Origin of the sequence: Arcicella rosea (assembly GCF_014204325.1) — a bacterium.
Taxonomy (GTDB): domain Bacteria; phylum Bacteroidota; class Bacteroidia; order Cytophagales; family Spirosomataceae; genus Arcicella; species Arcicella rosea_A.
The window spans coordinates 115,344-173,014 of record NZ_JACHKT010000008.1; the positions used below are offsets into that span (position 1 = coordinate 115,344).

Here is a 57,671-nt window from a genome sequence, read left to right on the forward strand (position 1 = left end):
GATTCTTGCCGTTAATTGCCCGACAGTGTCACGGTCGGAACGCAAACTCCAAACAATTTCTTCTAATTTATTTTGTAACGAAGAAGTATCTTCCAAAATCGTATTCAAGTATTTCAGAGCAGTTGGTGAGTCTTTTACTTGATGTTGAACCAAGGTAGAAAGAATAGAAATACTGCTTAAAGTTGCACCAACATCATCATGCAAATCTGCTGAAATTTCGGTTCTTAGTTGTTCAATTTTCAAGATTTGATTAATTCTGTAGCGATAAAAAACATAAGCAATTAACGACAAACACATCAAAATCAATAACTTAAACCAAATTGTCTCTATAAAGCTTGGCTCAATGGTGAAGGTAATCAGGTACGGCTTTTTACTCCAAACACCGTGATTTGTTCCAATTGAAACTTCTAATTGATAAGTATTGGGTTGTAAATCAACAAAAACGAGTCGATTATTCGTGCCATTGTTCACCCAATTTTGATTAATACCAAGCAAGCGATAACGAAATTGATTTTTTGCTGCTGGAGCAAAATTTAACGGTGAAAAACTCAGACTTAAATTGTTTTGGTAACGCAACAATTTAACTAAAGCTGATTGATTTGAAATCTTTGTCCCACCCAGTGTTTCAAAAGTACTCAGGAATACGGCTGGCTCTTCGCTTTTGGCAAGTTCATTAATTTTTAAAATATTCATGCCGTTCTTCTGCCCTATCCATATTTTACTTTCTTCATCTAACAAAAAACCATTGCTAGTATTATTACTGATTAAACCATCTTCTTCGATAAATTTCGCATATTGTTTAAAATCTGGACTAAAACGAAGTAAACCATCAAAAGTGCCGACCCAAATACTTCCTTGGCGGTCAACATCTATTTTGGCAAAATAATCATCAGGAAAATTATCTTTTGCTTTGTTGACTTCTAATTCCGACAAAATTTTTCCTTCTTTATCCAACACATTAAAACCACCGTAGCCTGAAGCAAATATTTGATGATTCCGATTAGCCAATGCCAAAAAGTAATCTCCAATAAACTGATTATGTCTTTTAATATTCTGCTTTAAATCAGCCACTTGTATAAATTCTTGTTTCTTTTCATCAAAATAACAGATGCCGAAACCAGGAGAATACCAAGAAGCTAACCAGACTTTTCCATCATCGGATAGCAACATATCATTGACAAGACTTTTTGTCCAAAACTCCTTCTTCACTTTATCGCTCCATAACTTCAACGTTTGTTGTTTTGGATAAGAAAATACTTGGATAGGCTGATATTCTGAGCTTAACCAAACCTGATTCTTGCTATCAATACAAATAACCTTAACGTTGGAAGAAATTGAAGGAAAAATTCGGTTCAACGCTTTCCCATTTTTCGGCAATTGATATATGCCTTTTGTGGTGGCAAGCAATAAGTCACCTTCATGCGTTATTGCCATTTTATTGACGGAAATATCTGAAGGCAAATCAAATTTCGTGAACGTACCATTTTGTTGATGATACTTCAAAATCCCCGAATGCGACAAACCCAAATAGATTTCATTGCGATTTGGTTTCAAAAAAGCATTAATCGTTACTGGTAACTGTGCTACTGAAGGAGGAATGAAAATTGTTTCACAACTTTTTTTTCCATTCTGATATTTCAATAAGCCAGCGTCACTAGCAATCCAGATTTTTTGTAATTGATTATCTAAATAAAGAGCCGTAAATCGTGGTTTTATCTGACTAAATTGGTCAATATGAGAAAATTTTTGGCTAAAAATATCAAAAGTATATAAACCACCCGAAGTAGCCACCAAACACTTCTGTAAACCTAAATCTTTATAAAAAAGTACATCATTGATTTCGGTATCGTTTAATCCTTCATGATACTCACGAATACTTTTCGTGTTGATATTCAGAGCAATAAGCTTTTTTTGCAAAGTACCTAAGTAAAAAGTATTCCCATTTTCTGCAATTGTTCTTAAAGTAATTGACTTAGAAAAGGTTTTAAAAAGTACAGGTTTTCTACGTTTTTCATCAAAAAAATAAAGCTTATTCAATGCCAAAATCCATACTTTTTGTTGGCTATCTTGAAAAAAACGGATAGAAGTAACATCCTCAGCAGTATTGGTGAAAAGTCTGAATAAATGCCAACGTTTGTTTTTTTCGTCATAAAATTTGGCGTGATGAAAATCACCACACCAAATTCTCTTTTTAGCATCTACAAAAACATTATTGAAATGGTCATTATCAGGATTATCATCCGACCATTTGGGAGAAGCAATTTCGGTAGCTGTGAGTGTTTCAGTATTAATATTGAAAATACCAGTTGATGAAAGCGAGACAATCAAATGCTGGTCATCAAGTAAGCTGATTTTTTCGGCAAAAGCTTTTGGTCCAATACTCAAAAACTCATAACCATCATAGCGAAATAATCCTTTTCTGGTAGCCAGCCACAAAAAACCTTTTTTGTCTTTCGTTAAATGATATACTTCGTTGGTTGGTAAACCATCTTTCGTTGAGATGGTTTCAAGCTCATTGACCCTAATTTGAGCAACGTTTTTTGGCATATTTTTCAAGTAGAAAAACAAAAAAAAGATTACACAAATAAAAGGCTTGCTGTACATCATCTAGTTTTAAATACAAACTTTACACTCTTTTCTTTATCACCTCAATCTCATCATTAATAAAACCAACGGCTAAACGCTGGTGGTCTTTATAATTAAATACTTGTCCATCATTTCTTACTTTTTCGATGGCAGAAAAATCTAAAGTTTCAATCAACCAGCCAATTTCTTGTGGTTTTTTGGTTGAAATAATTCCTTCTTCGGGCATTTCTTTGTCGGGCGTGGTATAAAATCCCGCAAAACCGTAGTTAATATCCACCGCTGGCGACCAAACTGCATTGCCAACTGTTTGCGAAACAATGGTAAAAGCCTGATTTTCCAAAGCCCTAGCTCTCGCTCCAACATGCACACGAGTAGCACCACGAATGGTTTCTGTACAACTGGGTGCTAGAATTAAAGAAGCACCAGCCTGAGCAAGTAGCTGAGAGCCCAAAGCAAATTCTACATCATAGCAAATCTGAATCCCAAATGAACCCCATTCAGCTTCAAAAAGTGTTAGGATTTTAGGTTCGGCGGCATCAATCCCCCATTCTTCATTTTCAAAACGAGTCATGAAAAATTTATCTTGAAAACCAATCAAACCTTTTGGCGAAAACACAAAAGCACGATTAAATATCTTTGAATTTTCAAGTACTGGAAAACTCGGTGCTACAATGATTACTTGATGTTGAATGGCTAAACTCGCAAAAAAATCACAGAACTCTTCTTTCAAATTTTGTAATTCTCTTACTTGCTGATGAATATTCGCTTGAATTTCTTCAGCAAAAATACTTACTAATTCCATTGAGCCATATTCTGGAAAAAGTAATAATTGTGCTTTTTGTTGAACAGCATTCAAAACCCAATTTTCAGTATGTTTACGCCAATCTTCTAGGCTGGCATGTTGGCTAATTGGATATTGTGCTGAAGCAAAAGTAACCTTCATAGATGTTAATTTATAAATCCCGTTTCCAATAAATCATCGTCTTGGGTGTTGAAACGCTTTCATTAATATCTGGCCATTCAAAAGTACTCTGTAAAGAAAAATCCTTTTGATAGCCTCTTTTCAACCAAAAAGCATCATTTGGACGATAGTTTTCAGGTTGTAAAGGATGATTTTCGCCACGGTCAACTGCACAAAAACAAGTAGTTTTAAAAGTACCAAAGCTTCGAGCATGGGCTTCACGTTCATCAAAAAAGCGATGCCCCAAACCTAAACCTCTGTATTCTTTCAATAGAATACTTTCACCAAAATAAAAGATTGAATCTATCGCTAAACCTACTTTTTCAAAAGGCAAATGTACTTCTGGTGCTTCGTTTATCAGCGGAATACAAGTGGTAGCACCCACCATTTTTGAACCATCGTAAACAGCGAAAAGTAATGCTTTTTCAGCTTGAGCATATATTTTCAAATACTCCATTTCATAAGCTACCGAACCTTCGTAAAGGTAAGGAAAGTCACGAAAAACGGTAATTCTCAAATTCGCTAAATCTTCAAAAATAGTTGTGATTTCTGCTCCTTTTTTTTGAATAAATGAAAGTGTTTGCATACAATTTTACTTTATTCAGAAACTAATTGAATCCACAATGGAAGATTATAATAAGTAGTTACTCGACTGATTTTACCATCTTTCAAACCCAAAAAAGCTGCTGCTGGTAAAATATAAGTTTGATTGTGGGCTTCTGGCAATCCTTCTTCGCCTTTTTTATAAATTCCGTTCACCACAAACTCAACAGCCACACGTTCGTCAGTTGGTTCAGCAAAGAAAAACATATCCATCAAAGTTTCTTCGTAAGACTCATCCATGTGTTTCAAAAATTCTGTGAATAGTTCAATGCCGATTCTTGGCTCGCCTTGGTTAGGTTCATGGCGTACTTCTGGGTGTAAAAGTGCTAACATTCCAGCCCAATCTTTGTTGTTAAAACAAGCGTAGTATTGTTTTACAATTTCTAAAGAAGTCATTTTTATAAAAGTTTAATGAATGAATGAATAAATTACTTGTTTATGAATACAAATTATCTGTAATTAATGTTTCAAGCTACCAACACTAATATACTTTTTTTCCTTTTTTAAGCCATATTCCCCATGTTTTATCGTAAGCATGAACCTCATCTGTTTGTCCAGCTTCGTTAACGATAGGTTGATTTTGGTTTTTCCATTCAAACAAACCACCGTACAAATTACGAACATTGGTAAAACCTTGTTGAATTAGTTTTTCAGCTACCTTTTCACTTCTATAACCCACCGAGCAATATACTACAATTGGCTGATTTTTAGCAATGTTTTTTAAAGATGATAAATCTAATTTTTCATAACCTACAAGTTTGGCACCCTTCAAATGACTGATTTGATATTCTTTGGGTTCACGAGCGTCCAATAAAAGGACTGTGTTATTTTTCTTACTCAAATCACTAACAGAAATTTCGGGAACGCTATGCGAAAGTAAGGTTTTTAACAAAAGCTGATAAGCTGTATTTTCAACCTTAACATCCTGAGCTACTGAACAAAAATTAGCACCAATAAAAATCAGTAAAATAATGAGTTTTTTCATGCCATCAATAAAATTTGAATAAGTATTAGTTATCAAAATATTACAAAATAAATATCATTGGGTTAATTAGTATAAGGCATTACAAAGAATGTAGTTTAAATAGCTAATTTTAAAGAATCTGTAAGATTATGTATCTTAACACACAAACATTTTAGTCAATTTTATATTAATTAAGCCCTTATGCAACTTATCACCAGTATTTTTTTTGTCATATTTTGTTTTCCAATTTCAATGAAAATTTTAAACGAACCTATCATTGACAAATCACAAGTAATTCCCTCGCATTATAGCTTCAATTTAACGAAATACTGTTCATTAAAGGCCTTCAAAGCTTCTGATACAAAGAACTTTACTCAACACATAAAAATGTCGTGCAGAGAAATGATTATCTAAAATTCAAAGACACATTTTGAAAATTTATTTTTATCGTAGATAAACGAGGTAAAAAAATTAACAAAAAGTGATATTTTAAGAAATCGAATTGATGTTGAAATCATCCAAAGTACGTCAAAATGGTTATTCTCAATTTGATAATGCCAAAATTTCGGATGCTTATGTCATATCTACAGATTATTCTCAAAAAAGTAGCAAATTTTTAGCTGAATATAGAGTATCTTTCGTAGATGATGTCTTTGTCAGAAAAAACCATTATTTAATTATATAATAACAATTGGGTAAATTAAGTCCAATTTGTAAATTTGAATTCGCAATTCCTCTTACAGGCTCTACAATAAATTTATTTCCCTTTTTCAAATTACTTTAATCTACATTGTTGAATAAGAAATCTTTTTGATTTCGGAGTAACATCATGCGTAATAGATAAAGCTATTTTAATCCCGCACAATATTAAACTAGCCTTTTGAAAGTATTAAGTACAACTGCCAAAAATAAAATTATACAATTAACAATTGTATTTGTTGATTGTATAATTGATAAAATGTTTAGTGTTTTTTCGTTAAAAATGAATGCTTATTTCGTTTTATCTTGATAGAAGTAACCGTCCAATTGAGTAGTGAGTTATCATCATTTTTGAAAAATTAAAACCGCCATTTACCAGATGAAATCTTCCTCAATTAATTATCTCTCGGAAGTAATATTGAATTCAATAGAAGGCAATGTTTACATTTTAGATAAAGAATTCCGTTTCGTGTATTTTAATGAAACATACATCAAAAATTATGTATTTAGTTTCAACGAACGCCCACAAATAAATGAAATTAGCAAAGTAATAACATCGCAAAAACAGTTTTTTATTGCTTTAGCACAAAGTTATCAAAACGCTTTTGAAGGACGTGAATTAAGTATTGAACTAGAAGAAATAAGACATAAGTTTACGCCAATTAATGACGAAAATGGCGAAGTCTCAATGATTTTAGTGCAATTTGACTTATCTGCTGATGCTAATAAGTTTATCACTGAAAACAGTCTTTATTCAGAAAGTCAATATCATGAAGTAATCAATCTCATTAGTGATATTATATTCAAAACAAATCAGAATTGGCAGTGGACTTTTCTAAATAATTCATGGACAAAAATTCTAGGTTATAGCAATGAAGAATCACTCGGAAAGCCTTTTTACGAATTTATGCACCCAGAAGATGCTGCCCAAAAAGAACAACTTTTTGATGCTCTCATCCGTGAAAAGAAACCTACTAGCAAACATCTTGCACGATTTATCACCAAAACAGGCGAAATCAAATGGATTAAAGCCTCTGTAACTTTCATTACTGACCCAACAGGCTATGTAATTGGTGCTACAGGTACGCTCAGAGACATTACCCGACAAAAGGAAAATGCTCATATTTACGAATTACTCTCAAACAATGTTAAAGATTTAATTTGCATTCATGATTTAGAAGGCACTTTGTTGTACATTTCGCCATCTATCAAGCAAATTGCAGGCTATGAACCACAAGACTTACTTGGGAAAAAACTATCGGATTATTATCATCCCGACGATTTAAAACTGGTTGATAAAGAACAACTTCCTTTTGCTGGTACTACTTCATCTTATATAAGTTATCGTTTCAGAAACGCCTACAACGAGTATATTTGGCTAGAAACAAACTCTAAAGTTTTTTTTGATGATTACGACATCACTCATCGTATAATTACTTCTTCAAGGGAAATCAACGAAAGAAAACGTGCTGAAGAAATTTTGATGACTTCTTTGCAAAAAGAAAAAGAATTGAACGATTTAAAATCGCTTTTTGTAAACGTTGCATCGCATGAGTTCAGAACGCCACTTTCAACGATTCGCTCAAGTACTGAGATTATTCAGTTGATTGACAAAGAACAACATCCTCATATCACCAAACATGTAAATATCATCGGTAGCCAAATTGATAGAATTACGAGCTTGATGAATGAGATTTTGATTGTTGGAAAGATTGAATCAAACAATTTAAGTTGTAACAAAAAACGTGTAAATGTTATAGAACTAGTAAAAACTAGCTTTGAAGGACAAAACGCTCTGCAAAAGGACGGTCGTACTATAGATTTCATCATCAGTGGTCATCCAATTATAGCTGAAATAGACCCACTTCATCTGAATCTCATTCTTGATAATCTATTATCAAACGCTTTTAAATATTCTAGGCTTCGCCCTAATCCAATTCTTCGTTTATCATTTTATCAAGATTACTTTGAAATCACCGTTCAAGATTTCGGTATTGGGATTCCAACCGAAGTAAATAATAAAATCTTTAATTCATTTTACAGAGCCAGCAATGTTGGACGAATTGAAGGAACAGGTTTGGGCTTAGTAATTGCAAAGAATCTTGTAAAATTGAATGGAGGAAAACTCCACTTTGAAAGCAAAGAAAACGAAGGTTCAACATTCATCCTTCATTTCAGCTATTTATAATAAAAATGCCTAAAACAAATGTCAAATTAAAAAAGCACCAACAATCAAAAAAGAGCATTTATAATTTTTGTTATTAATGAATAAATAAGTAATTTAGCCAAAAGCGTATTTTATAATAATTATCAGAAAATACTTAAAATATACCTTTGTATTAATTTATAAATTATTGGTTAAACTATAAATATTACTTCAATTGCTTGAGGAGTATTTATAACATTGAAAAGAACTCCATTATTAAACTTATTATAAATCAACCGGTTCCCTAACACAATTTCAATCGGTAAATAGAACAAATTTAGTTATTAAGATTTATACGTAGTATTAAATTAATAACTCAGTCTCTTTAATATTATTGAAAGAGAATTTGATTTCTATTAATAAAATTTTGAAAAGAAATGAATAACATTCCCCAGACTTTAATTGTAGATGACGAGCATCTTAACAGAATTTTACTGTCTCGTTCGCTTCAATCCTTTAATATATCTTACAGCGAAACCACCGATGGTCAAGAGGCTATAGCATGGATAAAACAATCTACTGAAAAAAAAATCATTGTTTTATTAGATTTAAATATGCCAGTAATGGATGGTTACGAATTCCTATTCTACTTAGAATGTAATCCAGAAGAATTTTCTGATAAACAAGTTGAAATTATCATTGTGTCGGCTGCCAGTCAAAGTAGTTTCGATGAATTATGTAACCTAGCTGGAATTACTTTAAAAACTGCGGCTTATCTTGAAAAACCTGTCAGTAAAAACAGGTTGCAAGAAGCCCTTCTTCTTGCAACTAACAACTTCAACTCGGTTCTTTAATCAATAATTGATGTTCTTCTACATCAAAAAGGTTTTTTTCAAATAAAAAAGACTCCATTTTTGATTTATGATTAACAATATTCTAAAAAACAATTATGACTAAAATCGTATTGATAGAAGATGATTTTCTACTTGCAGATAATACAAAAACAATTTTAGAAATTAGTGGATTTAGTTGCTTTGTTGCAGAAGAAGGAGCAATCGGGATACAATTAATTGAGGATATTCAGCCTGATATTGTAATTTGTGATATAATGCTTGACGAAATGGATGGTTATGAGATTTTAAGAATCATCCGTTATGAAAAAGGATTGGTCAATCTTCCATTTATTTTTCTTTCAGCAAGAGTAGATATATCTGATAAAAGAAAAGGGATGAATCTGGGTGCTGATGATTTCCTGACTAAACCATTTACTACCAAAGATTTAGTAGAGACAATTAATTCAAGGTTAAAAATCGGTTCTCTAAAAAAAGCTTCTGCTGATGTTGAAATCAGAAAAAATGCTACTGATATTTTTCTAAGTATCTCCAATCATGAATACCTTACTCCGCTAAACGGCATCGTCAATTTCACAGATTTGATGTCGGAACATATTGACAATTCTGATTTATTAGATATTAACGAGCTTCAAGTTCTGATTGATGGCATTAGGATTTCAGGCAATAGGATGCTCAGAATTACCAGAAAATTACTTTGGTACAATCAGCTAATTAGCGGGATAAATCCTTGGAAACATGCCGCTAAAGAACAAGTAGATATTGTAAAACTTGAAAGTAAATTATTCAACCAACTCAAGAAAAGTAAATCTATTGATTTTCATCTGATTACTAATCATAAAGCTTTACCATTAGAGGATTACGACAGTATCTTTCTTGAAAACATACTTTCAGAATTGTATCAAAATATTATTCAATTTGCAGATGTAGATTATAGGATTTACTCTGAAATACTTAGTACTGATACAGTATTAATTTTGAATTTAAAAAATCACTTTCTGGGTATTTATCAAATGGATACACAGGCAATCAAACCATTTTATCAAGCTCATAATACCAAAGATATGAATGGAACAGGCTTAGGTTTGTATATCGTAAATGAATGGGTTAAAAGTATTGGCGGACAATTTGAAGTAAAATGTACAAATAGTGTTTTTGAAGTAAACATTATTTTGCCAAGAATATTGAAATAGTATTCAAATAATTATAATCAAAAAAGGCTAACCAGATATTCTGATTAGCCTTTTTTGATTATATTCTACTTATTTTAACTGAATAATCTTAAACTCCGAACGTCTGTTAGTTTGATGTTGTTCTTCGGTACATTCTATTCCGTCGGCACATTCGTTTAATAATTGCGTTTCGCCATAACCTGATGTTTCAAATCGGTTGGCTGCAATGCCTCTTTTTACCAAATATTGAACGACAGAAGCTGAACGATTTTCAGAAAGCGTTTGGTTGAATTCTGTTGTTGCTCGGCTATCGGTATGGGAACGAACTTCAATTCTCATATTCGGATAACGGCGCATTAATAACAACAATTTATTCAATTCGGCAGCTGCATCAGGGCGAATATTATACTTCGTATAGTTGTAATAAATATTGTCGATTGCAATGACATCGCCTTCTTCAAACATCGTTAAATTAGTATTGATTTCTTGTGGGTCGTCTTTTCCTAATTTTTCAATTTTATTTCCTTTTGAAGCAAAATTATCTTTAGTAGCATCTATTGTATATTCGCATCCTTCACAAATTTCAAACTGATAACGTCCGTTTGGTCCAGTCACCACGGTCTGAATCGTTCCGTCACATTCGTTGGTAAGTGTCACTTTTACACCACCTAATGACGATTTATCTTTCGTAACAGTCACTCTTCCTTTCACAATTTTAGTTGCTAAACACGGAGAAGTGTTTTTAGCTATTGCAACGTCTGTGCTGTCATTCATCGTTACTCGCATCAAGGGGATTTCTAATGCTTTCAACATATTACTTTCAGTACTTGTGAACGAAACACTGTTTGGCAAATAACTATCTCTACTTGCATTAAAAGCAAATTCTTTTTTCAAATCAATACACATTCTGAACGAACCATTTGAATCTGTCTTTTTCATCACTGTTTTACCATTTTCCACAACGGCAACGTCAGTATTATCTAATGGCATTTTTGAATCGGCATCATACACAATTACTTGCAATTCTTGGCATTCTGGTTTTTCATCACATTCACGGGTAAAACGGTAAATATCGTCATCAGTTCCTCCACGTTTACGGTTTGAAGAAAAATAGCCTGCTTTTCGTTCGCCATCAGTAATCAATCCAAAATCATCTTTACTTGAATTGATAGGCGTTCCCATGTTTGAAACAGTACTTAAAACTTTCGTACCTGAAAGTTTTACATAAAAAATATCCAAATCACCTAGTCCGGGATGCCCATCAGAAGAAAAATACAAATTACCTCTTTCATCCACAAAAGGGAACATTTCATTACCAAAAGTATTGATGGTTGGTCCCATATTAATAGGTTTTCCAAATTTTCCATCGTTGTATTCGCAAACATAAATATCTGTTCCGCCATAACCTCCTGGCATATCCGAAACAAAATACATCAATTTATTATCTTTCGTAAGTGACGGATGTCCTGTTGAATAATCGTTATTATCAAATGGAATTTCTTTGATATTTACCCATTCTCCGCTTTTTTCTTCGGCGGTATAAATTTTCAATTTATTAATCTTATCTGTTGAAGTTTTATATTTACCGTTATTGTAATTATTTCTGGTAAAAATTACTCTTTTGCCATCACTGGTAAAAGTCATTGGTCCTTCATGATATTTGGTATTTAAGCTTTTGCTAAAACTTTCCGTTTTTACACCTGGTGTTTCTACGAAATTTCGATAGATATTCGACCCACTGAATGTTCCGATTGTTCGAGTATCATTGGCAGTTGGAGGAGTATATACATCTTCACCAACAGCTTTTCCTTTTTTCCCAATTTTCAATTTATCATCTGCTGAACTTCCCAATCCAGCAGGTGTTGTCGCTGTCAATTGGTTAATATCACTTAAATAATACATATCTAAGAAATGTGAATTATCCCAAGCAAACATTCTTTTTAACCCAATTTCATTCACTCTACTTGAGTTAAAAACCAAACCATTTTTGTAATACATCGGGCTGAAATCGGCATGATCTGTATTGATTGACAAATAATCTACTTTATAACAAGTAGCATTTCTGTTTAAAACATCAACATTTTTATATAATTTCTGGAAACCTCCACTTCTTTTATCTGCGATTTCTACTTTTGAATATTGCTCATAAATATCTTGTGCTTCCTTGTATTTTCCATTAGAAGCTAAAGCTTGGGCATAGTATAAATATACTTTAGCATCAGCTCCTGAGAACGCTGTTCCTTTCGACAATAGTTCATGATAAACCCTTTCAGCATTTTGTGAATCACGCATTTGTCTATATGAATAAGCCAATTTTATCATGGCAGCCTGTCGGTCTGCATCCGACAGTTTACCTTTTAGCACCTGTTCAAACAATTCAGAAGCATTTAGGTAACTCATCTGCTTGAAATGATACTCCGCATCTTTTAATGTCTGAGCAATCGTACATGCTGTTGCAAGCAACACCATACAGAAAGTGAGTATAATTTTATTCAAATTAATCATCGTTTTAAATATTTTACTAGCTATGGTAATTACTAGAAGGTTTCTACTTGTTTTTGAGCTTTCAACTCATTCAAAGTTGATTTATTAAAAATAACGTGGTGTAAGAATTTTAGTTTTACGATAACCGAATTCATAACGAAGCATAAATTCATGTGAACCTTTTTGTAAGCTTTTCAAACCATTAATTGCATAATCATAAGCATAACCAAAACGAATTTGATCGGTAGCTTGTACTTCTAACATTCCAATAATTGCATCGCCATTTTGGTTGGTAAAGGGCGAAGAGAATTTCAAATTATTGGTTCTCCAAGAACAACCTAAGGATATTCTATCGTTATACCAAAGGTTCATGTTCAAATCAAAAGAGGCTGCATCACGAGTAACTTTTGACAAAAAAGATGGCTTTAAAGTAAACGAACTTCCTAATGGAAACACATAACCTAACATCACAAAATAATGACGTTCCTGACGAGATGCTGAATCGGTGGCTGTACCAGTTTGGGTACTTGTCAACTTATTTCTCATCAAACTAGGGCATGAAAAACCAATGTAACCTCGGTCATCACTTAAAAATACTCCAGCTCCAAAATTTGGAAGCCATTTGTTAAATGAATAAGTAAAAGCTTGGTCACCTGTTTGAGTCACTAAGGTTTGTGTTAAATTTCCAGAAATACTTGTTGCTCCAGCCTGAATTCCCATCGCCAAAGTAGCTCTTTGTGTCACTTTCACTCTGTAGGCATAAGAACCATACATTCCAACATTTCGGTAATCCCCGATTTTATCATTGTAGGCTTGAAAACCAACGCCAACTTTTTCACCATTGATTGGACTATCTATTGAAAAAGACTGAGTTGTAGGAGCCCCTGTAATATTAATCCATTGCTGTCTGTGTACAACGGTTGCACTAAGTACATCACGGCTTCCAGCATAAGCAGGGTTCAAAGGTAGCATATTAAACATATACTGAGAATATTGAACCTCTTGCTGGGCTCGAACCGAATGGACAGCGATTATTAACAACAATGGGGCTGTCACATATTTAATTCTTGAAAGCAAACCTTTGAACTTCATGTGATTCAAATTTAAGTTTTTTATGTTTTAACAGAATTTTCCAATTCTGTTCTAAGATTAAATTGGATTTCGTTTGTTGCCATTCTGTTTTTGAAATGGCAACAAACTGATATTTTTATCGAGAAATTGTCATGTAACGAACTGGTTCAACATTTGCAGGTAATGTTACTTTTTCACCCGAAGCTCGTTTGTAAACAGTTACCACATAGAAGTAAGTACCAGAAGGTAAACCATCACCCACTTCAATTAATCGAGTTCCTGTATTTGGTATTCCGTTCCAATCATTTTTATAATCTGTAGAAGCATACACCAAACTTCCCCAACGGTTATACACTTCTACACTTGCTCTTTCATCTGGATTAACACCATCAATTACAAAGGTATCGTTCACACCATCACCATTTGGAGAGAATCCATGAGGAATTGATATTACACTAACCTTTTTAGGGAATGCCATTGGTGTTGGCGATGATTCTAAAGGTTTACCATCTCTATTTGGATCTGGATTATTACCGTTCACAGATGAATCTGTTACATTAGCAGGAGTACTTTCTACACTTACTGCTTTTGCATGAGCAAAAGTGAACAATGTATCAATAAGAGGTTTAGTAACATTTACGATGTAAGTAATCACAATGCTGTCTCCAGCAGCCAAAGCTGTACTAGCTGATACTGTAAGCGTTGTATCTCTTCTACCATTGAAAGTTGTATTCAAATCAGCGTTCATACCTCTCACCAGTATTGGTCTTCCTAAAATAGTCCATGAGCTTACTTGCTTACCAATTGTAGTTTCTAAATCATTACTTAAAGTAACATTGTTCAATAATACTGGCCCGTAGTTTTTAGCAACCAATGTTAACGTAACATTGTATGAACCATCCGACTGAGCTGTAGTATCTGTTACGGCTGATAAAGAAAGCCCAATTGAAGCTTGAGAATTCAAACCAGTTTCTTTTTTAATTATTACTGGCGTGGCAACATTATCATTATTTGGGTTAGCATCCTTATTTATATCAGGACTTACGCCATTCGTTGATACATCGGTATATGATTTATTATCGGTTCCAAGCCCTACTCCTACTGCAACATTATTGAAAACAGAATCTGTAGCAGCAGCAACATTGACCCTTACCGTTAAATTGATAATGGCAGAGTCTCCTCTAAGCAATGTACTTAGTGAATCAACTAATAAATTGGTATTTAAACCTTTACCTGTATAATTTGGATTGATAGTAATACCAGCTTTCGTACTTGTTACCACTGGTTTTCCTATCAATACTGCACCTTTAAAAGTAAATACGCCATCTAAACTATCTTTTACACTCAGTTTCTTAATATCAAAAGCTCCCATGTTCACTACTCTGATTCTGTAAGGAACAGTCCACACGTTGGCAGAATCACGTTTCAAACCAGTAGAAACAAGCTCTTTTGCTAAACCAATTATCGTATTTGGTGGCCCTAAAGGAACTTTCGTAATACTTGGAGTTGCATTTACATTTGTACCATCGCTAGATTTTGCAGTAAGTACCTCAGTATTTGGTCGAGTTCCAGTGATTAATGCTTGGCTGTTGTAAGGACCTGTATTTCCGCCAGTTACCACCTGAACAACATAAGTAATTGTATCAATCGCATTTGGCAACATTAAACTAGTAGCTCTATTTACTAAATTAGAATCTAGCAAACTAAAACCATTATTTACAACCAATCTAGAACCTCTTCCTAAAGTTGGGCTTTGAATCATCGTCACCGTAACTGGGCTTTTGAATGTACTTGCCAAGCTACTAGTTAAGTTGATATTTTTAAGCGTATCGCTACAGAAGTTTTTAGCGATTAAACGATAAACAACATTGTAAACTCCTGGTCTTACAATTGAAGTATCAGCAACTGACATTGCCAAACCAATTTTACAATCTACACCAGTGTTTTCGCCATTAATTGTAACTGAAGAATTATTATTAGCAAGATTACTATCTCTAAATGAAGTAACTGAAGCAGGGTTTACCACTGTTGTTGTTACTTTCATTTTGGCAACATAAGCAAATGTTCTTATTTGTCCTCTTTCAAGTGAATCAAGATTAATCAAGATTTGTCCACCTGAAATAGTCAATCCAGTTGAACTAGAAACAAAGGTTAAACCAGCTGGAAGCGGATTAGTAATCGCTAAATTTCTTGCTGTATTTGGGCCGTTGTTGGTTACAGAAATTAAGAAATTGATATTTTCATCCAATCTTGCACTAGTTCTGTCAGCTTCAATTTTAATAGCAACATCTGCTTCAAGACTTGTACTTCCGTTATCAATAATAATTCTTGCACCTGCAGAGTAGCAACCATCCACCGATTGATAGAAGGCGAAATAAGTACCTACACTTACAGCAGTTGGGGTTAAGACTACATTTGATATTGGTGAATTCGTAGTTCTAAATACTAAAATGGCTCCTGTTGGTGTACTACTTGTAACCAATTGAGTCAAGTCAGCAGTTGCACCCGTTGCTATACTTGCATTGATGGTGACTGGTGTACTACCTGTTGGCGTTGTATTTACCACAAATGATAATCCATTTGAATTTGGAGAAATACACACTCCGCTTTCACAAGTAGCAGTGAATGTCACATTAGCACTTGGCAAAATAGTTTTAGGATTTGCTGTTGAACCATCCGACCATCTTACTGTTCCAACACAACCCGTTGCTGTTAAAGTAATCGATTGTCCTAAGCACACAGTTGTTCTGTTAGAAGTAATTACTGGTGCTACAAGATTACAAAATTCTTTTGCTACAATCGTTACTGAACTTCTATCATCTTCTGTATTAGTTGTGCCATTGGCAGGCGTTGAATCTGGATCTGGCTGATCTGATTTTGTTACTTCAGCCGCACTTGTAATGGTGCCTGCTGAAACAACTTTTGCACGATAAGTAAATACTTGTGAAGAACCAACTGGAATACTAGCAATCGTTCCAGTGATAACCCCAGAAGTATGCGTCGTATTTGTACTTGATATAAATGTTAATCCTGTTGGAATAATATCTTTGATTTCAACGTTGGTCGCAACATTCGGTCCAGCATTGCTTACCGTTAATGTGTAAGTAAGCGTATCTCCTACAGTTGGAGTAAGGTTTGAAACCGTTTTTACCAAACTTAAATCCGCATTTTCTCCGATAATTGTTACTGAGCCATTATTGTTTGTTAGATTGCTATCTTTAAATGAGGTAACCGAAGCTGGATTCACAACGCTTGTTCTTACTGCCATTTTAGCAACATAAGCAAATGTTCTTACTTGTCCTCTTTCAAGTGAATCAAGGTTAATCACGATTTGTCCACCCGAAATCGTTAATCCACTTGAACTCGAAACAAAGGTCAAACCAGCTGGAAGTGGATTGGTAATCACAACATTTCTTGCTACATCTGGCCCATTGTTGGTTACAGAAATTAAGAAATTAACATTATCATTCAATTTAGCAGTAGTTTTATCTGCTGAAATTTGAAGTGCAACATCTGCATTCTGGGCAGTACTTCCATCAAAAACAATGATTCTTGCACCAGCCGAGTAACAACCTTCAACTGATTGATAGAAGGCAAAATAAGTACCTGCACCAACACTTGTTGGGGTTAAAATGGCAGTCGATAATGGTGAATTCGTAGTTCTAAATACTAAATTAGTCCCCGTTGGTGTACTACTTGTAACCAATTGAGTTAAGTTAGCTATTCCACCCGCCGCAAGTATTGTGTTAATGCTAATTGGCGTACTAATCGTTGGAGTGGTATTCACCACTAATGATAATTCGTTTGAATTTGGAGAAATACACGCTGAACTTTCACAATTAGCAGTAAATCTCACATTAGCACTTGGTAAAATAGTTTTAGGATTTCCTGTTGTGCCATCCGACCATCTTACTGTTCCACTACAACCTGTAGCCGTTAAAGTAATGCTTTGTCCTAAACAAACGGTTGTTTTATCAGAAGTAATTACTGGTGCTGTAGTTCTTGTTACGGTAATTGTTCTACTCAATGATGGTGCACTTGTACATTGTCCGATACTACAAGTAGCAGTATAAGATGTTGTAGTAGTTGGCGATACTGATACAATAGCTCCTCTTTGTCCATCAGACCAGTTAACTGTTCCCGAACAACCACTAGCTGTAAGTTGCAAAGTACTTCCCAAGCAAATGCTTGAAGTAGCAGAAGTAATGACAGGAATCGCAGGATTTTCAACTGCAACCACTACTTGTTGTGATTTTACCGAAGTACAAAAAGCTGTGCTACAAGTTACCGCATAAGAAGTTGAACGAGTTGGCGTAATCGTAAGATTTGCACCAGTAGCTGTTCTGTCATCAAAATACCAAGTAACAACACCCGTACAACCACTTGCTGATAAAGTAGTAGAAGCACCTGGACAAATAGTTAAACCAGTTGTATTAATCGTTGGTGCTGGAATCGGCACTACTTTAATAATCCTAGCTGTTGAAGCGTTACTGATACAACCATTTACTGTACAAGTAGCCGTATAACTTGTTTCTACTAATGGCGTTACTAAGATAGACGTTGTTGTTTGACCAGTATTCCATCTTACAGAACCATTACAATTTAAAGCAGTTAAGGTAATTGATTCTGAAGGACAAATTTCTGTTTTCTCTGCTAAAATTTCTGGAGCATTTGGTTTCTGAGTAACAATAACACTGATTGAAGCCAAAGCACTTTCGCAACCAGAAGCTTTACATTTTGCTGCAAATGTTTGTGAAGTAGAAGGCGTTACCGTTAAAGTATTGCCAGTTGGTAAACCTGCCACTTGCCATTCAACTACTCCGCTACAACCTGTTGCAGTTAATACAGAAGATTCTCCCACACAAATTGACCCTTGAGATGAAGTTAAACTTGGAGCAGCAATATTAGTAACTGTAATACTGATAACATTTGAAGAAGGACTTTGACAAGTTGTGGTCTGACAAGATGCCGTGTAAGTTCTTGTATTTGTTGGACTTACTGTGATTGATGCCACATTCGTCTGACCAGAACTCCATACTATCGTTGAACCTGTACAACCTGTTGCCGTTAACGTTGTTTGTCCATTCAAACAAATTGTGCTATTTGTTGCAGTAATTACTGGTGCTACAAGATTACATAATTCTGTGGCAACAATTGTTACTGAACTTCTATCATCTTCTGTATTATTCGTACCATTGGCAGGCGTTGAATCTGGATCTGGCTGGTCTGATTTTGTTACTTCGGCAGCACTTGTGATTGTTCCTGCTGAAACAACTTTTGCACGATAAGTAAATACTTGTGAAGAACCAACAGGAATACTTCCAATCGTTCCAGTGATAACCCCAGAAGTATGCGTCGTATTTGTACTTGATATAAATGTTAATCCTGTTGGAATAATATCTTTAATTTCAACATTGGTCGCAACATTTGGACCAGCATTGCTTACCGTTAATGTGTAAGTAAGCGTATCTCCTACATTTGGAGTAAGGTTAGAAACCGATTTCACCAAACTTAAATCTGCTCGTTGAGCTACTGTAACAGTAGCTGTTGAAGTATTATTTGCCGATTTACTTGGGTCATCTTCAGTACCTGTAATTGTTGCAGTATTGGCAATTGAACCCGTTCTGGTTAATCTTACATTGATTAAAAGTATTTTATTTGAACCTTCCGATAAACTTCCAACATTCCAAACACCTGTAGTGCTATTATATTGACCTGTAGGAATAGCACTTACAAAAGTTGCTCCTTGTGGTAATAAATCTGTAACTGTTACATTATTAGAATTGAGTGTGCCAATATTTCTAGCATCAATTGTATAAGCAATTTCCTGACCTAATAAATAAGAAGGTGACGTCGAAGCATCTGGAGCAGTGATAACGGTTTTTACAACAGCTAAATCTGTAAAACATTTTTGTACTTTGAATGAAATTGAAGTACGGTCACTCACACAACCATCAGGACTTGTCGCTTCAGCAAAATATGTAAAAGTACCTTCGCTGGTTGGGCTAACGGTAAAACCTAAGTCAGAACCAATACCAATCGCCGTTGTACTTGTGGCAGAGGTGTACCATTTAATGGTGTTACCCACACTCACCGCAAATAATTTGGTTGAACTTCCTAAGCAAATAAGCGTGTCGCTTTTCAAATTGAAAGGTGCTATTGGTTTTGCTTTAATCGTTAATATCGTGTTAGCAACAGTAGCATTACAAACTGAAACTGCTCCGTCTGGGTCATTCGATGTAAATGTTAAAATAATTGAACCGTCTGCCATATCAGCCGCAGATGGTGTATATTTTGCTGTTAAGCTATTGGCATTATCAAAAGTTCCTGTTCCGTCTGTTGTCCAAACACCGCTTGTTGCTCCACCACTTAAAATCGCATTTAATTGTACAGGACTTGCAACGCCTCCACAAATTGGTAAAAGTGCCGTTAAACTAACTACTGGAGGATTTGTACATTGACAAGAATTAATATTGACAACAACCATTGCTCCATCGCTGTAGCAACCATTGCTTGATTTTTCAAAAAGGAAATAAGTTCCTGCACCAATAGCAGTAGGATTTGAAATAACTGGAGAAGAAGTAGAATTAGCAGTATGCCATTCAAAAATTCCACCTACTGAAACAGTACTTGTAATAGCATTAGCTAAATTCACTGTTGTAGCATTAATAGCACAATTATTAGCAATACTTGCAATGACTGATGGCGTTGTAGGTTTTGGCGTAACGGCAATTTCTACAGATGCTTTTTCACTTGGACAAGCACTACCTGTATTGCTAACAACACTTAAAAAATAAGTAGTCGTTTGCGTTGGTGATACAGTAATTGAAGAAGTAGTAGCAAATGGAGTGGTAGCAGTAGCCGAAGTAAACCATTGGAAAATTGGATTTGTAACACCTGGAGTTCCTATCGTTACTGTTCCTCCTGAACAAACTGTTGTTCCTAATATAAATGGAGCAGCTAAAGTAGTTTTTACAGCAAAGCCAACGCCTACTGCATCTAATTGTGCACATTTTCCACTGGTATTAATGGTAGTTTGTAAATCACTTGCTTTCGTAACACCAAAAATTACAGATGATAAATTCAAGAAATTGCTACTAGCTGAATTAGCATCATATACTAAAGTAAATATTTTATAGTCATCTGGAAGCCCAACTGTAAATGATGGCGTACTGCTAATTTGTTGAATAGTATTGGTAGTACCTTTTGTTAAAATATAACTCACAGAATAGTTAGTAGGTACTGTTGGCGACACACCCGTTGTTGCAGTTAGGACAACTGTACCACCAGCCGCTGGCAAACACAAACTTGTATTTGTTGCCGTTAAAGTTCCACTTCCAATAATACAGTCTGATACTAAACCAGCTCCAATGGTTAAATTATTTCTACCAACATCACCTGCAGGTTTTGTTACATCTATTGCAATATTATTTGTAAAACCGCCTATTCCAGCATCAGAATCATTATTTGCATTACTTCCCGGCGCATTTGGAATTACAAATGTTTTTCCGCTTGGTAAAACAAATTTTACTTTATAAGAACCAGACATTAAATTACTGAATAAGTATGCTCCTCCATCAGCAGTAACATCAGTAGCTAAAAGCGTATTATCAGTAGCATCATATAATTCAACAGTGATGCCATTTAAACCTGCTTCACCTGTATTTTTAATTCCATTTCCATCAACATCACTCCAAACTACACTTCCAATCGAACCAAAAACACCCGGTGTAAATTTGATTGCACAACATCCATTTACTGGACAACGTCCATTGCTGGCAGTAAAAGCATATTCAGTATAATCAGTGATTGCGGTAATTCTGATGTTTCCATCAGGTAAAAGTGTGACGCCAGCAGTAGCACTAGTAACTATTGTTGGAGTACCCGAAATACCTACTTTTTTAGTCCAAACAATATTCGTAAAACCTGTTGGTAAGTTTGTTGTATATTCGTCACCTTCATAAAAATACTCTTCAATTGAAAAACAAGTAGCATCTTGATCATCCTCTAAAATCAAACGATTATTTGGTGTAGAATCAGTGTCTTGTTCAGTCTGTTTGGTAATTTCAGCGGTATTAAACCAAAAACCTCTTTTGTTAACAGTTGCTACGATGGTCATCGTAAGTTCTAAAGTACTTCCAGCTACTTCGCCAACATTCCATATAACGCTGGTAACACCAGCGTTTGTAGTAGTTGTAGCAGAACCAACTCCATTAACATTCAAAGATTTAAACGTAACGCCTTCGGGAAGTACATTAGTTAATTCTACTCCTGTGGCTTTATCAGGATTGATGTTGGTGATTTTTACGGTATAAGTAATATCCGAACCAAGTGTTGGGTTTTGATTGCTGACGCTTGTACTCACCGACAAATCTGGCATAGCGGCAACAGTGTTGAATGACGAAACTAATGTTAAGAACATTACTCCAACAAAAGCACGACAAACAACCATTGCATAACGGTTTTGTAGGCTCGTATTGCTAAATAATGATAACACAGCCCAAAACGATGCTAAAAAATTAACGCCAGTTTTAGGTGTAAGTTTTTTGGCAACTACTTCAAACGAGCAGTCACTAAACCAATTCAACAGTGTTGTTTTCATTAGTTTTTTGCTTTTATCAATCGAGTTGCTTAAGTAAAAAAATTGATTCATTATTCGTACAGTTAGTAGATTGTCCATTTTATATCCTGAAATACTCCTCTGAATCTGTTTGATGAACAATTGAGTGTCTAATCAAATTGATTAAAATATATTTAAACTCGCTTCAATATTTAGTTTTCTGATAGAAATGACTAAATGTGGTAATTGAGTTGCCTAAAATTACACTTTCGTAAAAAGTTAAATAACACCATGATTATCAACACTTTAAATAAAATAAAAAGACAATATTTTTTAAAAATGTCTTTTCATTACTGATAAAATGTTAATTCACACCCCAAAAAGCATCCAAAATTGTGCCAAAGAACGAAAAAGAATAAACTATTTTTAACACTAGAAATATCGACTTTAACACCATAAATAGGCATTTATCAATTCATTGAGGACTTTTTTTAACAAAAAAGATAAGTAGATTTTCCAAAACCAAAGTAGCTAATAAACTGTCATTTTTATTTACATGAAATTTCGAGTATTTTCAGGAAGTATTAAACTGTATTATTTTAGTGGTAGTCAGCATGAAAAAAATGAAATATTTTTTTCATAAAAGCAATACGAAGAAAACAATCGGTGTATTCTGATATAGATGACGACAGAACAACTACTACATACATTAAAACAGTGCCGAAAGAATGACCGTAATGCCCAACGAGAGCTATATGAAAGCTTTTACAGGTATGGGTTGTCGGTTTGTGTACGCTATGTGGCAGATATTGATACGTCCAGAGAATTGTTAAATGATGGTTTCATGAAAGTGTTTAGTAATATAGATCAATACAAGCCCGATTATCCTTTTGTCAACTGGTTCAAAAGGATTTTAGTGAATACTTGTATTAATCATCTTCGGAAATCACATCAAGAAATCCCGACTGCTGAATTAGTAGAAGCATCTGAAATGGGTATGGAAATGGATTTATTTGGAAAGTTTTCGGTTGAAGAAATCGCTATCCTCATCCAACAATTGTCGCCTGCCTACAGAACGATTTTTAATCTACACGTTATTGAAGGTTATGAACATAAAGAAATTGCCGAAATGTTGAATATTTCAATTGGCACTTCGCTTTCTAACCTTCATAAGGCCCGAAAAAAATTACAAGAATTGATTTTAACTAATAATTTTTAAATATACTTAACGATTATCTTTTAAGTAGTGATTAATAAATAGCGATTGGCAATTAGCATTTCAAACATCCAGTTATCAAACATTTATAAGAACTAAAAACGATAATCATTTTTTAGTTATCAAAGCACTAAAATCATGGATGAACAAGATTTTGACCGACTGTTTGGTTCGCAGCTCCCCAATTTTGCGGGTAGTGACTGGCGGGAAATGGAAGGGCGTTTGGAAAGACGAGATTTAAAACGGAAAATAACCAGATTAATGTGGGCTATCCCCTCAATAGCTACTATTATGTTTGGCGTTTCTGCGGTATTGTACCATTATTTGAATCAAACTCAGCAAAAACTAGCAGCATTAGAGAATCGTTTGGTAGCAGTACATGCCAAATATTCAAGTAAACCAGATACGATTTTTCAAAAAACAATAGTGTACGACACCATTTATCAAAAAGTATTCGTCACCAAAACAATTGTACAAGTACCCAATTCCATTGAAAAATTTACCAATAACCAAAACAACGCTTACTTCGAAAAATATGATAATAAAACTACTGAAGAACAATCTTTAATTGAAAGAGAAAAGTATATGGGAATCAATAAATTGAATTTCAAAAGTCCAATTTTATATACTTCATCACTTGATAAAAAAAATATGATTGAATCTTTTAAGTCGGTGGAAATCGAAGAAGATTCGCTCATTACTGAAAGCCATTTTTCTATCATTCCAAAATCGCTTTCTATCGGTGCTTTAGGTGGTGTTCAGAAACCAATTGGCGATTTTTTTGAACGAGGTGGAGGTACTCAAATTGGCGTAAGAACAGTATTGGGTTATCATAATAGCAAAGGTTTGGAACGTTGGGGTGTGGTAATTGATTTCCAGAAAAACGACCTCTTTTTTGAGAATCACAAAGAAGATGGTTTCGGGCAATTCGGTGGTCTTTCAGGTACAATTGGAAATCCAGGTGGAGGGAAAAAACCATTGAAAAAAGTTGATGTCCCTAAGTTTTGTGCTTATCAAGTTGGCTTGGGCTTGCGTTACAACTTATTATTTAATCAAAACTTTAAACCTTATTTTGGAGTAAACTGGAGTGTGCAAATACCTAACCAATATAATATAAATTACTATTATGAAGACCCAACAAACAACCAAAGTACCTCTAACAAACAAGCATCAGTGGCTAATTTGTTAGGGGGAAATGTTGGGGCGACTTACCAATTTTCAAAACATTTATTAGCCAATGTAGAAATGTATTTTCAGACACAAGCGTTAAAAAACCAGAATCCATTAGATGCCCCAGCTACTTTAGGTGCTAGGCTTGGGCTTTTTTATCGATTTGGAAATTGAAGTAAATGCTAAGTTTTAAATATAATCCTTATTTGATTTCAGGTTTTCAGAAAAAAGCCTGCTGGTAAATTCTTTGTCTAAAAAAATATCTAACCACTATTGTTTATAGTAAAATCATGAAAAACAATTCGATTAAAGTAGTTATTGCAATGTATGTATTGAGTTTCGGATTCAATACAAATGCTCAAAGTACAAATCAAGAAGAACCTATTTTTGGAACGGTTCTCTCGAAAAAATCAACGAGCGATTCCACTAAAAAGCCTTTTAATTTATTCAAGCCCGCTTTTTTAAGGCTTGGAATAATTGGCGGAAGTATGATTTCATTTGATGGAGGCAGAGGTTCAAATGGAGGAATGTTAGGTTTGCGAGTTGAATATGGTATTTCTAATCGTTTTTCAGTCGTTGGGCAATTTCAAAATAACAGAAGTAGGAATGATGATTTCCCAGATGCACAAGCATCATTAGGTTTAAATTGGATGCCATTCAAGAGTAAACGTTTACAACCTTACGTTGGACTTGGCGTAGGTATTGGTGGAGATGGATTACGCAGAAATGATTTTCGCAATTCAGGAAGAAGATTTGATTATGATAATCTGAATGAAAGAAGACATGCTGAAGGTTTCGGTTTGTTAAAAACTGGCTTAAACTACGTATTAGCCAAACGCCTTATCGGAACAATAGAAGCTAATTATGAGATGCCATTTCAAAACAAAGATTCAAACGGAAATGCCAATATCGCTTTAGGTTTGTCGTATCAATTCGGAAGAAACAAAAAATAGCAACACAAATTTGGTTTTTTATAAACGGTTGGGGCATTTGCCCTGACTGTTTCTTGAAAAATTTAGAAAATTTTCACGCATTAATTTCAATCAAAAAATAATTTACTAACTGCTTAATAAATTATTTTTTGATTGAAACCAGTAAAACGTTAATTCTTGCAATAGAAACCTCAACCCATAAAAATCATATTTTATGAACACATCGGTCTTGGAAACAATCCAGTTTTTTTTAACAAAAACATTCTATGTAAAACCACATCATGTGAAACCTTACACTAGAATTCATGAAGATTTGAGACTTAGCCAAATGGAGTTTTTAGAAATGGTTATGACTGTTGAAAATACATATCAAATACAACTAGCCGATAATGAATTAGGACGTTGCAAGAAAATTAATGACCTCGCTCTGATGACTGAGCGAGCTTTAGGAAGAATATGAGAGTTTTTTTCTAGGACGTTGCAAGAAAATTAATGACCTCGCTCTGATGACTGAGCGAGCTTTAGGAAGAATATGAGAGTTTTTTTCATAGATGTAGAGTTTAAGTGAATTGGAAACGCCATAAAAAGACTTTATGGCGTTTTTTGTTACCCAAAAAAAACAGCTCATATCTCAAAACAAAAAACCTCACGACTAGCGATAGTCATGAGGTAAATTGAGTATGTTAGTGCACATTGTTGGATTGTATAGCAAAGGTGGTTACTTTATCGGAGAATTAAAATACGTATTTATACCTATTTTGAAGAAAAATAAACTTTAAAGTAGTAAAAAGACATTGATAAAATACTTAGAGATAAAATTAATAGAATATTCAGAGGCAAATTAATAAATGAATATTTTACCTGAATATGAATTATATCAATAGTTTATATTAATGGTGGGCTTTTCTTCTGCCAATTTGACATTTCAAGCTTTCTTGGAACTTAATTTGCGAATCAAGCTTTCATATAAGTTTGAAATGTTTTAAGCTAAAAAATGACAAAATGACTATGCAAGAAAAAGGTAATATCTCGATTCATACCGAGAACATTTTCCCGATTATTAAAAAATTCCTTTATTCAGATCACGAAATTTTCCTTCGTGAATTAGTTTCAAATGCCGTTGATGCTTCACAAAAAATAAAAAGATTAGCTTCAATTGGTGAATATGCTGGTGAGTTGGGTGCATTGAAAGTGACGGTTTCTTTCGATAAAGAAGCAAAAACTATCACTATTTCAGATGCAGGTTTGGGGATGACCGCCGATGAAATTAAAAAATACATTAATCAAATCGCTTTTTCGGGTGCTACCGAATTCGTAGAAAAATACAAAGATAAAGGTGATGAAAAAGCCATTATCGGACACTTCGGTTTAGGTTTTTACTCTGCCTTTATGGTGGCTGAAAGAGTTGATATTATCTCAAAATCTTATCAAGAAGGTGCAGAAGCAGTAAAATGGACTTGCGATGGTTCAACTGAATTTGAAATTTCTGAGGCTACTCGTGATGCTCGTGGTACTGATATTATTCTTCACGTTGCCGAAGATTCTTTAGAGTTCTTAGAAGAATTCAAATTGAAACAAATTCTTGATAAGTACTGTAAATTCTTGCCGATTGAGATTGAATTTCAAGAAAAAATCATCAATAATCCAACGCCAATTTGGACAAAATCTCCTTCTGAATTAACAGATGAAGATTACCTTAAATTCTACGAAGAGCTTTATCCATTCTCGGAAAAACCTTTGTTCTGGATTCATTTGAATGTTGATTATCCTTTCAACTTGACGGGTATTCTATATTTCCCTAAAGTGAAAAATGAATTACAGTTACAACGTGAAAAAATTCAATTATACAGTCGTCAAGTATTTATTACTGACGAAGTAAAGGACATTGTTCCAGAGTTCTTGATGCTTTTACACGGTGTAATTGACTCTCCAGATATTCCTTTGAACGTTTCTCGTAGCTTCTTGCAAGCTGATAGTAATGTGAAGAAAATCAATTCTTACATCACTAAAAAAGTAGCGGATAAATTAGCAGAATTATTCAAAGCTGACCGTAAAGGTTTTGAAGAGAAATTTGAAAATATCGGACTTTTCGTAAAATACGGAATGATTTCAGATGAAAAATTCTATGACCGTGCCAAAGATTACTGTTTAGTTCAAAATGTAGATGGCAAGTATTTTACTTTGAACGAATACGCAGAGTTTGCTCAAGAGAACCAAAAAGATAAAAACGACGAAGTAATCTATTTATATACAAGTGATGTAAAAGGTCAAGATAGTTTTATCCAGTCTGCTAAAAAGCGTGGATACGATGTCTTGAAATTGGATTCTGTGTTAGATAGTCACTTTATCAATCAGTTGGAAACTAAATTGGTGAAAACTAATTTAAAAAGAGTTGACGCTGATACAATTGAAAAGTTGATTGACAAAGGTCTTGCTCTTGATATTGTACTTTCAGAAACTGAAAAAGAAACGGTGAAGAAAGTGTTTGAAGAAGTAATTAACGACACTACAAAAGTAGTGGCTTTGGAAGCGATGCCAGTGGATGAATTACCTGCCGTGATTACTCAAAACGAATTTATGCGTAGAATGAGCGATATGTCACGTGCTGGTGGTGGTGGCGGAATGGGAATGTTCGGTACAATGCCAAATAATTATATTGTTTCGGTGAATGCCAACCACGCCTCTGTTGCTAAAATTCTTCAAACTACTGATGCTGAAGAGCAGAAAAAATTAGCAAAACAAGTATATGATTTGGCTTTATTGTCGCAAAATATGCTTACTGGTGCAGATTTAACAGCCTTTATTCAAAGAACAGCTTTGGCATTGTAAGAGTACAAATTCATGAAAAAGTGCTGTTAGGTTTTACTTAGCAGCACTTTTTTGTGAATTCAAATATAAAATCTACTCCCTATTTTTAAACATTTTTTTGCCTTTTACAACCATTCCGATGGATGCAATTCCTACCAAAGTAATTGAATTTAACGGCATTAAAATTGCCGCTACTATCGGTGAAAGTGTTCCTTGAACAGCAAAAGTTAAACCGATACAATTATACATCAACGAAAATACATAACTAAAGCGAATCAGTTTTAAGGCAAACTTACTGTACTTCAAATAGGAAGGAAGTTCTTTTAAATGTTCTGCTGCAATAATTCCATCACTCATTGGTGTAAAATTCAATGTGTCATCTGTTACAGCAATCCCAATTTCTGCTTGTTTTAAAGCACCTGCGTCGTTCAACCCATCGCCAATCATAATTACTTTTTTACCTTCCGCTTGAAGCTTTTTAATAAATGAGAGCTTTTCTTGTGGCGTACAGTCAAAATGTAAATACGCTTTGTTTTTAAACCAACTTTCAAGATGCGTTCTTTCACTTTGGTTATCGCCCGAAAGCAAGTAAGTATCATAATGTTCACCCAAATCTTTAATCGTACCTTCTATATCTTTTCGATAATGATTTGGCAACATAAAATAGCCTAAATATTCATCATCAATTGATAAATGAGCGACTGACGCTGAGAAAGATTTAGGTTCAGGTTTTAATGAAGGATTCACAAAAGCACTTGAGCCTAACTTCACAAAATGTCCATGAAATTTTCCTTCAATACCTTTTCCAGTTGTTTCATGAAAATCTTCAATCGCTAAAAAGTGTTTTTCCTCAAAGATTTCTTTGATTTTCTGAGAAATCGGGTGAGAAGAATTATGTGCCAAAGAAACAACTAACATTTCTTCAAAAACCGAAAGCGGACGTTTTCCTTGAAACTGTGGCTTCGCTCCTTCTGAGGTTGTAATTGTTCCCGTTTTATCAAAAACGATAGTATCGCAATTTGCCATTGTTTCAATGACATCGCCATTTTTTAGATAGAAATGTTGTTTGCCAAGAATTCTTAACCCATTTCCTAAAGCAAAAGGATAACTCAAGGACAAAGTACAAGGACAAGCAATAATCAAAATCGCAGAAAAAGCATTTAGCATTTTACTGACATCAGTAAAATACCAATAAATCGCCACCGAAAAAGCTAAAGTTAGCACGCCAAAAGTAAAGTACTTTCCAACTAGATTAGAGAATGATTTAATCCTACTCTCCTGTTCTTTCTGAAACGTATCGTTGTTCCAAAGTTGGGTTAAATAACTTTGTGAAACATCTTTCAATACTTCCATTTCAATACTTGCTCCAACTTGTCGCCCGCCTGCAAAAAGAAAATCGCCTAATTGTTTTCTTTCCAAAGCGGCTTCGCCTGTTACAAAACTGTAGTCGATATTGGCTTCGCCTTTGTATAAAAGTGAATCCGCAGGAATCAATTCTCCATTTCTAATCAGAATTTTATCACCTTTTTTCAAAGCACTTACCGAAACAGATTCATGTTCACCAAAAACTAATCGAGTAACGGCTAATGGAAAATATGATTTATAATCCCGTTCAAAAGAAAGAAAATGATACGTTTTTTGCTGAAACCATTTTCCGATTAACAAAAAGAAAATCAACCCAGTAACAGAATCAAAATAACCCGCACCATGATTAAAAACGACTTCATAAATTCCTCTAAAAAATGCCACCAAAATACTTAGCAGAATAGGGAAATCAATATTTACTATTCCTTTTCTTAGACTTTTATAAACAGATTCAAAGTATCCTGAGGCTGAATAAAATACTACGGGCGTCGCCAAAACAATATTCAAATAACCAAAAAGTAATTTATAAGTATCGTCTTGTAAACCCAAGTATTCAGGAAAACTAAAAAGCATAATATTGCCCGCACAAAAACCTGCTAAACCTAGCTGAGTAAGTAATTTTCTATCGTTGGGTCGCTTTTTTTCTTTTACAACATCGTTCAACGACATCAAAGGTTCGTAGCCAACTGCACTTAGTAACTCAGCCAACTGACGAAAAGTGATACCGTTTTCTGCTACATGATGCTTGAAAGTAACGGCTACTTGTTTCTTCAAAAAATCAACTTGCGAACGTTCAATTCCTTCATGTAAACGATATAAGTTTTCGAGTAAATACAAACACGAACTACAGTGAATCGTTGGAATATAAAAAGTGATTTTCGAGATACTTTCGTTTTGAAAATCTAAGAGTGTTTTAGCAATTTCTGGATTATCTAAAAACTCAAAACGTGAAATTTGTGGCGTATTACCAGATTTTTCTTCGATTTGGTAATAATTACAAAGATTGTTTTGGTCAAGAATTTCATACACAGTTTTACAACCGTCACAGCAAAAATACTTTTCTTCAAGATGAATATGGTCGTCGGGGCATTCGTTTCCGCAGTGAAAACAGAGTTGCGCAGTATCAGTAGCAATCATGAGAATGGCGTTTATTTTTGAGCGAAAAGACTGATGCTCAATATCAAAAACTCAATTTATTGTTTTGATTCATCAAAGTTCAGCTTTAGCAATAAGCCAAAGAATGAGTAAAGCAATTGTTAAAACTGATAAAAGTCATTTACAAAGGTGGGATTAAGACGCAATTTCGGGGATATTAATCCCGAAAAAATGATGAATCCTAGTTGTAATACATGCGAATTCAAGAATTCGTCTCTCTTTAAAAACTGTTCTTCTGATGAATTAAATCATTTAAACGATAACAAATGTTTTAATGTCTATAAAAAAGGTCAAGTGATTTTTCATGAAGGAAATCGCCCATTGGGGCTTTTTTGCGTGTTCAATGGCAAAGTAAAAGTAAGTCGCTTAGGCTCAGACGGAAAAGAACAAGTAATTAGATTAGTAAAAAAAGGTGATACTTTGGGCTATCGTTCTTTGATTGAAAATTCAAAATATAGTGCTTCTGCCATTGCTTTAGACGATACTGAAGCCTGTTTTATTTCGGCTTCAGAATTTAATCATCTTATTGATAGCAATGTAAAGGTCGCTAGTGATTTGATGCGAATGCTTGCCAAAGTATTGGGCGATACGCAAGATAAATTGGTTCACTTAGCGATGAAGCCTGTACGAGAACGCTTGGCGGAGGCTTTGCTGTTATTAAAAAGCACTTACGACGACAAAAAATCAGAGCATTTTTCTATTTCAATTTCCAGAGAAGACCTTTCATCCATTGTTGGCACTGCTAAAGAAACCGTCATTCGTTTTCTTTCAGAATTCAAAGAAGAAGGCATTGTAAGTACTCGTGGCAGTGAAATCACCATTCTCAGGGCTGATAAATTATTGCAAATAAGTAGCTTGTACGATTAGCCAATAGCTTGCGGTAAATAAGTCTTATCAGTTTTTGTTAGTTAAAGTGGGCTTATTTTATCAGTACTTGTATTGATAAAAATCATTTCAGTGAAGTAGGCAAAGCACTAACTTGTCGCCAGATTAATAAAAATCAACATGAACGAAGCAGAAAAAGTTATATTGTCTAGTGGTATTCAACTAAGTTTTAAACAAGGTGACTATCTATACCGAAAAGGGCAAAATCCCGATTACGTTTTTTACATTAAAGATGGTAGTGTAGAATTAAAAGATGGTTTGAAAAAGACAATCGTCTTGAAAAACAAGAAGTACTTTTTAGGTTTAGAAGAAATGCTTTTAGACAAAGATCATCTTTACAGCGTAAAAGTCTTAGAGCATTCTATCTTTCTTATTTTTGAAAAATCATTGATAGATGCCTTGATTTATGAACACACCGATATCAGAAGGTATTTTATGATGAGTATCTGTAATCAATTAGAAGAAAGCAACACTGTTTTTGAATAAAAATCATAGCTGATAAATATCATTTTTTCTTCAGAGTACAGTCATAATTTTCTAGTCATAAATCAAGGAACTTTCGGACATAAATTTTAATTTCAATTTTATGAAAACAATCCTTTTTCCTACTGATTTTAGTGATAATGCAAAACATGCCGCACAATATGCAGGAATGTTGGCAAGGTTATTTAATGCAAAAATAGTTTTATTAAATGTATATAGTATTCCTACCATTTCTGAATATCAATTGCCCTCTGAAATTGAAGATTTTATTATTAGAAACAGAAAAGAAGCAGAACAAAATCTTCAGAGCTTCACTGCACATTTTATCGAAAAAACAGGTTTAGTTTCAGAGAGAATCACCCAGCGAGTTGAGTACGGATTAGCTACAGATAAAATTATAAACATTGCCAATCAGCTTAAAGTTGATTTGATTGTGATGGGAACCCAAGGAGCAAGTAATATTTTTGAACGCTGGTTAGGTACTCATTCACAAGAAGTAATGAAAATGGCAAACTGCCCAGTGTGGGTTATACCAGCAGATTCGCCAATTAATTATCCACAAAATTTACTATATGCTGCCGATTTTCAAGGCGATGAAGTGGCTGCTATTGAAAACCTTTTAAGCATTACCAAACCATTAGGTATAAAATGCAAAGTAGTGCATGTACATGATTACTTTGAACCCAATGTTGGACATGCTGTTCAAGAAATGATAAGTTTATTAGAAGATAAATTTGAGAAAGAAGATTTAGTTGTAAAGTGTATCAATCGTGCTGAAATAATAGATGGTTTAGAAACTTATATCAAAAATCAGCAGCCTGATGTAATTGTTTTAGCAAACCACGATAAATCTTTATTAGATAAATTTTTCAATGATAGCGTTACCAAACATTTTGTTCAAAAAGGGAAATTGCCACTTTTAATTTTTAAAAAATAGTAAAACACAAAAGCGTTATTCTATGATTCATTCATAAAATAACGCTTATTTTTTGGTGTCTTTCTTATACTTCTTGCGTATTATTCTCTTTGATTCTTCCGGCCCATTTCTCCAACAATTTCACAAAAGCTTCTAGTTGAAATGGTTTTCCTAAGTAATCATCCATACCAGCCTCATCACATTCTTCCTGACAATCGTTCATCATATTAGCAGTCATTGCTACGATAATTGGTTGTATGATTCCAGTATTTTGTCTGATTTTGGTTGAGGCTTCCAATCCGTCCATTACAGGCATTTGCAAATCCATCAAAACAATATCATAATGTTTTTTATCGAATGCTTCTAATGCCAAAAGTCCATTTTCAGCTAAATCGGCTTCATAACCCAATTTACTCAATACTTTTAAAGTAAATTTTTGGTTCATCGGATTATCCTCAGCTACCAAAATAGATACGGGGAATCGTTCTGCAAAATCATTCGCCAATTTTTGAACGACAGGCTGGGTAGTTGTCTTATCTGTCAAAGCTTTATCTTCATTTATCATTAAACTTGTAAGTACATTTTTATGTAAAATATGTTGCTTTACAGGTTTCGTTAATACTGAACAAAATAAATCTGGGTATTCTTTATGCTGATAGTCAGCGATAGAACTAAGCAACATTAATGGTAATTTCTGTTGAATAGACCTAATTTTCAAAGCTAGTTGAATACCATCCATTTCTGGCATTTGCATGTCTGTAATCACCATGCTCAACTCTTTCTCATTTTCTAAAATCTCTAATGCTTCACTTCCTGATGAAGCAATCAGCGGAATCATTTTCCATTGTTCTAATTGTCCTTTCAAAATACTCCTATTAGTTGAATTATCATCCACTACAAGTACTTTTTTATTTTGTAAAAATTCCGCTTTAGGTAAAATAGGACTAACAATTTCAGGTGCTGTACTTCTTGATACTTGCATTGAGAAAGTAAAAGTAGCACCTTCTCCAAATTCACTTTCTACACTCAATTCACCCCCCATTAAATTAACTAGTTTTTCGCTTATGACTAAGCCCAACCCAGTACCACCATATCGGCGAGTTGTGGATGAATCAACCTGTGAGAAAGCTTTAAATAATCTATCAATTTTATCAGCTGGAATACCAATACCAGTATCAATCACCTGAAAACCAATTTGTAATGGGCTTCCTATTTCATTTTTCATCATAAAAACTCTGATGAAAATTTCTCCTTTTTCCGTAAATTTAATAGCATTACCTACTAAATTCAACAATACTTGTCTTAATCTTAAAGTATCTCCAACCACTTGGTCAGGAACATCGGCTTCGATTTGGCACAACAAATCTAATTTTAAAGAAGCTGCTTTCACTGCAAATACGTCAAGGATTTCCTCTATACATACTCTTAAATTAAAATCTTTGGCTTCTAATTCCATTTTGCCAGATTCAATTTTAGAAAAGTCGAGAATATCGTTAATAACCGTCAGCAAATCATCTCCACAAGCATGAATTGTTTTAGAATAATTACGTTGTTCTTCGTCCAATTGAGTTTCTTCCAATAATGATGCTACCCCAATAATCCCATTCAAAGGAGTACGAATTTCATGACTCATGGTTGCCAAGAAAATACTTTTAGCTTTGTTGGCTTGTTCTGCCTCTTTCCTCGCTTTTCTTTCATCAGCAGTTGACTGCATCAATTGAGCTGTTCTTAATTTCACTTCTTTTTCAAGCTGTATTTTCTTGATACTTATTATACCAATTCTATAACGATAAAAGGCAAATGCACCACTAACTACTAACAACACTACTAAAAATCTAAACCAAAGTGTCATCCAAAAAGGTGGTGTGATAATCAAATTGATAGCAATCCCATCTTCATTCCAAAGGCCATCATTATTTGATGCTTTTACCCTAAAAACATAATTCCCTGGATCTAAATTAGTGTAGGTCGCTCCACGTTTGTTACCGATATAACTCCATTCTTTATCAAAACCTTCTAATTTGTAAGCATATTGGTTTTTTTCGGCTAAAGTATAATTCAATGCAGCAAATTCAAATGAAAATACTGATTGTTTCCTATCAAGAATAATCGTTTTGGTTTCGTTAATATGATTAGCAAGCGGAGATTTATTCCCAATTTCCACAGCCTTGTTAAAAATATAAAAATTGGTAATGTAAACTGGCGGAACGAATGGATTATCAATTACTTTACGGGGATCAAAAACATTAAAACCATTTTGTCCACCAAAGTAAATTTTACCATCAGAAGTTTTTAAATAAGAATGTGTTTTGAATTCATTTCCTTGTAACCCATCAGAAATATCATAATTCTTAAAAGTCTTATTTTGGTAATTAAATCTCGAAATTCCTTTATTGGTACTTATCCAAAAAAAGCCATCATTGTCTTTCACAATTCCATTAATGACATCGTTGGGAAGACCATCTTTCTCAGAAATTTTTGTAAAGGTATTTGTATTAGGGTCAAAAATATTTAATCCACTTCCTGTACCAATCCATAATTTCCCATTCTCAAATTCGGTTATCTCATTCACTAAATTATCACATAGACTATTTGATTGCCTTGGATTGTGTTTATAATGAATAAATTTTTTCGTTTGGATGTCAAATTTATCTAAACCATTATCCGTACCAATCCAAATATTACCTTTAGGGTCTTCCCAAAGTGCACTAACCACATTATCGCAAAGTGTAGAATTATCTTTAGGGTTGTTGATATACTGAGTAAACTTTTTGGTTTGTCTATCAAAATAATTTAATCCTCCACGCCAAGTACCAATCCACAGATTCCCTTTTTTATCTTTAATAATAATATTTACACTTTTTGATGACAAAGCATTTATGTCATTATCAACTGGTAAATGATGGGTAAATTCACCCGTTTTAGTATTAAATAAGTCAATACCTCCTCTGTGATAGCCCAATGCAAGTAGATTTTTTTCTACTTCTAATACTGTAATTATATAATCTGTACTTGGTGAATTTGGATTATTATTCTGATGTTTAAAGGCAGTAAATTGTTTTGTTCTTGGATTGAATTTATTAAGCCCGCCACCGTCTGTTCCTATCCAAATATTGCCTTCATAATCGTTCTCTAAAGCCAATACGATATTATTATTCAAACTATTCTGCCCAATTCTATGCTTGTAGAGTGGAAATTTGCTTCCTGATTTTGGCAAATAGTTCACTCCTCCAGAGTATGTTCCTATCCAAATATTGCCAATATCATCTAGGTATAAACTATAGACAGAATTATTGCTGAGGCTTGTATTATCATTAGCATCATTTACGATGGTTGTAAATGAATTATTTTTTCTATCATAAACACTAATTCCTCCATTTTCAGTACCTATCCAAAGATTTTTTTCTTCATCTTCCATGAAAGACAAAATATCATCCAAAGCTAGGCTGTTAGGATTCTTCGGGTTATGCTTGTAAGAAGTAAATGTATTGTTTGTTACATCAAATTTAGCAATACCTCCGCCTACTGTACCAACCCAAATATTATTTTCAAAATCATTATAAACGGTTTTTATAAAACTTGAAGGAACACTTTTAGGATTTTTAGGGTCATTAAAAAACTTTGTAAAACGCTTTGTTTCGGGATTGAACTTATTCAATCCATCTTGCGTAGCAACCCAAATTTCATGATTTTTATCTTCGCAGATTTTAAAGATATAATCGTTACTTAGACTGTTTTGGTTATTGTCTTCATGTTTGAAAGTGACATACTTACCAGTTGTTGGGTTAAATAGGATTAGTCCAAAATTAGTACCAAGCCATAATCTCTTTTTACTATCTTGAAAAATATCTCTAACAATTAACCTTTTGTCTATTTTGATAGAATGTGTAAATACTTCTTTCTCACGGTCAAACTTATCTAAACCAATACCTGTTGCTACCCAAATGTTTTTATCAGTATCTTCCAAAACATCATATACAAGATTATCGCTTATTGTTTTATTGTTATCGGCTGAATGCTTGTAAATCGTAAAATTGTAAGCATCGAACTTATTAAGTCCTTCGCCAGTAGCAAACCACATAAACCCTTTGCTATCTTTCATGATAGCTCTCACATGGCTTTGCGACAGCCCCTCGGTATTTGAAAACCTTTTAAAATGCGGAGATTTATAGGTTTGTGCAGAGATAGCTAGCCCAAACGGTAAGGTAAAAAGTATTGATATAAAAAACCTTGATAACATCATTTTTTAATTCTTATAGTGGTTTGTCAAGCGTTTCTTCGCTGCTTTAATAAATGTTCTTGAAAAATTTCAAAAGACCATTTTAAGCGAGATAAGAATCTCTATTATACCCCTATTACAATAATCGGGCTAAAAATACGGATTTCGAAAAAAATATTTCATTTTATCTTTAAGTCAGTCAGCATTGAACTATGAAAAAACTAATTTTTCACTTCACCATCCTCCGTGTTGTCGTATTTTAAATCGAACTAAATTTGTACAAACGAATAAAATTCTACTATTCTGCAAAAAATAATGTTTCACTATTCAAGTTAAATTAATTTTCTGAGAAAATAATCATTCTTGACTAATGAAACATTTATTTAATTTCAATCGTAAAAAAATTATTGCTTAGTAGCTCTTTTTTCTAATTCTGCCCTTTTCAAAGTAATTAAATGACCAATTGGTTTGTCTTTACGATAAGTGATTACTCTTAATGTGATAGCTCCTTCTGGTAGCTCAACGATTTTACTGTATTTTGTTGAAAAATTATCAGGCATCGTATCGTCAATGCTATAATAAATATCTAAATCAGATAATTCTGAGCCCAATTCCAAACTCAATTTATTATTCTTCAAAGTCGTTTTTACGATTGCATCATAGACTGCACGAGAATAATTTACTTGGGCAAGGTCTGCTCTATCAAATTGTGCTTCCATGCGTTTCGAGAAATTCTCCCAATTTTTTGAAGCTTTCGGCGACCAATACACATCTGCCAAAGCCCAAACTCTTGGGTAAGACATATACTCTGCATAACGTAAATTTGGAATTTGCTCAGTCCAAAGGTTGGCTTGTCCACCCAAAATATACTTTGCCTCTACGCCATCTGGAACAGGTTCAAAACTATAACTTTTACTTACTCTCAAACCTGCATAGATTGGAGGGTCAACCGTATTATCGCCTTGGTTATAATCTATATAAGCAAAAGTTGTAGGTGTCATTACTACGTCGTGTCCTAATTTAGCAGCTTCAATTCCTCCTTTTATACCTCTCCAGCTCATTACGGTTGCTTCTGGCGAAATTCCACCTTCTAAGATTTCATCCCAACCGATGAGTTTTTTACCTTTCGCTTTCAATATTTTCTCTAAGCGATTCATAAAATAGCCCTGCAAATCTTCGACGTGATGAATTTTAAGTTTTCTCATCAATTCCTGACAACCTTCATCCGCTGCCCAAAAACCTTTATAGCACTCGTCACCACCTACGTGAATGTATTGATTGGGGAAAAGTGCTGCTACCTCGGTAAATACTTTATCCAAAAACTCATATACTTTTTCGTCCGAAGGATTCAAAGTATTTTCATACAAAACCTTGAAAGTACCGTTTCCGTACCAATCAGCAATGGAAGCTCCCGGATTAACAAAAGTTTTTGGATTTTTATTACAACTTAATTCTGGGTATGCCGCAATTGCCGCCATGCTATGCCCCGGCACGTCGATTTCAGGTACAATTGTTACATTGCGTTCTTGTGCATAACGCACTACTTCTTTAATGTCTTCATGTGTATAAAAACCTCCTTCGGTAGCAGCCTCGCCTTCTTTCGGAATGGCACGGTCGCCAAAATGTCCTGAGCGAGGTACTCTGAACGCACCCACTTGCGTAAGTTTTGGTAAAGATTTGATTTCGATTCTCCAACCTTCATCATCTGTTAAATGCCAGTGAAAAGTATTGTATTTCATACGAGCCAATTGGTCGATGTACTTTTTTACGTCTTCTTTTGAAAAGAAATTACGGCTCACATCAAACATTACACCACGCCAAGCGAATCGTGGATAATCTGTAATTTTCACGGCTGGAATTGTCCAAGCCGTTTTAGCCAATTCTTTGCCTTCAATTTCTTTCGGTAATAATTGTACTAAAGTTTGAATGCCATAAAATAAACCAGCCGAAGTATTTGCCGAGATATTTACACCTTTGGCATTCGATTCAAAAGTATAGCCTTCTTTACCGATTTTTTCGTTTGGTACGTCGTTGATATTTAATTGAATCGCTCCATTTTTTCCTTCTTGTACTTTCAAAGAAAAACCTGTTGGCATACTGATTTTTTGTGCCAACATTTCTGCCGTAGCACGCCCTTCTGCTTTGTTGAAAGTAATCACAGAAGATTTATTGAGCGTAAATACGCCGCTAAGTTCTATGATTTCAACGGGTTGGGGAATAATGTTTAAAGGAACTTTTTGAGCTTGAGCCGTGAAACCGACCGCCAGAGAAAGTAAAATCAACAATGATTTTTTCATCGGGAATATAGTTTTTGTTGTGACAAAGTTTTACTAAATACAATTATACCATTTTTCAGGACGGATTCCTTACAGAGTATGGTATTTTACTTGAGAAATTTCCCTTATTTTGTTTACAAATTTTCTATTATTTATACAAAAAAATACCCTGAATTGTCTGTAATTCAACAATAAATAATAGCATTGCTCTTCCATTTTTATAAATAAATAATCCATGAAACTTTTCAAGAACACAGTACTTATACCCGCAGGATTTGCTTTATTAAGCATTTTTCTCACGGATTGCAGTCAAAAAACTTCCTCGAATCTTAGCTTATCAAAAGCTCTTTCCACAGTAGAAAGTATCAAAGGACGCAAAGAATATTTGAATTCTCCTTATGTGACGGCTGGTGATAGACTTTACATAATTGGGCATCAAAACGGACAATTTCCAGATTTGGGCTGGCACGTTACAGGCGAAATGGGTGGCATTTGGAATCATCCGATAAAATTAATGGATGGTTTTACAGCTACGATTTCCGAAAATGGAAATACTGTTTGTTTGTCGCAAGCGGATGAATTTGTGAATTTTCCCTTTGCGAACAAACTTACTTATCAATCGCCAATAAAAGGTTTGTCAGTTGAACGATTTCAGTTTGTACCAGACGGACAAGAAGCCGCCGTTATCGAATACACTTTTCATAATACCGAAGCAGTCAGCAAAACATTCACGTTTACTTTTGAAGGCTACACAGATTTACGTCCGACTTGGTTAGGTGAAAGAACCAACATGATTGACGGAAAAGACGAAGCCACTTGGGACGAAACTACCAAAACTTGGGTTGCAAAAGATGCCCTCAACGACTGGTTTGTGATGTTTGGTGGGGCAAATGCTGAAAAAGTAAATTCATCTGAAAAAGCCAATTGCGATTATACTCCACAAGGTCAAGGTTGTCGAGCAGCCTTGAAATTTACTTTTACGATTCCTGCCAACAGTTCCAAAACCTTGCCTATTACCATTGCAGGTTCGTATCAGTCAGCTCAAAAAATGAAAGATACTTATCGTTTTGTACAAGCCAATACCCATAAATTATTGGCAGAAAAAAAAGCACGTTATGAAAGTATCGAACAAAAAACTCGTTTGACGATTCCCGATAAAAAACTTGAACAGGCTTTTCGTTGGGTGAAGTACGATACCGATTGGCTGATTCGTGATGTACCCGAAATTGGTCGTGGACTTTCAGCAGGTTTGCCCGATTATCCGTGGTGGTTTGGGGTAGATGGAGAGTACGCTTTGCAAGGTTTAATTGCCACAGGTAGAAAAGATGAAGTATATAGTGCGATAGATTTGATTCATAAATTGTCAGAAAAAGCGAGCGGCAATGGCAAAATTCTGCATGAAGTTTCTACGAATGGAGCTGTTTTTAATGATGGAAACGTCAATGAAACACCACAATTTGCTTCTTTGATTTATAAAGTATATCAATGGACAGGCGACAAAGAATTTTTAGCAAAGTATTTTCCAACGATAAAAAAAGGCTTGAATTGGTTGATGACCAAAAATGATGCAAACGGAAATTTATTTCCTGATGGTTTTGGAATGATGGAAATCCACGGGATGAATTCTGAAATGATTGACGTGGCTGTTTATACTCAAAAAGCTTTTGCCGATGCCGCTGAAATGGCAAAAGTAATGGGCGAAAATACGTTGGCAAAAGAGTACGCCGAAAAAGCCTTGTTGATTCGTCAGAAAATTAATAAAGATTTTTGGGTGGCAGATGCCAATTCCTTTGCCGACTTTATCGGAACAAGAGAACAAGCCTTGCATTTGGTGGACGATGCCATCATCAGAGCCGATACTTTAAAGAAACCTTGGGCAGTAGAAGAATTGAAAACAGCCAAAAATAAAATTGAAGCCTTACCTAAGGGTGCTTCACAAGGCTTTGTTTTGCACCACAATTGGGTGGTGAATACGCCAATGGAAATGGGCATTGCTGATACTGATAAAGCCATTATCGCCTTGAATACAGCCAGTAAATTTGTAAGTCCTTTCGGCGTTTTTGTAACTGGAATCGACCGTGACGAAACGGCTGGAAAAGATGAAATGCCAACTTCGCTCAATCGTAAAATCTTTACTTATACAGGTGCAGTAATGACCTTGCCGACAGGAGTTTTGGCGATTTCAGAAAATAATTATGGTCGCCCAGATGCGGCTTTGGGTTATTTGAACCGTATGACAAAATCTTTCAGTTTTGCTTTGCCCGGTTCTATTTATGAAGTATCGCCCGATTATGGTATGGTGGCTCAGGCTTGGAATTTATACAGTTTTGGCGTACCGATTGTACAGCAATTCTTTGGAATTCAGCCTAATGCGGCAGAAAAAACGATTGTGATTCAGCCACAAATGCCGAGTACTTGGGATAATGCAAGTTTAGAAAACGTTAGCGTTGGCGATAATGAAATTTCTATTTATTATCAAAAAAATGGAAAATCTATTACGCTAACAATTGAACAAAGTAAAGCCGATTGGAAACTCATTTTAGCTTTTCCGAAAGGAAAATATCAGCAAGTCATAGTAAACGGAGAAAAGGTAAAAACAACAAGCGATATAAAGCTTGATTACATTGAAAGCAAACAAAAAAGTATCAAATTAAACGCAACTGAATAAACAAAAACGCTTTGTCTTTGAGTAATCAAGGACAAAGCGTTATTCCAATATAGTAAAATCAACTATTATAAAGGATATTTTGAAGAGTAATAACCCACAAATTTCCAAAGTTCTTGAATATCATCTCCCAAAACTGGATAAGGTGCATAATGCTCATTAGTTGATTTCAGCACCAATACATTCATCTCAGCTAAATAATTAAACACTTTTTTAAGTACTATCCCTTCACTCCTAGTCACTACCACACAAACCGTTCCATCTTTCACGGCTTTCCAATTTTCGATATACTCTGCAAATACTAAAGAACCCTCTCTTAAAGGAAGCATTGAATCTCCTTGAATCGGGAAAACTCTATACTTTTTATCTTTCGCTAAAAAAGGCACATTAAAAACTGGCAAATTACTGATGTAGTCCAAATCTCCATAGCCATTTACATAACCAGCCACTGCTTTGATAGGCACATATTCTATATTATCTTCATTATCAACGCTAACCGTAGTGGTCAAAATTCTCAAGCGTTCTTCTTGTTTGGGTTCAGGTCTTTTTACTGAAAGGTCAGTCTTCAATAATTCATCAATATTAACATTAAAATACTCCGACAATTTAACCAAATCAGTATAGCGAGGTTCAGCCCTGCCGCTTTCATAAGAACCCAAAGTTGACTTTTTAATCATTAATTCATCAGCCATTTTCTCTTGTGAAACCTTACCTTCGAGGCTTTTGCGTAAAAATTGTAGATTTTGACTAAAAAAAGTATCCATAAATTTGGTTTTTAATTTTTATTTTGAGTAAATTTATTCATCAAATCAAAACGAATATGTTTTGTAAAAATATAAAATTTAGTCAAATATTCAAAACGAATACTTTTTTTAATCGTAAAATGTTTATTTGACACGTTTTCAAAGGAAATCTTAGCGAAAAAGGAATTGAAGGGATATTTAGATTTCGTAGAATAATCAAAGATTTTAACAGTAATTATTTTAATCAATCCATAAACTTCTTGCAAAAGAAAAGATTCCAAGGTCATGAAAACTAAAACTAAACTTTTCACTTCTTACGATTTAATCAAAGCAATAGAAAGAGCAGCCAATTTTATTGATGCAGGTAATCATCAAGTTGTATTAGATAAATCAGAAGTATTGCCTGATAAAAAAGGTTATAGAGTAACGATTAAATATCATTCCTTTGCTCGTAACTAAGCTCAGATTATGTTTTAATACAATCATAATTTGTATTTAGATAATCAGGTTTTAAAGTAAATTACTTTTGTTTTCTCAAACATCAATAATTTACCTTTCAACAGACTGATGAAAAAATACATTTCACTAACATTTTGCATATTATTCGTCTATACACAAATGTTTGCTCAAGATTTCGACCTTGAAGGACATCGTGGTGCAAGAGGATTAATGCCCGAAAATACCATTCCAGCTTTCAAAAAAGCTTTGGATTTGGGTGTTACCACCTTAGAAATGGACGTTTGTATTTCTAAAGATAAAAAAGTCGTGGTTTCGCACGAACCTTATATGAATGCTTTGTACGCAACCAAACCCAACGGCTTGGAAGTAACAAAAGCCGAAGAAGCAAGCTTGAATTTGTATCAAATGACTTACCCCCAAATCAAGCAATTTGATACAGGTAAACGTGGGAATGCCTTGTTTCCTGAACAGGAAAAAGTAGCAACGCACAAGCCTTTATTATCGGAGACGATTAAAGCCTGCGAAGCTTATATCAAAGAAAAAGGCTTGAAAGCCGTTCGATATAATATTGAAATTAAATCGGAAGAAAAAGAGTATGGAATTTCTCAACCTGAAACGGTTGAAGAATTTTCTAATTTGGTTTATCAAGAAATCATTAAGTATTTACCCGCCAACAGCGTCATTTTACAAAGTTTTGATTTTAATGTGTTAAAATTCTGGCACAAACAGATTGAAACCAAACAATATCAAAACATTGCCCTTTCTGCTTTGGACGAAAAAACTAATCCAGAAAAAGCTTTTGAAGAATTAGGCTTTTTACCAAGTTTTTATAGTCCATATTACAAAACACTCACCAAAGAACAAGTACAATTTTGCCATGAAAAAAATGTGAAGGTTGTACCTTGGACGGTCAATACTTTGGAAGATATGAAAAAAATAAAAGCTACTGGCGTTGACGGTTTAATTACCGATTATCCAAACCGTGCGAAAGATTTATAATTTAACTTCTGAATATCCTCATAACAAAATAGCTCGGTGGATGCCGAGCTATTTTTGTTATAAGTATTTAATACCTAAGCGAATTGAAATGCTTCTTCTTGTTTGAGTGAAACCTCTTTAGGTTCTTCATTCATAAACGATAAATCTATTTTTACTTTCGGAAGTAACTCATCTTCTAGCAATCTTGCCCACTCGTTCATATAAAGGACAACATCTTTACAAACGTTGTGATGTAATTCATAACGCTTTTCAACAGGAATTCTAGCCAAAACTTTTTTATCAGAAAGGCGTTCCAAGTTTTGTAAATCACTTGTTGTCAAACCATAATTCAATAAATCAGCGATGAGTAAATCCATAGGCAAACCACTTGTCGGGCAGAACTCCTCTACCTGTTCACGCCAGTCGCCACGTCCTTGCATGGCAAATTGATGGATTTCGGCTTTAGTCAATTTCGTAAGTTCTTGCGCTAAATTTCCGCAATTACAACTACCCATGTGTCCCCATTGATAAGTTGCACCCTTCGCCAACTTCTCAGCCGTTCTACGAAGAGCATTGATTAATTCTGCATTTGCGTGTGCCATGTTGATATGTTTTTAATTTTGTTAAAATCTATTCTAAGATAAACATTTTCTAATGCGAGGATAACCTATCGTGCAATAAATTTGTTTTAGACTTGCTTTTAAATTTGTAATTTCGGTAAAACAAAAATCTATAACCATGCAACCAATCGCATTAAAATCATTTCATATTAAAAATTACAGAGGAATTATTGATACACAAATTGATAATATTCCTGATAATACACAATGGATTTTTTTAACAGGTGAAAATGGGTTTGGGAAGACTTCTGTTTTGCAGGCGATATCGGAGGGGTTGGATGACGCATATTATAGTGATGCCTATGAAACTGAGCCAAATAAAAACATGAAGGTTAATACACAAATAAATTATGAGGATGGATATGTATTATTGTTAAATGATGGTACGATTAGAGAATCATACGAATCTCACTATGTTGCTTATGGTTCAACAAGATTAAGAGTTTCAGCTGGTACTTCAAACGAAGTTTTAAGCAAATATTCTTCAACTGAATCTCTTTTTTCTAACGAAGTACTTTTAGTAAATGTAGAAGAAAATTTCAAAGATTGGCAGAATAATTATGAAAAAGGTTATGTCCAACTTCAAGATATTTTTAAAGCTTTACTTCCGAGACTGAAAGAAATCAAAGTAGAATTTGATGAAAAAGTTAAAAAAAGTAAAGTTAAGTACTACGAAATAGACGATGAAGAAAATCAGTTTGATAATGGTGTTGAATTTATAGATTTGGCAGCAGGTTACAAAAGCATCATTGCAATGATTGGTGATATGATAAATAGATTGAATCAAATGCAGTATCGTGAAAACTTTAACGATTTAACAGGCATTGTCTTAATCGACGAAATAGAATTACATCTTCACCCCAAATACCAAAAGCTTTTTGTAGAGAAACTCACAGAATTATTTCCTAAAATTCAGTTTATTGTTTCAACTCATAGCCCAATTCCTTTGTTGGGAGCACCCAAAAATTCAGTTATTATCAATGTTTCCAGAACGAGAGAAGAAGGTATCAAAGCAGAATTATTGGATATTGATTTTAGCGTACTTACGCCCAATACGATTTTAAGTTCACCAATTTTTGGTTTTCAAGACTTAATTCCTGATAGTAAAAGTAATGACAAGATGATTAGGACGGAGGATACTTTTGCAGAATTAAAATTCAATGACCAATTAAAAAAGGACATCAATACTTTTTTAACCAAAGAAAAACAGGAGGAACTACTAAGAATCATTAAAGCTTCATAATTATGCGATTCATAAAAAGAGACTGGAATGATAAACCTGCAATTCTAACTAAACAATCTACTCTTGATGCTTTGACAACTTTAGTTTCATTGCCTGAAACAACAATTAAAGATAGTATTTATAGAGGTACATATAAAAACGAACAGAATCTCACAAAGTCATCTGTAATTGATAAACTCAATATTTATTATCATCATAAATGTGCTTATTGTGAAACTTTGAGTACGCCTGAGGTTGAACATTATAGACCCAAAAGGTCGGTAGAAGAGGAGACTTCACATCGTGGATATTACTGGTTAAGTTATGAATGGTCTAATCTACTCCCTGCTTGCCACGATTGTAATAAAAGAGGTAGTAAAGGAACACGCTTTCCGATAAATGGTGATAGAGTTTTTATGCCTCCTTTTAATGAAAATGGTACTATTGACTTTTCTAAATTTAAGGTTGATACTGAGGTTTTATTAAATGAACGTCCATATTTACTTCATCCAGAAATTGATAATCCTACTAAATTTCTATCTTTTGAAAGAGACTATAAAAATGATGGTATAGCTATATGTGGTATTGATATAGAAGGGGAAAGAGGTAATAAAACAATAGAAATCTGCCAACTAAATAGAGAACCGTTAAAGATTGCGAGAGGAAAACTAATAGACAATATAGTTTTAACAATAAATCTTTGTTTAAAAATGTTAGACTTAGGTGAAATAGGAAATATTAAGAAAGGATTAATAGAACTCTTTAAAATTGAAAAAGAGAAAAGTATTGACATAACTCAAGAACACATCTTATTCCGAACGTTGATAATAACCAATGAGGAGATATTCGAGCAAATAATCCTATCAAAATTAGAGCTTAGTCAACAATCAATCGTCAGTGAAGCATTCAAAGCCTATAAAAATGGCGATTTGTAAGTTTTTTCACTAAATTCGTACAGTAAATCTATTCACTTCAATCTAAAAATCAACATGAGAGGTAGCTTAAAGCTCATTACTGGTTTGTTGGTTGCTGCTTGTTCACAAATGGCAACGGCTCAACAAGCACCCACCAACCCTTACAATGGCAACAAACGTTTTGAACAATTAGAAACAATTTTACCAACTCCAAACTCTTATCGTACTGCTTCTGGTAGCCCAGGTAAAGAATATTGGCAACAACGTGCGGATTATGACATCAAAGCGGAATTGGATGACGTAGAACGCAAAATTACGGGTACTGAAACCATTACTTATTTCAATCAATCGCCTGATGAATTGCCGTACTTATGGTTACAATTAGACCAAAATTTATTTCAAAAAGATGCTATTGGAGCAAACACAAAAACTGGCGGAATTGCAGGACAAGCGTCTTTCCAACAGTTCAAAGATTTAACTGATAAAAAACAGTATGGTTACAATATTTTATCGGTGAAAGATGCCAAAGGAAATCCTTTGAAGCATACAATTAACCATACCATGATGAGAATTGATTTGCCAACGCCTTTAAAATCTGGTGCTTCGGTTTCATTCTCTATCGACTGGAATTATTTAATTACTGAATATTACGGTCGTTCAGGTTATGAGTTTTTTGCCAAAGATGGTAACGTAAATTACTTCATCGCTCACTGGTTTCCACGCATGGCAGTTTACAACGACGTTTACGGCTGGCAACACAAACAGTTTTTAGGGCAAGGTGAATTTACCCTTACTTTCGGAAACTATAAAGTGGCTTTAACCGTACCAAACGACCACGTAGTAGGTGCTTCGGGTGAATTACAAAATCCTGCACAAGTACTTTCTGCTGAACAATTAAAACGTTTGGAAAAAGCAAAAACTGCTACTCGTCCTGTATTAATTGTTTCGCAAGAAGAAGCTGAAAAGGCTGAAAAAGGCAAACCAACAGGTAAGAAAACTTGGATTTTCAAAGCAGATAATGTTCGTGACTTTGCTTTTGCAAGTTCTCGTAAATTTATTTGGGATGCCATGCAAGTAGATGTTGAAGGCAAAAAAGTGTGGGCGATGTCTTTATATCCAAAAGAAGGAAATCCACTTTGGGGACAATACTCTACGATGGTGGTAGCTCATACGCTTCGCTCGTATTCAAAACACACCGTGGCGTATCCTTATCCAGTGGCTTATTCTTGTCATTCTACCTCAGGTGGCGGTATGGAGTATCCGATGATTTCATTCAATGGCGGTCGTCCAGAAGCTGATGGTACTTATTCTGAACAAGTAAAAGCTGGTATGATTGGCGTAATTATTCACGAAGTAGGTCATAACTTTTTCCCGATGATTATCAACTCAGACGAGCGTCAATGGTCATGGATGGACGAAGGTTTGAATACTTTCTGTCAATATTTAGCAGAACAAGAATGGGATAGAGATTTCCCTTCTCGTCGTGGCGAAGCTCAGTACATTGTTCCTTACATGAAAACTGACCCAACGCAACAAGTACCTATTATGACAAACTCAGAAAATATCATGGCTTTTGGTCCCAATGCTTATGCAAAACCAGCCACAGCCTTGAATATTTTGCGTGAAACTGTAATGGGACGTGAATTATTCGACCATGCTTTCAAAGAGTACGCTCGTCGTTGGGCATTCAAACAGCCTTATCCTGCTGATTTCTTCCGTACAATGGAAGATGCTTCTGGTGTTGACTTAGATTGGTTCTGGAAAGGTTGGTTCTACGGTGTTGAACCAGTAAACCAAACGCTTGAAACCGTAGAATGGTTTGGCATTGATAATGTTGACCCTTTGGCTAAAAATGAAGCTGCGAAAAAAGAGGCAGAAGCAAAACGCCAAACGATGAGTAACATTCGTAACAAAACGGATATTCCTAAAACGGTGGTTGAAGAAAACCCTGACATGAGAGATTTCTATAACTCTTACGACCGTTTTGCTACTTCTGAAGCTGATAAAAAGAAATTTGAGCAAACAATGGCTTCACTTTCTGATGACGAAAAGAAATTGGTAAATTCAAACAAAAACTTCTACGTATTAAACGTGAAAAATAAAGGAGGTTTACCAATGCCAGTAATTGTAAAAGCAAATTACGAAGACGGAACAAGCGAAGTATTTAGATACCCTGCTGAAATCTGGCGTTTGAACGACAAGGAAATTAAAAAAGTAATTCCTACGGATAAAAAAGTAGCGAAATGGACATTAGACCCATTCTTGGAAATTGCTGATATCGAAACTGAAGACAACGTTTTCCCAAGAGAACCAGAACAACCAAGTCGTTTCCAAGTATTCAAAGGACAACGTCAAGCTCAACCAAACCCAATGCAACAACAACAAAAAGCTGGAGCAGTGCAAGGTGCGAAGAATTAATTTTAAGATTTTTTCTTAAAATATTTCAAAAACGTTAAAAATACTTGAAAGTTTGACTTGATTTACTTCAACACTCAAACAAGTAAAAAATCAAAAAGCCATGATAAATTCAATTATCATGGCTTTTTTTGTTGTTATCCTTTATTTTTTCTAAACCTTAGACAAAAAAGTTGCCCAGACGGAAACCATCTGGGCAATCTTAGTAAATAGTTCTACACCTATTAACTGCGAAGTTAGATAAAAAAGTGGTATGATGTCAAGTGTTTTCTTAAAAATTCTTAAAAAAATTTCAAAATCAACTCAAATTCTGAAAAAATGACGGTCTAAAGCTTTTGTAACTATCTTTGCAGAAACAAACAAATCGCTTAGTGAATACTTTAGCAACACGCATTGAAGACATTCTTGAAGAGAGAAAGAAAGAAGCTCTTTTTCGCTCTCTTCGTACTACAGAAAATTTAATTGATTTTTGTTCGAATGATTATTTGGGTTTTGCACAATCAGAAAAACTCAAAACTGCCATTCATCAACAAACTATGGATGGGAATTTTCCAACTGGCGCTACAGGTTCAAGATTATTGGCAGGAAATACAGCATTTGTAGAGGATTTAGAAAAACAAATTGCCAATTTCCATAAAGCAACAGCAGGATTAATTTTCAATTCAGGTTATGATGCCAACGTTGGCTTACTCTCGTCGATTCCACAAAAAAATGATGTATTAATTACCGACGAGCTGATTCACGCCAGCATGATTGATGGTGCAAGATTAAGCTACGCTACTCGCTATAAATTCAAACATAATGATGTTGAAGATTTAGCTAAAAAGTTAAATAAAATTGAAGAAGATAAAGCCAATAATCTTGCTTTAAAAAACATCCAAGTATTTGTAGCCATCGAATCTGTTTATTCGATGGATGGCGACCTCGCTCCTCTTGCTGAAATCTGTCAGCTTTGTTCAGAATTTGGTGCCAATCTAATTGTCGATGAAGCACACGCTACAGGCGTTTTTGGAAAACATGGCGAAGGTTTGTTGAACGAATTGAATTTAGAAGATAAAGTTTTTGCCAGAGTAATTACTTTTGGCAAAGCATTGGGCTGCCACGGAGCGATAGTTTTAGGAAGTAATTCTTTGAGAGATTATTTAATCAATTTCGCTAGGGCTTTTATTTATACCACTGCCGCACCAATTCATAGTCATATCAGTGTAAAATGTGCTTACGATTTGATGCAATCAGCTAGTTTTTCTAATCAAAATTTACATCATCTAATTCAATTCTTTCAAAAACAAGCAAGTTTACATCCAACGATTGATTTAATCGCAAGTACTTCTGCTATTCAATGTATTCTTATTCCCGGAAACGAAAACTGTAGAGCCGTGGCGGGTACTTTACAAGCAAAAGGCTTGGACATTCGTCCAATCGTTTCGCCAACGGTACCAAAAGGCAAAGAACGTTTAAGAATCTGTCTGCATGACTTTAATACAGAAGCAGAAATTTTACAGATTTTCGAAGTATTGAACAAATTATAAATTAAAGTATTTATTCATGAAACAACAATATATCATAGCAGGAATCGGAACCGAAATCGGTAAAACTTTTATTTCAAGTATTTTAACCGAAAGTCTCGAAGCCGATTATTGGAAACCCATTCAATCTGGTGCTTTAGATTTCACCGATACCAATACTGTCCAACATTTAATTACTAATTCAAAAACTGTTTTTCATCCAGAAGCTTATCGCTTAAACGAACCTCTTTCTCCACACGCAGCGGCGGCGATAGATGGCGTTGACATTGAATTATCTAAATTTGAATTACCAATTACAGACAATAATTTAATTGTAGAATTAGCAGGCGGTTTAATGGTTCCTTTAAACGAGAAATCAACCAATATTGATTTAATTAAGCAATTAGCACTTCCTGTTATTTTAGTTTCTAAAAATTATTTAGGAAGCATCAATCATACTTTGCTTTCAATTGCAATACTAAAAAGTAACAATATCGACATCAAAGGAATTATTTTTAATGGTGAAAGTAATCCCTCTTCTGAGGAATATATCTTGAATTACACGCAAGTAAAATTGCTAGAAAAAGTAGCTCAAGAATCAAACATTACTCAAGAAACCGTAAAAAAATATGCAGAACATTTCAGAAAAACATTTTGTTATTGATGAACATCTGGAATATCCAGTTGAGAATATCCAAAACCCAGTCATCAGTAGTTTGAGTGAGCGAGATGCAAAAGTACTCTGGCATCCATTTACACAGCATCAAACTGCTCCTTTTTCTATTCCCATTGTTCGAGCTGAGGGCGTTTATCTTTTTGATGAAAATGGTAAAAGATACATTGATGCCATTGCTTCGTGGTGGGTGAATTTACATGGACATTCGCATCCTTACATTGCACAAAAAGTAGCTGAACAGTTTCTGAAATTAGAACAAGTAATTTTTGCAGGATTCACCCATGAACCTGCTGTACATTTGGCAGAGCGATTGTTAGAACTTCTGCCCAAAAATCAGCAAAGAATATTTTATTCCGATAATGGCTCTACTTCGGTAGAAGTAGCGATGAAAATGGCTTTTCAGTATTTTCATAACCAAGGAATTACGAAGAAAACTAAAATTATCGCTCTTGAAAATGGCTATCACGGCGATACTTTCGGAACGATGGCAGTTGGAGCAAAAAGTGCTTTTACAGCTCCTTTCGACCCATTTCTTTTTGAAGTAATATACTTGCCAATTCCTTTGAAAGGTCAGGAAACAGCAGTGTTGGAAACCATGAATGCACTGATGAGTCAGTCGGATGAAATAGCAGCATTTATTTTTGAGCCTTTGATTCAAGGTGCGGGGGGAATGGTCATGTACGAACCCGAAATCCTTGAAAAATTATTAACGATAGCAAAAGAAAATGGTATTTTGACCATCGCCGACGAAATCATGACGGGCTTTTATCGCACAGGAAAAATGTTTGCTACTGATTACTTGACGGTAAAACCAGATATTTTTTGTCTTTCAAAAGGATTAACAGGCGGTGCAATGGCTTTGGGCGTTACTTCTTGTACACAGGCGATTTATGAAGCATTTCTTTCTGATGATAGACGCAAAACGCTTTTTCATAGTCATTCATTTACGGCTAATCCATTGGCTTGTACAGCTGGTTTAGCAAGTTTGGATTTGTTATTGAGCGATGAAACGCAAGCACAAATCCAACAAATCAATACTTTACACAAAGGTTTTAGCCAGAAAATAGCTAAATCATTACAGCATAAAATTGCAGATATTCGTTTGAAAGGTACGATTCTGGCAATTGAAATTAAAGTATCAGAAGGCACTTCATATTTTAGCAATATGCGAGACATCGCTTATAATTTCTTTTTGGAAAAGGGAATTTTGATGCGACCGCTCGGAAATGTAATTTACTTGCTAACGCCTTATTGCATTAGCGAAGAAGATTTGAGCTATATATATGCTTGTATCGAAGAGTTTTTGGAGGAGATTTAATAGAAACATGAGTCATCCCGAATTTTAAAATCACAAAAAAGCGGTCGAAAAACTAATTTCGACCGCTTTTTTGTGATTGATGAACAACGAATTCCTACTGTTTGAGCGAAGCGAGTTTAGGAATTCTTGATTTTTTTGTTACTTTTTGCATCAAGGCAAAAAGTAAGGACGAGAACCAATCCAAAAAACATTGAAATCTTTTAAAATTCACTTTTTCAAGAGAAAATTCGGGATGACTCATGTTTTCTTTTATAGATAAAGTCACACAGAACAAATAAGGATAAATCCATTCTTGTTCTTCTTTAACTTCTATCCAAATTCAATCAAAAACATATATGAAAAAGATTTTACTTGTACTGCTTTGCTTTGCTTTTTCCTCTTTAGCTTTTGCCCAAAATTCTAATCAAAAAACTTATTGTAATCCCGTTGATATTGGGTATCGTTACAATTTTGAGCAACTAAATGAAAAAATTTCCTATCGCTCGGGTGCTGACCCTGTGATTATCAATCACAAAAATGAATATTACCTTTTTGTGACGATTTCGGGTGGTTATTGGCATTCAAAAGATTTAATCAACTGGAATTATATCAAGCCAAGTATGTGGCCAATGGAAGATATGTGTGCTCCTGCGGCTTTGTCGGTGCGAGATACTTTGTACTTGTTTCAATCTACTTTTGAACAACGCCCGATTTTATTTAGCACTGAACCCGAAAAAGGTAAATTACAATTTTACAATCGTTGGTTGCCTCGTTTGCCTCAGTACATTGGCCCTTGGGATCCTGCTCTGTTTTATGATGAAGAATTAGATAAATGGTATATGTATTGGGGTTCGTCGAATGTGTATCCAATTTTTGGAGCGGAATTAGATAAAAAACGAAACCTTACTTATGCTTCTACTTACAAAGGTTTAATTTACCTCGACCCTAAAAATCATGGTTGGGAACGTTTCGGTCGTGACCACCGAGATACGATTAAACCCTTTACAGAAGGTGCTTGGATGACCAAACACAGTGGAAAGTATTTCTTGCAATATGGAGCTCCCGGCACAGAATATAATGTTTATGCCAATGGTACTTATATTGGCGATAATCCCCTCGGCCCTTTTACTTATGCACCTTACAATCCCATTTCTTATAAACCAGGTGGATTCTTGACGGGGGCTGGTCATGGGAATACTTTCCAAGATAATTATGGGAATTATTGGAATACTGGCACGCCGTGGATTGCCGTCAACTGGAATTTTGAAAGAAGAGTAGCCATGTTTCCTACTGGTTTTGATACCGATAATCAGATGTTTGCCAATACTCGATTTGGTGATTTCCCCCATTTTTTACCGACTAAAAAATGGACACAAAAAGATGAATTATTTACGGGTTGGATGTTACTTTCTTATAAAAAACCTTGCACAGCTTCTTCTGTAAAAGATACTTTAGTGGCGAATAAAGCCACCGACGAAAACCCTCGTTCTTTCTGGGTTTCCCATACCAACAAAGCAGGCGAATGGCTCACGGTTGATTTACAAAGTGTACAAGAGGTAAAAGCTTTACAAGTAAATTTCACCGATTATAAATCTGATATTTTTGATAGTAACGAAGAAAGTGTATTTGCTCAATTCAAATTCTATGCTTCAAATGATAATAAAAATTGGCAATTGATTTACGATAATAGCAATGAACCTAAACGTGACCGTCCCAATGCTTATGTGGAATTACCTCAAGCAGTAAAAACTCGCTATATCAAGTATGAAAATATTCATGTACCGATGCCCAATTTGGCAGTAAGTGATATTCGTATTTTTGGAAATGGAACGGGCAAAGTTCCACAAACGCCAAAGAATTTAAACGTGAAACGTCAAGCGGATACTCGCAATGCTGATATTACTTGGGAAAAATCTTCTAATGCTGTTGGCTATAATATTTTGTGGGGCATTGCTTCAGATAAATTATATCAAACGTATCAGATTTGGGCAGATGCTCCCAGCAGTTTAGAATTAAGAGCATTGACCGTCGGACAAAAGTATTTCTGTGCTATCGAAGCATTTAATGAAAATGGTGTTTCGGTACTAAGTGAAGTAAAAGAAATAAAATAGTAGCACGGCTTTCCAAGCCGTGTATTAAATAAATGCCGTTGCTAGTGCGACACGAGCAACGGCAAAGATTTACTTTTTCACTTTTGCATAATACTTTTCTGCTATTTCAAGAAGCTCTGATTCACTTTTTGCCCCTGTTGCTACCTGTTCCATCTCTACTGAGAAAGCTACAAGTTCAGCCATAGCTGTACCACTATCTGGCGACCAAATTTGCCCTGCTCTTATTCCAAACCCATTTTGAAAAGTTGAAAAAATATATGTTTCTCCATCAAAACCAAGTCTTCCTAAAAGCCTTGCTTCCTTCCCATTTATTATTCGATATTCGACTTTAGGATATTTAGTCTCGTTGATTACTCTAAAGAAGATTTCTCCTAGAAGTATCGCTAACTTCTTATCAATCTCTTTTTTAGATTCAATTCTTTCTACTTTTGTATTTTTGTTTTGCTTAATAGTTTCTAATTGTCTAGTAAAGGTTCTTGTCGAAAGCACGTAAGTATCTTTTACCTTATCAACACTTATTACTTTTTCTGGAGAAAATGAAGCTAAAACAAATACCCTTGCTAAAGGATTATCATCATATCCATCCAATAAATGTACTCGTTTCAGAGAATAAGACTCGTTTTGAGAATTAAAAGAAGTTAAATAGCCATTTACAGGCTCTAAATGTTCTTGTGCTTTTGCTACTTGACTAATTATCATAAATAGGCTTAAAAAGTAGCGTAAATTTATTTTGCAGGACATAGTTATAAAAGTTTTTTTGAGTGTACTTTGAGTAATTAATAATCGTAAAAAAAACTTGCTTATTACTCTCTTGCCATTACCCATATCCTCACGCACAACTCGCTTGTTGTTCATTAGATACAAGCAACGACAAAACTAATTTCTTTAACCCCACACTTCATTGATTGTTTGTTTAAATAATTCGTCAAGCAAGGCGGTATTTGGTTGGTTGGTTTGTTCAAACGATTTTATGTAGTTGTTATAAAAATCTATTTTCTGTTCAAGGAAGTCATTAAGTATTTGAATTTTAGGTTCTTCGTTTAGTTCTTCTCCTGATATTTTTCTGAATAGTAATTCTTGAATAGCTGTTTTTACATTTTGGTCTGTTACTTGGCTATCAACAAGTATCTTAAATTCCATTGGAGCCATGGTATTTGTTTCCATAATCCAGTCACAAGCAAGTATCGGTCGTAATACGTAAAAGTATTTTTTAGTTCTTACCATATCTTTTAATAAATACGTTTGATAATTCCTCTCAGCCATGTGCAAGTAATGATGCAAACAAGATTTAGGGTTAAAAAACGCTTTGGTAAGGTCACGGAGTTTTTCTGCGGTAGAATATTGTTGTAAGTACACCATTGGACTTCTCAGCCACTCCAACATTGGTGGATTTGATTTTCTAAAAAGTCGCAATGCTTTTTTGAGTTCCCAGCCTGCAAGGTCTATATCGTTTGGTAAAATTTCTTCTTGATTATCTCTTTCAGCATCAATTTTTAGATACCAATCTAGTTTATGAATGTAAATATATCTTACGTCCCAATCACTATTGGTAGAGGCAAAACCCCAAGCCCGACTACCACTTTCAACGGCATACAAAATTTTGATGTCGTGCTGAATTTCAAGCCTTAAAAGTTCTTTTTTTATTTCCTCCGTCATTTTTTGTATTACTTATTGATGTATTTGACTATTTGCTAAAGTTGAGTACCTTGCTTGTTGCTTACGTGACACGAGAAACGGCAGAAGAAAAAAATAGTAGCACGGCTTTTCAAGCCGTATATTAAATAAATTCCCTAAATAGCTCAAGCATAAGGCTTGAATTAGGCATCCCCGACTTTTTTTAATTCAGTTTCAAACTGAATTAGTTTTATCTAAGTCTAATTGACGCTTTGCATAATACTTGAACTAGTGGAGAAACTGGCACGTTAAATATTATTTATTCTTTGTTTCTTTTAGATGTAAACATATTTTTTGTAAAGTTTCAAATAAGGTTTTCAATAAAAACTTCCTTGGCTGTTGCAAGATACCGTTGTTATTTATAAAATTGTTTAAATTTTCTTTCAACATAAACAGACTTTCAAAATCTTCAAATAAATACTCTCCAATATTTTTAGATTTATATCTACTGTTTAACAGTTCTGTAAAATTAAATATCTGTTTATTTGAAGTTTGTGTAATAGCCTCGAAAAGCAACTTACTATTCACATATTGAAAAAGTTCTTTTGAATATTTTTGTTTTTCAAATATTGACTCCAAAGCAAATTCATCATTTTTAATTATGCTATTAATTAATTTATTACTGTCGTCAATATATTGTCCTTTTTTGATTTCAAGATGAATATTTTCTACAATTGCTTTTATTCTAGTTACCTCTGGATTATCATCACCAAAATGTAATAAATTGTCCAATACTTTATCATTAATTTCTTTTCGAGACTTTGCTATATCAAGACCTTCAAGTAATAACTTATTTATTTCCTCATTTGATTCAACTATTAGATTATTTTCCGAGAAAAAATAAAAAAAATTAGCTATTTGGACATAGTC

38 protein-coding genes (2 of these 38 cut by a window edge) are annotated in these 57,671 nt (G+C 34.4%); 22 read left to right on the forward strand and 16 right to left on the reverse strand.

Features of this window, described 5'->3' with window-relative positions:
* The 5 genes from HNP25_RS07480 to HNP25_RS07500 all read right to left on the reverse strand — a co-directional run.
* Window positions 1–2,547 carry the 5' portion of a sensor histidine kinase gene (locus HNP25_RS07480; protein WP_184132727.1) on the reverse strand. It extends 378 nt beyond the left edge of the window, so only the first 2,547 of its 2,925 coding nucleotides appear in the window; it begins with the start codon at window positions 2,545–2,547; its stop codon lies beyond the left edge, outside the window.
* A gap of 79 nt (window positions 2,548–2,626) precedes the next feature.
* Window positions 2,627–3,529: a carbon-nitrogen hydrolase family protein gene (locus HNP25_RS07485; protein WP_184132730.1), complete on the reverse strand. Its 903-nt coding sequence runs from the start codon at window positions 3,527–3,529 to the stop codon at window positions 2,627–2,629.
* Between the two features lie 10 nt (window positions 3,530–3,539).
* Window positions 3,540–4,133, reverse strand: a complete 594-nt coding sequence (locus HNP25_RS07490; RefSeq protein WP_184132733.1) for a GNAT family protein — start codon at window positions 4,131–4,133, stop codon at window positions 3,540–3,542.
* An 11-nt stretch (window positions 4,134–4,144) separates the two neighbouring features.
* Window positions 4,145–4,546, reverse strand: a complete 402-nt coding sequence (locus HNP25_RS07495) for a nuclear transport factor 2 family protein (protein WP_184132736.1) — start codon at window positions 4,544–4,546, stop codon at window positions 4,145–4,147.
* A gap of 85 nt (window positions 4,547–4,631) precedes the next feature.
* On the reverse strand, window positions 4,632–5,135 hold the full coding sequence (locus HNP25_RS07500; RefSeq protein ID WP_184132739.1) for a rhodanese-like domain-containing protein: 504 nt from the start codon (window positions 5,133–5,135) through the stop codon (window positions 4,632–4,634).
* 484 nt (window positions 5,136–5,619) lie between these two features.
* Here HNP25_RS07500 and HNP25_RS07505 point away from each other — a divergent pair, with 484 nt between their 5' ends.
* From HNP25_RS07505 to HNP25_RS07520, 4 genes are all read left to right on the forward strand, one after another.
* Entirely contained in the window at window positions 5,620–5,799 is a 180-nt protein-coding gene (locus HNP25_RS07505) for a Ca2+-dependent phosphoinositide-specific phospholipase C (protein ID WP_184132742.1), read from the forward strand.
* Window positions 5,800–6,192: 393 nt separating this feature from the next.
* The gene (locus tag HNP25_RS07510; RefSeq protein WP_184132745.1) at window positions 6,193–8,001 is read left to right on the forward strand and encodes a PAS domain-containing sensor histidine kinase; all 1,809 of its coding nucleotides are present in this window, start codon (window positions 6,193–6,195) and stop codon (window positions 7,999–8,001) included.
* 395 nt (window positions 8,002–8,396) lie between these two features.
* On the forward strand, window positions 8,397–8,813 hold the full coding sequence (locus HNP25_RS07515; RefSeq protein WP_184132747.1) for a response regulator: 417 nt from the start codon (window positions 8,397–8,399) through the stop codon (window positions 8,811–8,813).
* A gap of 95 nt (window positions 8,814–8,908) precedes the next feature.
* Complete coding sequence (locus HNP25_RS07520) at window positions 8,909–10,003, forward strand: ATP-binding response regulator (RefSeq protein ID WP_184132750.1); 1,095 nt, start codon at window positions 8,909–8,911, stop codon at window positions 10,001–10,003.
* A 69-nt stretch (window positions 10,004–10,072) separates the two neighbouring features.
* Here HNP25_RS07520 and HNP25_RS07525 read toward each other — a convergent pair whose 3' ends face one another.
* The 3 genes from HNP25_RS07525 to HNP25_RS07535 all read right to left on the reverse strand — a co-directional run bounded on the left by HNP25_RS07525 (window position 10,073) and on the right by HNP25_RS07535 (window position 22,139).
* Complete coding sequence (locus HNP25_RS07525; RefSeq protein ID WP_184132753.1) at window positions 10,073–12,487, reverse strand: OmpA family protein; 2,415 nt, start codon at window positions 12,485–12,487, stop codon at window positions 10,073–10,075.
* Between the two features lie 84 nt (window positions 12,488–12,571).
* Window positions 12,572–13,558, reverse strand: a complete 987-nt coding sequence (locus tag HNP25_RS07530; RefSeq protein ID WP_184132756.1) for a PorP/SprF family type IX secretion system membrane protein — start codon at window positions 13,556–13,558, stop codon at window positions 12,572–12,574.
* Window positions 13,559–13,673: 115 nt separating this feature from the next.
* Complete coding sequence (locus HNP25_RS07535) at window positions 13,674–22,139, reverse strand: Ig-like domain-containing protein (protein WP_184132759.1); 8,466 nt, start codon at window positions 22,137–22,139, stop codon at window positions 13,674–13,676.
* A 640-nt stretch (window positions 22,140–22,779) separates the two neighbouring features.
* Between HNP25_RS07535 and HNP25_RS07540 the strand changes: the two genes are divergently transcribed.
* The 5 genes from HNP25_RS07540 to htpG all read left to right on the forward strand — a co-directional run bounded on the left by HNP25_RS07540 (window position 22,780) and on the right by htpG (window position 28,244).
* Entirely contained in the window at window positions 22,780–23,316 is a 537-nt protein-coding gene (locus HNP25_RS07540) for an RNA polymerase sigma factor (RefSeq protein WP_184132762.1), read from the forward strand.
* 135 nt (window positions 23,317–23,451) lie between these two features.
* The gene (locus HNP25_RS07545) at window positions 23,452–24,657 is read left to right on the forward strand and encodes a hypothetical protein (RefSeq protein ID WP_184132765.1); all 1,206 of its coding nucleotides are present in this window, start codon (window positions 23,452–23,454) and stop codon (window positions 24,655–24,657) included.
* A 116-nt stretch (window positions 24,658–24,773) separates the two neighbouring features.
* On the forward strand, window positions 24,774–25,436 hold the full coding sequence (locus tag HNP25_RS07550; RefSeq protein WP_184132767.1) for an outer membrane beta-barrel protein: 663 nt from the start codon (window positions 24,774–24,776) through the stop codon (window positions 25,434–25,436).
* 193 nt (window positions 25,437–25,629) lie between these two features.
* Window positions 25,630–25,875, forward strand: a complete 246-nt coding sequence (locus HNP25_RS07555) for an acyl carrier protein (protein ID WP_184132770.1) — start codon at window positions 25,630–25,632, stop codon at window positions 25,873–25,875.
* 548 nt (window positions 25,876–26,423) lie between these two features.
* A complete protein-coding gene (gene htpG / locus HNP25_RS07560; protein ID WP_184132842.1) occupies window positions 26,424–28,244 on the forward strand; it encodes a molecular chaperone HtpG in 1,821 nt (606 codons plus the stop codon).
* Between the two features lie 72 nt (window positions 28,245–28,316).
* Here the strand turns inward: htpG and HNP25_RS07565 are convergent, their stop codons facing one another.
* Complete coding sequence (locus HNP25_RS07565; RefSeq protein WP_184132773.1) at window positions 28,317–30,725, reverse strand: heavy metal translocating P-type ATPase; 2,409 nt, start codon at window positions 30,723–30,725, stop codon at window positions 28,317–28,319.
* Between the two features lie 189 nt (window positions 30,726–30,914).
* On the opposite strand from HNP25_RS07565, the gene HNP25_RS07570 reads away from it, so the two are divergent.
* The 3 genes from HNP25_RS07570 to HNP25_RS07580 all read left to right on the forward strand — a co-directional run bounded on the left by HNP25_RS07570 (window position 30,915) and on the right by HNP25_RS07580 (window position 33,048).
* Window positions 30,915–31,610: a Crp/Fnr family transcriptional regulator gene (locus HNP25_RS07570; RefSeq protein WP_184132776.1), complete on the forward strand. Its 696-nt coding sequence runs from the start codon at window positions 30,915–30,917 to the stop codon at window positions 31,608–31,610.
* 138 nt (window positions 31,611–31,748) lie between these two features.
* Window positions 31,749–32,114, forward strand: a complete 366-nt coding sequence (locus HNP25_RS07575) for a Crp/Fnr family transcriptional regulator (protein ID WP_184132778.1) — start codon at window positions 31,749–31,751, stop codon at window positions 32,112–32,114.
* Window positions 32,115–32,214: 100 nt separating this feature from the next.
* Window positions 32,215–33,048: a universal stress protein gene (locus tag HNP25_RS07580; protein WP_184132781.1), complete on the forward strand. Its 834-nt coding sequence runs from the start codon at window positions 32,215–32,217 to the stop codon at window positions 33,046–33,048.
* A 64-nt stretch (window positions 33,049–33,112) separates the two neighbouring features.
* Here HNP25_RS07580 and HNP25_RS07585 read toward each other — a convergent pair whose 3' ends face one another.
* Both HNP25_RS07585 and HNP25_RS07590 read right to left on the reverse strand, forming a co-directional pair.
* The gene (locus HNP25_RS07585; RefSeq protein WP_409012500.1) at window positions 33,113–37,270 is read right to left on the reverse strand and encodes a hybrid sensor histidine kinase/response regulator; all 4,158 of its coding nucleotides are present in this window, start codon (window positions 37,268–37,270) and stop codon (window positions 33,113–33,115) included.
* 380 nt (window positions 37,271–37,650) lie between these two features.
* Complete coding sequence (locus HNP25_RS07590) at window positions 37,651–39,543, reverse strand: beta-N-acetylhexosaminidase (protein ID WP_184132786.1); 1,893 nt, start codon at window positions 39,541–39,543, stop codon at window positions 37,651–37,653.
* 214 nt (window positions 39,544–39,757) lie between these two features.
* Between HNP25_RS07590 and HNP25_RS07595 the strand changes: the two genes are divergently transcribed.
* A complete protein-coding gene (locus tag HNP25_RS07595; protein WP_184132789.1) occupies window positions 39,758–42,190 on the forward strand; it encodes an alpha-L-rhamnosidase-related protein in 2,433 nt (810 codons plus the stop codon).
* A gap of 65 nt (window positions 42,191–42,255) precedes the next feature.
* Here the strand turns inward: HNP25_RS07595 and HNP25_RS07600 are convergent, their stop codons facing one another.
* On the reverse strand, window positions 42,256–42,951 hold the full coding sequence (locus HNP25_RS07600) for an XRE family transcriptional regulator (protein WP_184132792.1): 696 nt from the start codon (window positions 42,949–42,951) through the stop codon (window positions 42,256–42,258).
* A 264-nt stretch (window positions 42,952–43,215) separates the two neighbouring features.
* Here HNP25_RS07600 and HNP25_RS07605 point away from each other — a divergent pair, with 264 nt between their 5' ends.
* Both HNP25_RS07605 and HNP25_RS07610 read left to right on the forward strand, forming a co-directional pair.
* Entirely contained in the window at window positions 43,216–43,389 is a 174-nt protein-coding gene (locus tag HNP25_RS07605) for a hypothetical protein (protein WP_184132796.1), read from the forward strand.
* A gap of 108 nt (window positions 43,390–43,497) precedes the next feature.
* Window positions 43,498–44,388 carry a glycerophosphodiester phosphodiesterase family protein gene (locus HNP25_RS07610; RefSeq protein ID WP_184132799.1) on the forward strand — a complete coding sequence of 297 codons (891 nt, stop codon included), beginning with the start codon at window positions 43,498–43,500 and terminating at the stop codon, window positions 44,386–44,388.
* A 74-nt stretch (window positions 44,389–44,462) separates the two neighbouring features.
* On the opposite strand, the gene HNP25_RS07615 is transcribed toward HNP25_RS07610, so the two are convergent.
* Complete coding sequence (locus HNP25_RS07615; RefSeq protein WP_184132801.1) at window positions 44,463–44,969, reverse strand: hypothetical protein; 507 nt, start codon at window positions 44,967–44,969, stop codon at window positions 44,463–44,465.
* A 136-nt stretch (window positions 44,970–45,105) separates the two neighbouring features.
* Between HNP25_RS07615 and HNP25_RS07620 the strand changes: the two genes are divergently transcribed.
* From HNP25_RS07620 to HNP25_RS07650, 7 genes are all read left to right on the forward strand, one after another.
* The gene (locus tag HNP25_RS07620; protein ID WP_184132804.1) at window positions 45,106–46,230 is read left to right on the forward strand and encodes an AAA family ATPase; all 1,125 of its coding nucleotides are present in this window, start codon (window positions 45,106–45,108) and stop codon (window positions 46,228–46,230) included.
* A 2-nt stretch (window positions 46,231–46,232) separates the two neighbouring features.
* On the forward strand, window positions 46,233–47,144 hold the full coding sequence (locus tag HNP25_RS07625) for an HNH endonuclease family protein (RefSeq protein ID WP_184132806.1): 912 nt from the start codon (window positions 46,233–46,235) through the stop codon (window positions 47,142–47,144).
* A 54-nt stretch (window positions 47,145–47,198) separates the two neighbouring features.
* A complete protein-coding gene (locus HNP25_RS07630) occupies window positions 47,199–49,541 on the forward strand; it encodes a M1 family metallopeptidase (RefSeq protein WP_184132808.1) in 2,343 nt (780 codons plus the stop codon).
* Between the two features lie 344 nt (window positions 49,542–49,885).
* A complete protein-coding gene (locus tag HNP25_RS07635; RefSeq protein WP_221432430.1) occupies window positions 49,886–51,067 on the forward strand; it encodes an aminotransferase class I/II-fold pyridoxal phosphate-dependent enzyme in 1,182 nt (393 codons plus the stop codon).
* Between the two features lie 16 nt (window positions 51,068–51,083).
* Entirely contained in the window at window positions 51,084–51,707 is a 624-nt protein-coding gene (gene bioD / locus HNP25_RS07640) for a dethiobiotin synthase (RefSeq protein ID WP_184132811.1), read from the forward strand.
* Window positions 51,673–53,037 (forward strand): adenosylmethionine--8-amino-7-oxononanoate transaminase, encoded by a 1,365-nt coding sequence (bioA, locus tag HNP25_RS07645; protein WP_184132814.1) that lies wholly within the window; start codon window positions 51,673–51,675, stop codon window positions 53,035–53,037. The genes bioD and bioA overlap by 35 nt, the downstream gene beginning before the upstream one ends.
* A 335-nt stretch (window positions 53,038–53,372) precedes the next feature.
* A complete protein-coding gene (locus HNP25_RS07650; protein WP_184132817.1) occupies window positions 53,373–55,127 on the forward strand; it encodes a family 43 glycosylhydrolase in 1,755 nt (584 codons plus the stop codon).
* A gap of 69 nt (window positions 55,128–55,196) precedes the next feature.
* On the opposite strand, the gene HNP25_RS07655 is transcribed toward HNP25_RS07650, so the two are convergent.
* From HNP25_RS07655 to HNP25_RS07665, 3 genes are all read right to left on the reverse strand, one after another.
* Window positions 55,197–55,982 (reverse strand): hypothetical protein, encoded by a 786-nt coding sequence (locus tag HNP25_RS07655; protein WP_184132820.1) that lies wholly within the window; start codon window positions 55,980–55,982, stop codon window positions 55,197–55,199.
* Between the two features lie 30 nt (window positions 55,983–56,012).
* Complete coding sequence (locus HNP25_RS07660; RefSeq protein ID WP_184132822.1) at window positions 56,013–56,783, reverse strand: nucleotidyltransferase domain-containing protein; 771 nt, start codon at window positions 56,781–56,783, stop codon at window positions 56,013–56,015.
* Between the two features lie 273 nt (window positions 56,784–57,056).
* A protein-coding gene (locus tag HNP25_RS07665; protein WP_229202816.1) for a P-loop NTPase fold protein crosses the window boundary here: on the reverse strand, window positions 57,057–57,671 show its final stretch. It continues 1,221 nt past the right edge of the window; 615 of the gene's 1,836 nt are visible here — the last part of the coding sequence; its start codon lies off the right edge, out of view — the gene reads right to left on this strand; the stop codon is at window positions 57,057–57,059.

What these genes read in the sequence shown, in the direction of transcription:
- HNP25_RS07525 (WP_184132753.1), bottom strand. Translation starts at nt 12,487, where the DNA reads ATGATTAATTTGAATAAAATTATACTCACTTTCTGTATGGTGTTGCTT.
- HNP25_RS07530 (WP_184132756.1), bottom strand. Translation starts at nt 13,558, where the DNA reads ATGAAGTTCAAAGGTTTGCTTTCAAGAATTAAATATGTGACAGCCCCA.
- HNP25_RS07490 (WP_184132733.1), bottom strand. Translation starts at nt 4,133, where the DNA reads ATGCAAACACTTTCATTTATTCAAAAAAAAGGAGCAGAAATCACAACT.
- HNP25_RS07580 (WP_184132781.1), top strand. Translation starts at nt 32,215, where the DNA reads ATGAAAACAATCCTTTTTCCTACTGATTTTAGTGATAATGCAAAACAT.
- HNP25_RS07520 (WP_184132750.1), top strand. Translation starts at nt 8,909, where the DNA reads ATGACTAAAATCGTATTGATAGAAGATGATTTTCTACTTGCAGATAAT.
- bioD (WP_184132811.1), top strand. Translation starts at nt 51,084, where the DNA reads ATGAAACAACAATATATCATAGCAGGAATCGGAACCGAAATCGGTAAA.
- HNP25_RS07505 (WP_184132742.1), top strand. Translation starts at nt 5,620, where the DNA reads ATGTTGAAATCATCCAAAGTACGTCAAAATGGTTATTCTCAATTTGAT.
- htpG (WP_184132842.1), top strand. Translation starts at nt 26,424, where the DNA reads ATGCAAGAAAAAGGTAATATCTCGATTCATACCGAGAACATTTTCCCG.
- bioA (WP_184132814.1), top strand. Translation starts at nt 51,673, where the DNA reads ATGCAGAACATTTCAGAAAAACATTTTGTTATTGATGAACATCTGGAA.
- HNP25_RS07650 (WP_184132817.1), top strand. Translation starts at nt 53,373, where the DNA reads ATGAAAAAGATTTTACTTGTACTGCTTTGCTTTGCTTTTTCCTCTTTA.
- HNP25_RS07570 (WP_184132776.1), top strand. Translation starts at nt 30,915, where the DNA reads ATGATGAATCCTAGTTGTAATACATGCGAATTCAAGAATTCGTCTCTC.
- HNP25_RS07660 (WP_184132822.1), bottom strand. Translation starts at nt 56,783, where the DNA reads ATGACGGAGGAAATAAAAAAAGAACTTTTAAGGCTTGAAATTCAGCAC.
- HNP25_RS07565 (WP_184132773.1), bottom strand. Translation starts at nt 30,725, where the DNA reads ATGATTGCTACTGATACTGCGCAACTCTGTTTTCACTGCGGAAACGAA.
- HNP25_RS07575 (WP_184132778.1), top strand. Translation starts at nt 31,749, where the DNA reads ATGAACGAAGCAGAAAAAGTTATATTGTCTAGTGGTATTCAACTAAGT.
- HNP25_RS07495 (WP_184132736.1), bottom strand. Translation starts at nt 4,546, where the DNA reads ATGACTTCTTTAGAAATTGTAAAACAATACTACGCTTGTTTTAACAAC.
- HNP25_RS07485 (WP_184132730.1), bottom strand. Translation starts at nt 3,529, where the DNA reads ATGAAGGTTACTTTTGCTTCAGCACAATATCCAATTAGCCAACATGCC.
- HNP25_RS07545 (WP_184132765.1), top strand. Translation starts at nt 23,452, where the DNA reads ATGGATGAACAAGATTTTGACCGACTGTTTGGTTCGCAGCTCCCCAAT.
- HNP25_RS07555 (WP_184132770.1), top strand. Translation starts at nt 25,630, where the DNA reads ATGAACACATCGGTCTTGGAAACAATCCAGTTTTTTTTAACAAAAACA.
- HNP25_RS07500 (WP_184132739.1), bottom strand. Translation starts at nt 5,135, where the DNA reads ATGAAAAAACTCATTATTTTACTGATTTTTATTGGTGCTAATTTTTGT.
- HNP25_RS07600 (WP_184132792.1), bottom strand. Translation starts at nt 42,951, where the DNA reads ATGGATACTTTTTTTAGTCAAAATCTACAATTTTTACGCAAAAGCCTC.
- HNP25_RS07550 (WP_184132767.1), top strand. Translation starts at nt 24,774, where the DNA reads ATGAAAAACAATTCGATTAAAGTAGTTATTGCAATGTATGTATTGAGT.
- HNP25_RS07610 (WP_184132799.1), top strand. Translation starts at nt 43,498, where the DNA reads ATGAAAAAATACATTTCACTAACATTTTGCATATTATTCGTCTATACA.
- HNP25_RS07540 (WP_184132762.1), top strand. Translation starts at nt 22,780, where the DNA reads ATGACGACAGAACAACTACTACATACATTAAAACAGTGCCGAAAGAAT.
- HNP25_RS07625 (WP_184132806.1), top strand. Translation starts at nt 46,233, where the DNA reads ATGCGATTCATAAAAAGAGACTGGAATGATAAACCTGCAATTCTAACT.
- HNP25_RS07510 (WP_184132745.1), top strand. Translation starts at nt 6,193, where the DNA reads ATGAAATCTTCCTCAATTAATTATCTCTCGGAAGTAATATTGAATTCA.
- HNP25_RS07590 (WP_184132786.1), bottom strand. Translation starts at nt 39,543, where the DNA reads ATGAAAAAATCATTGTTGATTTTACTTTCTCTGGCGGTCGGTTTCACG.
- HNP25_RS07630 (WP_184132808.1), top strand. Translation starts at nt 47,199, where the DNA reads ATGAGAGGTAGCTTAAAGCTCATTACTGGTTTGTTGGTTGCTGCTTGT.
- HNP25_RS07620 (WP_184132804.1), top strand. Translation starts at nt 45,106, where the DNA reads ATGCAACCAATCGCATTAAAATCATTTCATATTAAAAATTACAGAGGA.
- HNP25_RS07655 (WP_184132820.1), bottom strand. Translation starts at nt 55,982, where the DNA reads ATGAACAACAAGCGAGTTGTGCGTGAGGATATGGGTAATGGCAAGAGA.
- HNP25_RS07605 (WP_184132796.1), top strand. Translation starts at nt 43,216, where the DNA reads ATGAAAACTAAAACTAAACTTTTCACTTCTTACGATTTAATCAAAGCA.
- HNP25_RS07595 (WP_184132789.1), top strand. Translation starts at nt 39,758, where the DNA reads ATGAAACTTTTCAAGAACACAGTACTTATACCCGCAGGATTTGCTTTA.
- HNP25_RS07535 (WP_184132759.1), bottom strand. Translation starts at nt 22,139, where the DNA reads ATGAAAACAACACTGTTGAATTGGTTTAGTGACTGCTCGTTTGAAGTA.
- HNP25_RS07515 (WP_184132747.1), top strand. Translation starts at nt 8,397, where the DNA reads ATGAATAACATTCCCCAGACTTTAATTGTAGATGACGAGCATCTTAAC.
- HNP25_RS07585 (WP_409012500.1), bottom strand. Translation starts at nt 37,270, where the DNA reads ATGATGTTATCAAGGTTTTTTATATCAATACTTTTTACCTTACCGTTT.
- HNP25_RS07615 (WP_184132801.1), bottom strand. Translation starts at nt 44,969, where the DNA reads ATGGCACACGCAAATGCAGAATTAATCAATGCTCTTCGTAGAACGGCT.